Source organism: Virgibacillus sp. Bac330 (assembly GCF_003667845.1).
GTDB classification, from domain to species: Bacteria; Bacillota; Bacilli; order Bacillales; family Amphibacillaceae; genus Virgibacillus; species Virgibacillus chiguensis.
The window spans coordinates 2,883,569-2,941,239 of sequence record NZ_CP033048.1 but is presented as its reverse complement, the minus strand read 5'-3'; the positions used below and the strand labels follow the sequence as shown (position 1 = coordinate 2,941,239).

Here is a 57,671-nt window from a genome sequence, read left to right as displayed (position 1 = left end):
TTTTTAATTAAGAAAGGCTTTACGTTTGAAATGCCAGCGGGAGTACCGCCATATGTGATGCGAACATTCCGAGCACTAATTCCATTTATGATTATTTTACCGCTCGTTTGGATTATCGCTTGGATCGTTTGGGCCAATTATGAAGTAACACTACCGCAATTAGTACTGGATTTATTCAGTCCATTAGTTAGTGCATCGAATTCGTATTGGGCAGCACTTGGTATGATACTTTTAATGCTTATTTTATGGTCCATTGGTATTCATGGGATGAACGTTGTTTCTTCTGTTGCGTATCCATTTTGGATGACGCAGCTAGCGGAGAATGCGGATGCTGTGAAAGCAGGTACAGAAGCATCTGGTATCGTTACAGAGCCATTCTTCCATATGTTTACACATATTGGGGGGTCTGGTGCTACGCTCGGACTGGTTATTTTTATGCTGTTCTCAACTTCAGCGCAATTAAAACAAGTAGGGAAAACAGCTATTATCCCATCGCTGTTTAATATTAACGAGCCAGTTATTTTTGGAGTGCCAATCGTGTTGAACCCAATTTTAATCATCCCATTTGTTTTAGGACCAGCAATTATTGTTACTGTGAACTACATTTTATTTGCAACTGGCATCTTGCCACCGGTTATTATTCAACCACCATTTACAGTACCTATTTTCCTTGGCGGATTTATTGCCACAGGTGGTTCATGGTTAGCGGGATTAGTGCAAATTATGAACGCCATTATTGCTACGGTGATTTATTATCCATTCTTTAAGAAATATGAAAAACAATTAACTATGCAGGAAAAAGAGGAAGAACAAGCAGCAGTAGGCAACTAAGAGGAGTGTTAGAAATGAACGGAGAAGAGATTATGATGCAGCTCATACTGCACGGCGGCAATGCCCGCGGTGCAGCTTATGAAGCATTAGATGCGGCAGAAGAATATGATTTTACGGAAGCAGAAAAGAAACTGGAAGAAGCGCATGAAGAATTTGTTCAAGGACATAAATATCAAACGGAATTGATTCAAGGGCAAACTGAAAGTGTGACACCAAGTTTTTTCATGATTCATGCACAAGATCATATTATGACAGCTCAAGCGGAAATTCAGTTAATTAAGCGTATGGTTACGCAGTTGCGAAAAACAGAAAGTATAGAGAAACGATTGGAAAAGCTAGAGAAGAATTAAAGAAGTTTACTACTTTATCCCATAGATCCAAAAGGTCTATGGGATAGTTTTTTGACTTGAATTCACGTTAGGTCTATAGGATGACATCGTAGTTAAATGAGGCATACTAAAAAATACTAAATGTAATGCGTTTGCTCTTTCTTCCCTCCATTCATATTTTGCTATCTTCCAATGATTACAGTATGCTACCTTATAACCAGCTGTTCATGAAACAATTAACTCATCACCCGTTTATAAAACCATTGAAATAAGCTATAACATAGTCCAATAAATATCCAAAAACTAATTAAATAGGTGATTGTATAGACGTTAATCTCCCCTTGAAGCCAAAATAAGAAAAGGGAGGCAGGGAACAAAACGAAAGGGATGACATACTTGAAAGCACGTAATGTTTGCACTTCTAATTTTCGCCACTCTTTTTTACAGAATAGATGAATAATAGAAATAGCTACCCCAAGCATACCTGCAGTTAACCTGCCAAGATCATAAATATCTAGTAATTGTGCAAGTAAAGTCCCACTTGCCGCACTCCATAAGCCAATAATAAAAACAGATATAGTAAGTTGATCGAAATTGCTCGTGTTAGAAGACGTTACATAGGATTCAGCTAAAACATCAGGAGAATGGAAAGTTTGAAGTACAAGGCGCTCGGCATCTTCTTTGCTATTACCTTGCATTGTTTCTTCCATGATGGCATTGGAGAAATGATCCTCAATTTCAGCTACGATAGCTTTTCGTTCCTCTTTCGGTAATTCTATCAGCTCTTCTTCTAATTTTCTTAAATAAGTATCAGTGCTTTTGATCTTCATCATTCGTAACCTCCTTCTGTAATTTCCATAACAAATCCATCGATTCTTGAAACAAGTTTAATCGTTCCGATAAAACTTGCGCGCCTTTTTTAGATAGTTGATAGTACTTTCTGCGTAAGCCCGTATCTGGGTTATCCCAATACGTATCTACTAGTTGGTTAGCTTCTAATCTTTTTAAAAGTGGATAAATAGACCCATCCGAAAGCTCAAACATGGGATTGGATTTTAATGCTTTCGTAAGTTGGTATCCATACACAGCACTGTCTTTCATTAGAATCATAACAGCGAGTTCAGCGAGGCCTTTTCGAATTTGAATAAACCATCTATCATGATTGGTCAATATTTCTACCTCCTTCCTTACCTATAGGGAACTGCATTGAGTTTTGCGAATTTTGTATGGGGAAAAGAGTTTGTATTCTTTATTCTAAAAAATCGGTAAAATGGATGGTTCACTATGAGATATTATTACAACAAAAATAGGTGTTAATACTACATATATATCTTTGGCATCTATTATAACATGAATCATTCGAAATTTACAGACAATTAATGGGGTTTATAGGCGGAGTCCTTGATGTACAATTAATTATTTGAAGTTCCTAATTTGTTAGCTTCCAGAGTCGCACTACAAATTTTTAATAAAAGTACACATATGGTTCGTTGGATTATGATATAATTCCTTATAATTAAAAAAGTCGAAAAAATCAAGCTGGTGAAAGGAGTATTTCGATGCGAACGGAACAGGAAATGATGCAGCTTATTATGCAAACAGCGCAACAGGATGAACGAATACGAGCAGTAGTTTTAAATGGTTCGCGAGCCAATCCAAATGTGGAAAAGGATATGTTTCAAGATTTTGATATTGTTTATGTGGTGAACAATATGGCTTCCTTTACTTCAAATCATTCATGGGTGGATGTGTTTGGTGATCGGATCATGATGCAAATGCCTGAGGGAAAAGTTACACCACCGCCAGAGAATAAAGGTCATTTTGTTTATTTGATGCAATTTAAGGATGGAAATCGGCTCGACTTAACATTAATTCCGGAAGAAAAGCTTGCTTTGTTTCAACCATTTGATAGTTTAAGCGTGTTATTGATGGATAAAGATCAGTTAATTGGCGAATTACCTCCACCTAGTGAACGAGATTATTATATTCAACGACCAAGCGAGCAGGAATTTGCGGATGTGTGTAATGAATTTTGGTGGATTTGTTTGAATATTAGTAAAGGGTTATGGCGGAAAGAGATAACGTACACGATGTTTATGTACGAACAAATTAACCGCAATGCACTTATGCAAATGATCGATTGGTATATTGGCGTGAAAACGAATTTCTCAGTTAGTGCAGGAAAGCTTGGCAAGTACTATCCTAACTATTTAGATGAAGAGGACTGGGAGAAATACAGGAAGACATATAGCTGCGGTAAGGATCTTGAGCGGATTTGGGAAGCATTATTTACGATGTGTGACTTATTTACGAAGTTATCCAAACATGTGGCGCATACGCTTGATTTTGCGTTCCAGCAAGAAGATGTAACGAATGTCATGATGTATATGAGGCGCATAAGGGAGTTGACAAATCATGGATAAAACTTATGTTGTATCGATATCAGGTGTTTCTGGTAGCGGTAAAACGACTATAGCGAAACAATTGGAAGCGGAGTACGATAACGCAATAGCGTTATATTTCGATGATTATCATTTTGCTAATGCTCCTACTGATTTTGCTAGTTGGGTAAAACGTGGTGCAAATTATAATGAATGGAAACTGGATCCTTTCGTACATGATGTGAAACGCTATTATGAAACTGCTAACCTCACTATATTTTTCTAGATTATCCGTTTGCTCACTTAAATGAGAGTTTAAAGTATACACTTGATTTGGCAATTTTTATTGATATTCCATTGGATATTGCCATGGCAAGGAGAGTAATAAGGGACTATCATGAACTAGATGTAGTTTCCTATATGAAAGATTATTTGTCATACGGAAGAAAAGCCTTTGAAGCGATGGAGCGTGTAAAAGATTCCGCTGATGAAGTTGTCAATGGCGGCTCTTTACCAGTTGCAAATATAATGAAGGTTGTGAAGGAAAAGATACGTCTATAGAAGGGGATGATAGGATGTTGATGAAACCAAATAAGCTGCAAAAAGGGGATCGTGTGGCAACAGTGAGCCCAAGTTGGGGTGGGGCAGGTGAGGCTGAACTTCGCTATCGTTATGAAATTGGTGTAAGGCGGTTAGAAGAGGTGTTTGGGCTGGAAGTTGTGCCAATGCCTAACAGTTTAAAAGGTGCCGCATATGTCTATGAAAATCCACAAGCTCGAGCGGAGGATTTGATGCAAGCCTTTCAAGAACCAACCATTAAAGCGATTATTGCCAACATTGGCGGGGAAGATAGCATTCGACTCTTACCATACATTGATTTTACTGTCATTCGTAATCATCCGAAGATCTTCATGGGTTATTCTGATGCAACGATGGTGCATTTGTTCTGTTACAAAGCAGGTCTATCCTCTTTCTACGGTCCAGCCATATTAACCGATTTTGCTGAGAATGTGGAGATGCATGAATATACCATTGATTTTATCGAGCGAACGCTTTTTTCTCGGAAACCGATTGGCAAAGTGGAACCAGCAAAGGAATGGACGAGTGAGTTTTTAGATTGGTTCGTCCCTGCAAACAGCCAGATAAAAAGGAGTATGCAACCGAATAACGGATATGAGTTGCTACAAGGAAAAGGCATTGTTTCGGGGCACTTAATCGGTGGATGTATGGAAGTATTGGAATTTGCCAAAGGGACAGAGCTTTGGCCGAAAATGGATCATTGGAAGGATGGCATGTTATTTTTTGAAACATCAGAAGAAAAACCATCACCAGACCATGTGAAACGTTGGTTAAGAAATTATGCTGCCCAAGGCATTTTGCACGTAGTAAACGGTATGATTTTTGCAAAACCGCAGCAAGAGCAGTATTATGAAGAATATAAAACTATAATTGGGACAGTGTTACAAGAGTATGATTTAGAACATTTGCCAGTCCTGTTTAATTTGAACTTTGGCCATACAGAACCGAAATTTATTTTGCCTTACGGAGCAATGGCGGAAATGAATTGTGAGGCAAAGACATTTTCAATACTAGAAAGCGGTGTGCAATAACCTTGTCTTGTTTGTGTGTTATTTCATGCCGTATATTTTAGAAATGAGATTGAAATACTACAAAAGGAAGCTCAGCTGAAGTTCATGGGGAGCTTCGTGTTCGTTACGGTATATTTCATTTAATTTTGTCGAAGAATTATCGGCTATCACCATGATTCGCTTTGGGAGAGAAAACAGTTGCACGCTCAGTTTCCTGATTGTGAAACAGCCCCTTTGTTGTATTATCAGCACAGATTCAGAACGCAAATCCTTAAGCATTACACCAAATTAAAGGGGCAATTTGACCCCAAAAAGGAACAAAGCAGGAACACAATTTTTTCTGTGACTTCAAGTAAAACCTCTAGCATAGATTTCCAAAACTATTTTGGAATAATAAAATAATGTGTGGTAAAATATAACCAAATGAGGTGATAACAATGAGTCGCATATTTGACCGTAATCGCGAAATGTTACACAAATTAATTGATGACCTACCCGCAGATAAATTACCAAAAGCTGCAGATTTATTTGAAAAAATAATCGGCGAAGAAACTTTGAGCGATGAGGACAAAAAAGATTTGGATATCGCACGAAAAGAAATTGCAAATGGAGAGTTTTATTCATTCGATGAAGTGTTTGGGGAATTGGAAAAGTAATGTACGATATTATTTTTTCCAAACAAGCTAAGAAATTTGTTGAAAAACAAGATAAAGTCACCAAGAAAAGAATTAGAAATGCTATGTTGGAATTGTCTGAGAACCCCTATAGAGCAAAGGACGTTAAGAAATTAAAAGGTGACAATGCTTATAGAAAAAGAGTAGGAGACTTTAGAATTATTTTTGATATTATTGACCTGAAGCTTGTGATAAATGTATTGAAAGTTGATAATAGAGGGCAAGTGTATAGAAAATAAGCCCCTTCGCTGATTAAAATGAAATAAGGTTGGACATACTGAAAACTATCAAAATAAAATGTTAGGTGGTTTTCATATGTTAATAGAAATTAAGGATATTGAAAATGTGTTCCATATTCCAGAACCTTGGTATATCCATGTCTGTATATTTGATGAAATAAAGCAACAGCTAGATGTCTATTTAAAAGTAGATAGAGATGCTTTATTTTCATGTTCGGAGTGCGGGGCTAAAAATCAACGTTTTTTTGATATTGCTGATTACAACCGGACATGGCGTCATTTAAACTTTTTAGAATACCCATGCTATATTCATGCAGAACACCCACGTACAGATTGTGAAAACTGCGGAAAAAAGCGTCGTGTTTCTATCCCTTGGGCTATAAAACCACGAGCTTCTTTTACAAAGCTATTTGATGCGTGGATTATGATGCTTGTTAAAGACATGCCAATGAATGCAGTAAGTCGCTTAGTGGGGGAGCACGATACACGTTTATGGCGAATATTACATCATTATGTAGATCAAGCTATGGCTCATCAAGACCTTTCTCATGTTACTAAGATTAATACGGATGAAACGTCATCAAAGCGCGGGCACCAATATATTACTATATTTGTGGACTCAGATAAAAAGAATGTCATTCATGTTGCCAAAGGAAAAGATGCTGCTACATGGAAAACGTGTAAAGAACGCCTAGAAGAACAAGGTGGTCATGCGAAAAATATAACAGAAGTCTGCATGGATATGTCACCTGCTTTTATTAAAGGCGCCTCTGACTATTTTCCGGAAGCCTCTATCACTTTTGATAAATTTCATGTGATTCAAGAGGCTAACAAAGCTGTAGACGAAGTTCGTCGCAACGAGCGTAAGACATGTGCTGAGCTCAAAAATACCCGTTATGCTTGGTTGAAAAATGAAGAAAATTTAACGAAGAAACAAAAAGCCATGCTGGATAAACTGAAAGATACAGAATTAGATACTGCCAAAGCTTATCGTATGCGACTTTGTTTGCAAGAAATTTATCAATACCCTGCTCCCATCGCTCCTATGGTATTGGAAGACTGGATACAATGGGGATTACGATCTCGACTAGAACCAATGATAAAGCTGGCAAAGACGTTAAAAAAGCATTTTGATGGTGTAGTTCAATGGTTTCAATCGCAATTAAATAATGGTATTTTAGAGGGTATTAACAGCTTGTTCCAGACGGCTAAACGAAAGGCAAGAGGGTACCGGTCTGATAAAAATATTGTAGCTATGGTGTATCTTCTTGCTGGGAAACTAGACTTTTCCATCAAATAAAAAGAACAGGTATCAGTATGGAGTCATGTGTCGCTCGCAACCAAACCCGTTCCCTTGTCCAATACTTAGGATACCACCTAGAAAGAAAATTATACATCGAATAAGATGTTGCTTAATTGGACTTGTATCAGGTGGTGATTGTGGAGCGAAGCAATTAAATCCGTTCCCTTGTCCGGTTTTGATTTGGTTTTTTCATAGATTTTATAGAAGCTATTAAACTGTGTTTTATGCTATTTCATCGTATTTAGCGAAGAGCCGAAAATAACATCTTCAAAACCATAACCACCTATACCGCACTGGTATGGTTTTTTTGTGATCTAGGAAATTAACCTATTTAATTGCCTGTACCTTATTTGTTTGACCTTTTTTTTGGATTGTCTACAAGAAAATAGAAATACTGATATGTTCTAATTGTGTATAGGGACCCACTCAATGGAAGATTAATAGATTCAAATACATCTAATGGTGTTTGATCCCAAGTATGCGTATTGACGCCAAATCCTCCTTTTTTCAAGGTAATTCTAAACTTTTTAGAGGAGTTATTTGTTGTAAATAAATGTATACCCGCCGTACCTACGTCCAAATTTGTAAAATCCATTTGATTGGTAAGATGCTAAGTTATTAAGATATTTAACTTTTGTTGGAGCAGTTGCAGCTAGAGGTGGTATTAAATCATTATCATTGTTGTTGGGTTCAACTAAATTACCCTTATTGTCATATATAGTTGTTGCAACTAGTTGATCTTTTATTTCATGCCGTATATTTTAGAAGTTAGATTGAAATACTACAAAAGGAAGCTCAGCTGAAGTTCATGGGAGCTTCGTGTTCGTTACGGTATATTTTATTTAATTTTGTCGAAGAATTATCGGCTATCGTCGGGGAGAAAACAGTTGCAGACAAGTATGACTTTCTATTAGATATATGATCGCTTTCTCCATAACAACAGGATACTTTTAGGGAGGAATGAGGATGTATGTACATGACGATTCCTGAGACAGCAGAATATTTGTCTATGAATGAAAAGCAATTACATGCACTTGTGTTACAAGGAAGAGTTAGAGCTGTGCATGATGGGGAACAATTTCTCATTAACAGTGAACAATTTCAAACCCATTTTGAGCAGGTAGAAAAATATCGGGCGATGATTCAAGACTACCTCAATGAACCGATTCCTGAAGATTTGGACGTGAAAGATGAAGATTAAATAAAGACTCGTGTTAAATAATCTTGGTCTATTCGATGCAAAGCACAATTTGATATGCTAATCTTTGATGGAGAAAGCCTGTTTGGTTTATCTGTTGTTATAACACCTAATGAAGCCGCATAATAGTAAGTTATTATGCGGCTTCGTCATTTAATAAATCTTAACTGAACAATGGGAAACGCTTTGAAGAAACGTTCTGGGAATTGTGCCATAGAACAATAAAGGCAGCTACTTTGAAGCTATGCTAAGTGTCGATTGTTCATGAAGATAACCCCATAATCGCTTTTACTTCGAGGTACTCCTCTATACCGTAATCGCCCCATTCTCTGCCAATACCCGATTGTTTATAGCCACCAAACGGAGCAAAGAAATCGGTCTTTCCGTCATTCACCGTAATTTGTCCGGCTTTTATATTGTTGGCTACGTGAGCAAGTGTCTCTTTATCTTTGCCGACAACGTAACCTGCCAGACCATAAATCGTATCATTAGCGATCTCTAGCGCTTCATCTAAATCATTATAGGTGATGACAGAGAGTACAGGACCAAAAATTTCTTCTTGAGCAATGACCATATCATTGGTTACATCTGTAAACACGGTTGGTTTTACATAATAGCCTGTCTCTAGGCCTTCTGGTTTTCCAGTGCCACCGAGGAGTAAAGTTGCTCCTTCATGAATCCCCTTTTCAATATAGGATTGTACCGTATCCCATTGATCTTTAGATATAAGCGGCCCTGTTTTTGTTTCTGTTTGTTTTGGGTCTCCATATTCAAAAGAGGAAACAGCTTGTTTGACTGCTTTTTCAAATGCCTCTTTTTTCGAAGCTGGAATAATTGCTCTTGTTGCTGCAGAGCAAACTTGACCTGTGTTCATCATAATATTCCAAGCCGCAGTTTTCGCAGCTTTTTCCATGTCTGCATCTTCTAATACGACAAGTGGTGATTTCCCTCCAAGTTCAAGAGCTACTTTTTTAATTGTTTCTGCTCCATTTTTCATGATTTTTTCGCCTACTTTTCCTGAACCTGTGAAGGAGACAAAATCAATATCTGGATGTTTGCTAATGCCATTACCAATCGTTGAACCAGAACCGTTTACTAAATTAAACACACCTTTTGGAACACCAGCCGTTGCCAAGATATCAGCTAGCATCATAGCTGCAAAAGGTGTCATCGAAGCTGGTTTTAATACCATTGGACTACCGGCTGCAATAGCTCCCGCTATTTTTGTCGAGGTCTGATTAGTCGGGAAGTTCCAAGGTGTAATTAAACCACTTACACCAATTGATTCTTTGCGAATTTTATGATTTCCTCGATTTTCCTCAAAAGAAAAATCTTTTAATGCTTCGGCTGCATGCTTGAAATGGTTATATCCCATGGTGTAGTGAACATTTTGGGAAATAGATACTGGAGATCCTAATTCTTCTGTAATTACGTCAATCAGTTCGTCTTTTTTATTTTCATACTCATTGGCGATGGCTTCTAACAATTGGATTCGTTCTTCTTTTGACGTTTTTGAAAAAGATGGGAAAGCTGCTTTCGCTGCAGCCACTGCCTTATTGAGGTCTTCTTCGGTTCCAGAACTAATCTCACCAATCACTTCTTCGGTCGCAGGATTGCATACTTGTATCGTTTCGGAACCAGTTGAGCCGATCCATTCACCGTTAATAAAATGGTTTAGATTTGTTCGCATAGTGATCCTCACTCCTTCATAAATGTGGTTGTAGATGTGGTGTTCCCTGTGGAATAGCTCGTTAAACTTTGCTAGATAAAACATCGCTCATTATGCCAATGAGGCTCGTGTATTTTTAAGGTGGTGTGATCCTACCTGTTAGCATAATGAGATGAGTATTCTCTTGTGAATGCATTCTGTTTCTATAACGGAGCCTTTGTTACAATTCGTCCCTTTCTTCCTTCTGTCGTCTCTGCCATTTGTAAAGAGCGGATCACCGATTCTTCAATAATTTCAACGACCGCTTGGAACAGCTGGTTCATTAACGGATGATCATCCCGTAAATAGTCAACGGTTTGTGTGTAGGAATCGGTAGCGTGTGAGACTTTATTCGCAGTTGAAAAAGCAATGGCAATGTCACCACTGCCGTTCGCTAATTGACTACCAGTGCGCCCAAGACCCGCAGCACAACGTTTAGCAAGTCTTTGTAATTGTCTCTCGAGTAGTGGTGCATCTGTTGCTAAGATCATCATGATGGAACCATCAGGGGTATCTTGTTGGACTGGCTCCCAACGAGCAAAGAGCGCATCACCTCTTTTGCCGAAGTTACTTAATACGATCCCGCCAATTTGATAGTTTATGGATTTATGTGAAACGATACGTGAAGCTGTTCCGATTCCCCCTTTATAACCAAAGCATATCATTCCTTTTCCCGCACCAACTGCGCCTTCAGCTACAGGCGAGGCGCTAGCTGATTTAATCGCTTTGACAGCATGTTCTGGTTTGATTGCAGGGTAGCGCGCTGTATTTAAATAACTGTCATTACATTCTCCGACAACAATATTAATAGAACTTGTCGTGTCGCCAATTTCTTCTGTTGTATCGAGCATATAGTCGAGCGTTCCTTGCCAAACAGAACCAACGCTAAATGTATTTGTCAGCATAATTGGTGATTCCAGAAGTCCGAGTTCATTTATTTGAACTAATCCTGTTGTTTTGCCAAATCCATTTAACACAGCACTCCCGGCATGGACTTTATGACGAAATAGGTTGCCTTTATGCGGCAATATGGCCGTTACTCCAGTGCAAATAGTTTGTTCCTCATCTAATTTTTCATATAACGTGACATGTCCAACTTGGACTCCTGCAATATCCGTAATACAATTATGGTTCCCTTTTTTTAAATTCATCTGAGTAAACTCCTATCCATAAAAAACTTTATACATGCTAAAAATCAATAGAATTAATAGAATTATTTGAATAGGACAAGTCTAAAGGATGAACAGAATAGTTGCAAATAAAAGGGACGGAGCAATAAACAGATGAGAAGAAAAACAAAAACGGCATTTCCCTTCCTTTTTTCTAACTCGCTCTGTTTTTTAATAGCAATATCGAAATACGCATGTAGCTGATCGAAAGACAGCTTTATTGTTTGCGTGATAAAATAATGTAGAAATACAAACGAGTAGGTGAAAAGCATTGGAAAATATTCTGCTGCAAACAGATCGGCTCTATAACTCGATTGTTCAGGAAATGAATCGGCTTATTAAAGAAGAAGTAATTGTAACAGATCAGCAAGGTTATATTGTGGCGAGTACAGATGCTAAACGAATTGGCAATTACCATGAGGGTGCTTGTATAGCAATGCAACATAAAGAAAAAATGATCATGTCAAAAGAATTAACCAAAAAACTACATGGCGTAAGAGAAGGCGTCGTGTTTCCAATTGTGATTAATAAAATTCCTTTGGGTGTCCTTGGGATTACTGGTAACCCGTCTATCGTAGAGCCATATGCTAGATTGGTACAAAAAGTGACAGAACTATTTATACAGGATTCGCTAACTAGAATAAATCAGGAAAGCAAAGCACGTGACGTCGAATTTTTTATCTTTGACTGGCTTAATCAGACGAGCAGCTATACGAGTTTAGTCGAAAGAAGTAAATTTTTTCATATCAACATGGAAGCTTATAAGCAAGTAGTTGTATTTAAAAGAAAAGAATTACTAACTGGATTTTCGTACCATCGATTTGAAAAATTGAAATCTGCTTGGGATGATTTCGTCGGTGCTTTGTTTGTAAGGTGGGGGCAGGACCGAATTGTCATGTTAGTTGAAGCAGTAGAGGCATCGTTATTAGATCATTGCCTACGCAAATGGATCGCTGCTGTATACCAAGAATTAGATGAACACTTGTATGCTGGGGTTGGAAATATTGTTGAGCCAGAGCACTTATCGGCATCGTTTTCGCAAGCAGTAAAGGCAAGCGAACATGCTGATGGGACAAATCCTGTTGTGTTTGAAGCGGATTTACGTTTTGAAATGCTCGAACATGAAATTAGTGCGCAAACAAAAGAAACGTTTATTTGTCGAACTTTAAAAGAGTTAGTAAAAGAAGAAGAGCTAATGAAGACGCTAGCGAGCTGGTTTTCTCATGATATGCAAATGCAAGTTACGGCGAATACTTTACATATTCATAAAAATACATTGCATTACCGGCTAAATCGAATTGCAGAAATTACTAATTTAAATCTTAAAAAGTTGGATGATGTTATGTTATTGTATATGGCCTTTCGCTTATCATCATGTAAGTATAATAAGGGATAAAATGTAAAGTTGCTGAAGTTCAAAATGACAACAGTTATAGCCAGCGCAGGGTCTAGAATTTGATATACGAACCACGAAATGTTACAGCTTGTAAACAGATTTCATATAAAGCGTTTTTATAATTAAAAATTGTACATTGAACCAAAAGAATGCGTTTTCTCTACTGGATTTTTGTTCATATATACATTTATTTTTCTTTTAATTTTTCTTAAAATAGAATTATTACTATGTAGGAGAATGTGTATGTTAAATAGGGATGTAAGAGAAAAGCTAATCGCAATCGTCGGGGAAAATAATGTAGAAGATAACAATGCAAGTTTACTCGCTTATTCGTATGATTCTACGCCAAGGTATCAGACATTACCTGATGCAATGGTAGCACCGAGAAATAAACATGAGGTTTCAGCCGTGGTAAAAGTTTGTAATGAACATCAAATACCAATTGTACCTCGTGGGTCTGGGACAAATCTATGTGCTGGCACAACGCCTTCAGAAGGAGGAATAGTGCTTATTTTTAAGCACATGCGAGAAATTTTAGAAATTGATGAAGAAAACTTAACTATGACCGTACAGGCTGGGGTATATACAAAAGATATTTTAGATAGAGCGCAAGCAGTAGGTCTTTTCTATCCGCCAGATCCAGGTTCAATGCACATATCGCAAATCGGGGGGAATATTAGTGAGAACTCTGGTGGACTGCGTGGACTTAAATATGGTGTGACGAGAGATTACGTGCTTGGACTTGAGATCGTTTTGCCAAACGGTGAGATCATTCAAACTGGTGGAAAGCTTGCCAAAGATGTAGCGGGGTACGATTTGACAAGATTGTATGTCGGAGCAGAGGGGACGCTTGGGGTTATTACCGAAGCGATCTTAAAGCTTGTTCCACAACCAGAAACAAAACAAACGATGCTTGCCCTTTATCATGATTTAGGAGCTGCCGCGGAAAGTGTGTCAGCGATTATTGCCAACCGCATTATTCCTGCCACCTTGGAATTTTTAGACCAAGCGACCGTACAAGTTGTTGAAGACTATGCCAAAATTGGATTGCCGACAGAAGCGAAAGCAGTATTATTAATTGAACAAGATGGGCCACCTGAAGTAGTCGCTCGTGATATGGAAAAGATTGCGTCGTTATGTAAAGATAATCAAGCATTTGATGTACAGGTGGCGCAAACAGATGAAGAGGCAGAGCAATTGACGGCAGCGCGGAGAACAGCGTTATCCGCTCTATCTCGGTTAAAGCCGACAACGATTTTGGAAGATGCTACGGTGCCACGCTCGAAAATTGCAGCAATGGTAAAAGCAATTGGGGAAATTGCTGCAAAGTACGAGCTAACTATTTGTACATTCGGTCATGCTGGTGACGGAAACCTCCATCCGACATGTCTTACAGATGCTCGTAATGAGCAAGAAATGGAATTAGTAGAAAAAGCATTTGCAGAAATTTTTGAGAAGGCGGTTGAGCTTGGAGGAACGATTACAGGTGAACACGGTGTCGGAATGATGAAGCTTCCATATTTGCATTTGAAAGCGGGAGAGCATGGAGTTGAGGCGATGCGCCGTATAAAGCAAGCGTTAGATCCTCATGGAATTATGAATCCAGGAAAAATGTTTGAACCGCTCACAAAGCAAAGTAAGGAGATGGAGAAATAAATGGATACACAAGAAAAAGCACGCATTCAGACCGCTTTTCAAGAAAAAATGGATTATGATGAACTAATGAATTGTACGCGTTGCGGGTTTTGTTTACCAAGTTGTCCAACATATGTTGAAACAGGAAGAAATGAAGTCCATTCACCACGTGGGCGAATCGCTTTAATGAAAGGTTTGGTCGACGGGGTGATTGAACCTAGTGAAGAAGTGAAAGAATCTATTGACCTTTGTCTTGGCTGTAGAGCTTGTGAACCCGTGTGTCCTTCTGGTGTGAACTTTGGCAGATTATTAGAGCAAGCAAGGGATGCGATTTATCAAAGCAAAAAGCCAACATTACCAGAAAAAGTAATGAAGGGGATCTTTTTAAAAAATATTTTCCCTCAACAAAATCGCATGATTGGGCTGACTGGTTTACTGAGCTTTTACCAACGTTCTGGTGCTCAAAAACTTGCACAAGCAACTGGCGTCATGAAACTTTTTCCTGAGACGATGCGTACCATGGAAAAAGTACTTCCAGATGTTCCAAAGCGTTCTGCAATGAAACGACGCCCACATCACTTACAGCCACTCCACAGAAATCGTACCAAGAAGGTAGCGTTTTTTTCTGGCTGTTTAATGGATACCATTTTTATGGAAACAAATGATGCTACCATGAAGCTATTGCAGTATGCTGGGTGCGAAATTGTTGTACCTAAAACACAAGCTTGCTGTGGAGCATTACACGGACATAGTGGAGAAATGGATCATGCTCGAGAAATGGCAAAACGCAACATTGCTGCTTTTGAAGAAGCTGAAGTGGATTATATAATTACAAATGCGGGTGGATGCGGTGCCTTTTTAGTGGAATACGCTCATTTATTAAAAGATGATCCGCAATGGCATGAACGTGCAGAGCGCTTTTGTGCGAAAATCAAAGATATCACTCGGGTGTTAGTAGAACTTGAATTTCATAAACAGCCGCTGTCTTTACCGGAGCAAGTCGTTACGTATCAAGATTCTTGCCATTTGAAGAACGGTCAAAAAACATTTATGGAACCAAGGCAATTGCTAGAGGCTATTTCTGGTGTTCAGTATGTAGAGATGAAAGATGCGAGTCGTTGCTGTGGTTCAGCAGGCATTTATAATATTGTTCAATCGGAAATGTCGATGCAAATTCTTGATTATAAAATGGAACAAGCAAGGAATACGAATGCAAAAACGATTGTGACAACGAATCCAGGTTGTCTACTGCAAATGAAGCTAGGTATTGAAAGAGAAGGTTTGTCTAAGGAAATGAATGCTGTGCATATTGTCGATTTTTTACTAGAAGCATATGAAAGAGCAAATAATAAAGAAGTGACAAATCAGCAAGTTGCAGCTTTACAAGTATGAAAGATTTGGAAGACCGCGGTTTTGTAGCGGTCTTTCCTTATACTACTAGGAAGATATAAAAGTTTACAGGTTTATAGTATAAGAAAACTACAGCTTCCCTAAAAGACTTGACGATATACCTTTTTTTCTAATACCATGAAAAGAATTAAATGTTTAGGATTTATAGATAAACAAAAAGACCGCATTTTTGCTATAAAAATTTGATGATAAGCCAAGTTATTCTACTAAGATACAAAAACCGTTGACAAAATACCCAATGGGGTATAAAATGAGTTTGTGGCATGAAAATGATGCACCAATGAGGATGGTCTCGTGGCCAATTTATTTTACATTATACAAAGAATGAAATCGTAGAAGCAAAAATACGGCTTTCATTATAAATATTTGCAGAAAAGTCAAGTTTTCTATCATTATAGGAAAGTATCAAACCATCGCTCTGCAACGAGGCGACTTCACGATATCGCCCTAAGCTAAGTCATTATCGGTTCGTCGCTAAGAGGGAGACTAAAAATGGGTTGCCGCCCACGTTGGTATAATTCTGTTTTAGTAAACAGCAGTTTGAACATGAAGTGGATTTAGATATAACCATGAAGAGAGGAGGAAACGATCATGAAATACGATGCAAAAGTAAAAAATCGTATGAAACGTATAGAAGGACAAGTAAAAGGTATTATTAAAATGATGGAAGAAGAAAAAGATTGTAAAGATGTCGTCATGCAGTTATCAGCTGTAAAGAGTGCCCTAGATAGAACTTCAGCACTTGTAGTTAGCAAAAATCTGGAAGCTTGTATTCGCCAAGCAGATGATGAAGAGGCAGAACCTTTCATTAACGAAGCAGTGAATTTGCTTGTAAAGAGTAGATAAAGCATCTTTTTTGGACAATAGGTTTAATGTTTGTATAAATAAAACTACGCTTATGGTAAAAGGATAGTTTTTCTAAATCAAAGAAAACGAGTTGCTCTAGTCATTCTTGTTTGAGCCATGTGTATCGTAATATATTAATACTCATTCTTGATACTATGATGGATAACATGAAGAGCTATTAGAAAACAAAACCTATATATATTTCTCGAAAATAATACCTATACCCCTATAAGGAGAGAGTGATATGGAAATAGTGCAATGGGGGATCATTGCGATAGCAGTTGTGTTTATAGTTAGCAGGTTTATGCCGGTAAAAGGCGTGACACAAATGACTGTACAAGAAGTAAAAAACAAGTTAAAAGATAGAAAAGTACAATTTATTGATGTCCGTACCCCACAAGAATATAAGACAAATCATCAAAAACCATTTAAAAACATACCGTTACATGAGCTACCGAATCGTTGTAACGAATTAGATAAGCAAAAAGAAGTCGTCGTTATTTGTCAAAGTGGTATGCGTAGTATGCGTGCAGCAAAAGTATTAAAAAAACAAGGATTTGGAAAAATAACTAACGTAAAAGGTGGCATGGGTGCCTGGTTGTAGGGGGAGAGTACTGTTAGAGATATAGGCGAATATGAACGCCTAAATATACTATACAAGGAGTCGTAGTATGGCATTGTTGTATATGAGTATAGTTGTTCTAATTCTATATTTTTCCTACCAAAGATATATCCCTGTGCGGGGAGTTAGTAGTTTAGATGAAGAAGAATTATTTGTTAAAGATGATCAAACCGTTTTAGTTGATTTAAGAGATTATAATAAATCTTATAAAGATGCGCTGGATCGAGCTTTATGTTTACCGTTAGCTTATTTAAATCGGCATTATCAAGATATTCCAAGCAATTCTGTTATTTTAGTTGCTTCAAATAACGTAGAAAAAAATATTGCTGCTAGATTTTTGTGCAACAAGGGGTATGCTGTCAAAGGCTATTATGTAAGAAACGAAAAAAGTTGCTCTGCTTAGTGAGTAGCTTCAAAAGCGAAGGTGAAGCGCCGTATCATTTTACCAGATGAATTTATAGTTGACAAATCATTAGATAATAAATATTATTAATCATAGTGATTAAACAAGTCACCATTTTTTTATAGTAATTAATACCCCTACACCTATATGTATAAAAAGAAAGGAGTTTATGGATGGCTGAAAAAAAGAGGACGACAATTATTCTATTTAGTGGTGAATACGATAAAGCGATGGCCGCTTATATTATTGCTAATGGTGCTGCTGCCTATGATCACGAAGTAACGATTTTCCACACATTTTGGGGGTTAAACGCACTACGAAAAGATAATCAAGCTCCGCTAAAAAAAGGCTTTATGGAGAAAATGTTTGGAAAAATGATGCCGCGTGGCGCAGATAAAATGGGACTATCTAAGATGAATTATTTAGGAATAGGGCCAAAAATGATAAAACAAGTCATGAAAAAGCATAATGCTATGCCACTTCCTGATTTAATCTCTATGGCGCAGGAGCAAGACATAAAACTACTTGCTTGTACGATGACAATGGATTTATTAGGTTTGCAAAAAGAGGAGTTGCTCGACAATATTGAGTACGGTGGCGTAGGAGCATATGTCGGAGATTCCGAAGATGCAAATATAACCTTATTTATATAAAACAAACAGCTTTTGGAGGGTGAAAAATGAAGGAAATTACAACACAAGATTTGATAAAAAGGTATCAACAAGATCAACAAATCAAGATTATTGATGTTCGGGAAGATGATGAAGTAGCGCTAGGAAAAGTACCTGGAGCACGTCATATCCCATTAGGAGACGTTGCAAATCGTGTTCAGGAACTAAACAAGGATGAACATTATTATGTTATTTGTCGTTCTGGCGGTAGAAGTGCCACTGCATGTCAAATTTTAGAGGAAAACAATATAGATTGTACAAATATAGCTGGTGGCATGCTTGCTTGGGATGAAGAAGTAGAAATATAGGAGGAATGAAGATGAGTATTACTGCAAATGAAGTATTAGATGCCAAAGGGCTGTCATGCCCCATGCCAATTGTTAAAACGAAGCAAGCGATTAGCAATTTAAAGGCTGGAGAAGTTATTGAAGTGCAGGCTACAGATAAAGGTTCCACAGCGGATATAAAAGCTTGGTCTGAAAGCACAGGGCACCAATACATTGGTACGGTAGAAGAAGGGGACGTATTGAAACATTATATCCGCGTAGCTAGTGAAGCGGAAAAGAAAGAAGAAGCCAAACATGATAACGTTGTTGATTTAAATGATATACAAAAGAAAGTAGAAGCAAAGGATGCTATTTCTATCCTTGATGTGCGTGAACCGGCAGAGTTTGCCTTTGGTCACATTCCAGGCGCAATAAATATTCCTTTAGATCAACTGGATGTAAGACTAGAAGAATTAGACAAAGAAAGAGAATTATACGTTATATGCCGCACAGGAAGCCGCAGTGATTTAGCTGCCCAAAAGCTTACTTCCCAAGGATTTAATAATGTGATCAATGTTGTTCCAGGTATGACCAAGTGGGAAGGACCACTTGAAAAAAATAACTAAATATGGAGGAATAAAAACATGGCAAATACAAAAGTGGCAATTATTGCAGCAAATGGGGGATTGTTTGATGCATATAAAGTATTTAATCTAGCAACAGCAGCTGCAGCATCGGATGCAGAAGTAGGCATTTTCTTTACATTTGAAGGATTAAATTTAATTCACAAAGAAGCTCATAAAAACCTTCCATTACCAGAAGGAAAAGAGCATTTTGAGGAAGGCTTTAAACAAGCAAATGTGCCATCCATTGCAGAATTATTAAGTATTGCGCAAGAAATGGGTGTAAAACTGTTAGCATGTCAAATGACCATGGATGTAATGAAGCTAGAAAAGGAACAACTTGTTGGAGGCATTGAAGTTGCTGGTGCCGCATCTTTTATTGAATATGCAAAAGATGCCAATATGACGCTAACATTCTAAACGATGCAATGAGGAAGTACTCTATTCTATCAAATAAATGTATTTTAAATCAGGGATATCCCTGTTTGACATAAATATACTAGAGGAGGATTTTATTCATGGAAGCAGCAAAAGTATTAGACGCAAAAGGGTTAGCATGCCCAATGCCAGTAGTAAGAACAAAGAAGGCGATCGAAGAAATAAATGCAGGAGAGATTTTAGAGGTGCATACAACAGATAAAGGTTCAAAAAGTGATTTAACGGCGTGGGCGAAGTCTGGTGGACATGAATTAGTACAAGAAGCCGAAGAAGGCGATGTATTTAAGTTTTGGATTAAAAAGGCGTAAAAACATTTCTCGGGGGGCATTTTCCCCTGAGACTAGAAACGATCTGAACGTTTCCTATAATGTAATAAGAGAATTGGAGGTGGCTCCATTGGGATGCAACGCGCAAAACCTAATAAAAACGTCTGTACCCGATTTAGCAGGAAGGGGTTTTTAAATTGTGGAAAAAACTAGTTCCAGCGTTTGATTGGTTGCCAAATTATAATCGTAGTGATTTCAGTGGCGATTTATCAGCTGGATTAATTGTAGCCATTATGTTAATCCCACAAGGTATGGCTTATGCCATGTTAGCTGGTTTAGACCCAGTTATCGGATTATATGCTTCAACAATTCCATTAATTATCTATGCGCTTTTTGGTACATCAAGACAGTTAGCAGTAGGCCCAGTAGCAATGGTGTCTTTACTTGTTCTAAGTGGTGTTTCAACATTAGCCGAACCCGGATCATCGGAGTATGTCTCGCTCGTTCTTTTACTCATGCTAATGGTAGGATTGATTCAATTATTATTAGGGGTTCTTAAACTAGGATTCTTAGTGAACTTTCTGTCGCATGCTGTCATTAGTGGTTTTACTTCAGCAGCAGCGATCATTATCGGTTTGAGTCAATTAAAGGACCTAACTGGTGTTACGTATGAATCTGGAAAAAGTGAAGTGTTTTTGCTTATCGGAGAAGCTGTAAAACGAATATCCGAAATTAACCCGATTACAATAACGATTGGTATTGGTAGTATTGTTTTGTTAATTCTATTTAAAAAATATGTGAAAAAGATACCTGGTCCTATTGTGGTGGTTACAATAAGCATCTTAGCAGTGTACGTTTTCAATTTATATGAAGATGGTGTATCGATTGTAGGGCAAGTTCCTAAAGGACTGCCAGCATTTTCTTTCCCGACATTTACGATGGATTCTATCGTTGCTTTGCTACCAATAGCGTTTACCATTACCTTTGTTGGGTTTATGGAATCTATTGCTATGGCAAAGGCTATCGCAGCTAAAGAAAAGTATAAAGTAAATGCAAATCAGGAATTAATTGGCTTAGGTTTGGCAAATGTTGGAGGTTCCTTTTTCTCTGCTTATCCTGTAACAGGTGGTTTTTCTAGATCAGCGGTCAATTACCAAGCAGGTGCAAGAACGCCGTTAGCTTCAATTATTACGGCAGTGCTCATTATGCTAACATTACTTTTCTTCACAGATTTATTTTATTATCTTCCAAAGGCTGTGTTAGCGGCAATTATTATGGTAGCTGTCTATAGTTTGATTGATTTTCATGAAGTTAAAAAACTATTTCAGCTTAACCGTGCAGACGGTTGGACTTGGATACTAACATTTTTGGCAACATTAGTGCTCGGAATTCAAACAGGTATTTTAATCGGTATTGTATTTTCACTGCTTGTCTATGTTGGTAAAAATGCTTATCCACATATTGCGGAATTAGGCTTTGTGGAAACTCGTGGTGTGTATAAAAACAAGCAACGTTATCCTGATGCAATGGATGATCCAGAGGTAATCATTTTTCGTGTAGATGCGGATCTGTTTTTCGCTAATATGTCATTTGTTGAAGATAAATTGTGTAATCGGTTAGCAGAAAAACCAGATACAAAGTATATTATTATGGATTTTTCCGGAGTGAATTCGATGGATGCTGTTTCCATTCATTCATTGGAGGAAATGATGCAGACTTGTAAGCAGCATACGCAATTTTTATTTGCAGGTATTAAAGGGCCTGTCATGGATGTATTAGAAAAAGCAAACTGGAATAAAAAATATCATCAGTTGATTCACTATATTACTATTGAAGAAGCCGTAAAATCAATTGAAAAATAAGGTGAGAAACGATGGATGAAAAAAATATTATGCAAAGTAATCAAGATTTTGTGAACAAAATGCAATTGGAAGATCCGTATCTTTTCCATCAGCTACAACAAGGGCAACACCCTGATTTCTTCGTATTAGCATGTAGTGATTCTCGAGTTAGCCCATCTGTCATTTCACAAATGAAGCTTGGCAATATGTTTGTCCACAGAAATATTGCTAACCAAGTAGCAAAAAATGATGCAAGTTTTTCAGCGAGTCTTTATTATGCCTTGGTCCCTCTTAAAGTGAAGCATATTATTATAAAGGGGCATACAGAATGTGGTGGTATTCACGCTGCTTGGAGTGGTAACAATGAAGAAGAATTAGCACCATGGATTGCTAACATCCGTAGTAATTTACCAGATTCAAGTTCTAACAAAGAAATCACCATGGATGAGTTAACGAAAATCAATATTATGAAACAGGTAGAGCATATAAAAGATCATCCTATCTACAAAGCATATGGAGAAGGAGTAAGCGTAAGTGGATTATTGTTCCATCTTGACAGTGGGCAGTTAGAAAAAATCGTCTAAGTTTAAGTGGTTGACAATGTGGAAATATTATTTTGTAGGGGACAATAAGAAAAAAATGTATTTTTTTGGTTTTAATAATACCGTATAGGGTATTAAAGGGGCGAGGGTCCAAAAGTTCATAAACCAAAATTTAACCAATGGAGGTATGGAGATGTCTTTTACAGCAATGAAGTCTCAAGAAGTAGCAAGAAAGGTCATTCAAAAGGAAGAATTATTTATTTTGGATGTTCGTAATGAAAGTGATTTTGCAGATTGGAAGATAGAAGGAGAAAATTTTTCCTATTTAAACATTCCTTACTTTGATTTAATTGATGGTGTAGATAGTATTTTAGATAAATTGCCAAAAGATAAAGATATGTTAGTCGTTTGTGCGAAGGAAGGATCTTCTGTAATGGTTGCTGAAATGCTGTCGGAACAGGGATTACACGTTTTCTATTTAGAAGGCGGTATGAAAGCTTGGAGCGAACATATGGAGCCAATAAAAGTTGGTGATTTAACTAACGGTGGTGAAATGTATCAATTTGTTCGCTTAGGCAAAGGATGTCTCTCTTATATGGTAGTGTCTAATGGTGAAGCGGCAATTATTGATGCTACACGCATGACAGGAATTTTCACTCATTTCGCAAAGGAGCTTGGCGTTACTATTAAGCATGTGCTTGACACACACTTGCATGCAGATCATATTTCTGGTGGTAGAAGTATCGCTAAAGAAACAGGAGCGACGTATTGGCTTCCACCGAAAGACGCTGGAGAAGTTGTATTTGATTATCAAGCTCTAGAAGACGGGGAAGAAGTGAAGATAGGAAATACAACCATCAATATCCATGCTTTATATAGCCCAGGGCATACCATTGGTTCTACATCTTTTGTCGTCGACGAAAAATATTTATTGACAGGTGATATTTTATTCATTGATTCTATTGGTAGACCAGATTTAGCTGGCCTTGCAGAAGATTGGGTAGGAGATCTCCGCGAAACGTTGTATCATCGTTACCGTGAATTATCAAATGAACTCATCGTTCTTCCAGCTCACTTTATGATTATCGAAGAATTGAATGAAGATGGTACAGTTGCTGAAAAGCTGGGCACACTATTTGCGAAGAACCACGGATTAAATATTGAAGACGAAGCGGAATTTAGAAAGCTAGTAACGGAGAATTTACCACCGCAACCAAATGCGTATCAAGAAATTCGTCAGACGAATATGGGTAAAATTACTCCTGATGAGGAAAAACAACGTGAAATGGAAATCGGACCTAATCGTTGCGCTGTTCGATAATAATAAGTGAAAGAGAAATCTGCCTTAAAACGCTTGTTTTGGGGCAGTTTTCTTTTGCACTATAAAAAAAATTTATGGATTATAGTATAAGCAAAACTACGGGAGCCAAGTTTTTCTACCACAATGGAAAGAAAAAACGATCGTATGGCAAATGAAAGATGGACAATAATTTAAAGTAGTGAGCGTTTTGGTCGACATATATAAGGTGTACCCTAAAACTGAAATGGTTGTATAAGAGAGAAGTAAGACATTAAATGTATGCTGCAGTCCGAATAATCGCTCTTTTGGGCTTTTTATAGGAAAATCGTAGCAAAATCTAGTAGAATATAACTACTTGTCATAGAGATATATACATAAATAGGGGGTTTTGTAATGATTTTCAAAAAACAGAGAGAGGCATCTTTTTTTCAAAAAAGTGCAGGGAATAATACGGAGATAAGCTTACAGGTAGAGAATGGTAATGATGTTGCTAAGCAAATTCAAATGATTGGGCTAACTATATCTGACCTATCCATCATTCGTCAATTAAAGCCTTATGTTATACAAAATATCCATGAGATTGTTGAGCGTTTTTATGATAATTTAGCTATGGAACCATCTTTAATGCAAATTATTAATACACACAGTTCCATTGAAAAGTTAAAACAAACATTAAAGCGACATATATGTGAAATGTTTGATGGTGTCATCAATCCTACTTATTTTGAAAAACGAGTAAGAATTGCTAACATGCATGTAAATATAGGACTTGATACAAAATGGTATATGAGTGCCTTTCAGGATTTGTTTTTATCGCTAATGGATATCATTGAAAAAAATATAGAAATGAAAAATGAATCGCTTTTGGCTATACGTGCAGTATCAAAAATAATAAATTTAGAACAGCAGCTTGTGCTAGAAGCGTATGATGAAAAGACGAACCAATTGAAACGGGAAGCAAATTTACAAAAACAACAAATTCGGGAGCGAGTAGCAGAATCTACGGAAAGCTTAGCGGCTATTTCTGAAGAGACGAATGCTTCCTTTCAGCAGCTGCAATCGCAATCAAAAGAAGTAATAGAGATTGCTAATAATGGTACATCATTATCGGAGGATGCTTACAGTAGAGCAAAAAAAGGGAAAGAACAATTAAATAAGCAGGATGAAAACATGAAAGCTTTATATAATTCGGTAGAGCATCTAGGAAATGATGTGCACCATTTATTAGATGTTTCCAAAAAGATGCAGTCCATTGTAAATATTGTGAAAGAAGTTGCTGAACAAACGAATTTACTTGCCTTAAATGCTTCTATAGAAGCAGCAAGAGCGGGTGAATACGGACGAGGATTCGCAGTAGTGGCTGAAGAAGTTCGCAATTTATCTGAACAAACGAAAGAATCGGTAACGAATGTATCCTCGCTCATTGGGAATATGAATACGCAAGTGGATAAGATTACAAGCTCCTTAAGTGCTGTAGGAACAAAAATTAAACAAGGAAACGCAGGATTGCAAGAAACAGAACAGCATTTTTTGCAAATCATGGAATCTATGCATGAAACAAAAGACCAAAACAATAAGATTGATCGTGAAATTATATCTTTTATAGATATTATTACGGAATTAAGTAAAGCTGTTGACGAAGTAGCAGCTTCTGCAGATCATTTAACAACCATTACATATGAAATGAACGAAAAATAAACGATATAAATTGCTGTAAGATTTCATCCATAGGACTTGGTGACAAGCCAAGTCTTATGGCCGAAAAACGACAGTGTTTTTCTTATATGTATTTGTCATTAATTCTGATATAATGAAGGTAGCATCAGGTTTTGCGGAAAATGACTTTTTTATGGAAATTATAATGATAAAGAGGTGATAAATATGTCAAAATTTGAAGAGAATGTAATGAAGCTATTAGGTGAAATAAACAGTCGGCTTGATAAAATGGATGAGAAGTTCACAGGTATAGATAGTCGATTTGATAAAGTGGATGAGAAGTTCGCAGGTATAGACAGTCAATTTGATAAAGTAAATGAGAAGTTCGCAGGTATAGACAGTCAATTTGATAAAGTAAATGAGAAGTTCGCAGGTATAGACAGTCAATTTGATAAAGTAAATGAGAAGTTCGCAGGTATAGACAGTCAATTTGATAAAGTGGATGAGAAGTTTGCAGGTATAGACAGTCAATTTGATAAAGTAAATGAGAAGTTTGCAGGTATAGACAGTCAATTTGATAAAGTAAATGAGAAGTTCGCAGGTATAGATAGTCGATTTGATAAAGTGGATGAGAAGTTCGCAGGTATAGACAGTCAATTTGATAAAGTAAATGAGAAGTTCGCAGGAATAGACAGTCAATTTGATAAAGTAAATGAGAAATTCGCAGGTATAGATAGTCGATTTGATAAAGTGGATGAGAAGTTTGTTGAAATGAATGTTAGATTTGAAAAGCTGGGAAGAGATATAGAAGAAATAAAAGTGGAGAATCAGTTTATTAAACGTGCTGTATTAGAAACTAATGAGGGCGTTAAAACTATTATGGAAGACCAAAAGTCCATTCATGAAATATTAGGTGAGCATGACGTTTCGATTAGAACGTTGCGAAGAAAATCTGCTTTAATTGAGGAATACGAATTGTAATCTATTTTACAATATAGGAAAAGATTATATCATAAAAGAAGCCATCATGCCTTAATTGGTGCGGGACACCCTCTTAATGTTAACCCCCCTGGATAGACAGACAAAACACCTGCAAAATGTGACGATAAGGCAAGCTTTTCTAATATGTAATGAACAAGGCAAGTAAGTTTCTAAACTTGCTTTTTATTTTTGTTATTGATACTATCTAGTTATCAGAAAAGAAAAACATGTGGTAAGCAAAGGTTTCCTCATAAATATTTATGCGTATTCATGTTAGAACTTACTGAAAACCAAAACTAAATATAGCATTCCTTCGGGGCAGGGTGAAATTCCCGACCGACGGTGAAAAGTGGTACGCCACTTTAAGTCCGTGAACCGTTTGATATTCGCGCAAACGGTGGATCTGGTGCGATTCCAGAACCGACAGTTAAAGTCTGGATGGGAGAAGGAAAAAGGTAATTCCATATTTGGATAGTTGTTCCAAACTAGATGGCTTTATTGTGCCTGTTTGTCAGGAAGATGAATTGGGTTTTTAGCCATCCGAAAAGAATGACAGATATAAAAGAGAGTGCTGAACTGTATATTTATTCCAAAAAAGTCCGTACACTACATGAAATAAGCAAGTTCTTTTACACGATAAGATAGTGGTTTATCGGATAAGAAAAACCAGTGTTTTATTCCATAAAGACTTGGACACAAGCCATTTTTTCTAAAAATAAGATAAAGAAACAGGCTCTAGTTGTGGTGGCGAAACATGGAATAGCTTAAGTTTGACTTTTGTGGGATAGAATCATAGCTACTTTTTTGATAGCTTACTAGCCTTTCTATTATTGACTGTCCAAAAGCGGAAACAAGAGGAATAATTTGACTTTTCTAAGCCCCTAAATCTACGTTTAGGGGCTTTTTGTGGTCTAGGAAGTTATAAAATTTTGCAGCATGAGCCCCGTCGGCTTCAGTGCCCAGAAACTAGGCGATTTCACGAATTGCCTTACGATAAGTCATAGATCGGTTCGTTCTAAATAGGAAGGCCGACTAAAGACGGGCTTGCTGGAGGATAATGAGAAAGTTTAAAAACTTAAAGTATAAGAAAAACTACAGTTTTTGCTATAAGACTTATCTACAAGTCAAATTTTTCTAATGAACCTATGTTTTTGCGACCTTCTCCCAGAAGCGATAGATTATAAGTCGATTAATAATTAAAGGGAGGATGAGTGGTTTGTTTACTGGAATTATTGAAGAAAAAGGCGAAATCATTTCCATGAAACATACTTCTAAGCACGCAATTGAATTAGCAGTGAAAGGTTTTAAAGTGTTACGTGATGTCCAACTAGGGGACAGTGTAGCTATTAACGGTATCTGCCTAACGGTAACTTCTTTCGATAAGCACAGCTTTACAGTTGACGTTATGCCAGAAACGTTTAAAGCAACTTCTTTACAATCGCTAAAAGTAGGTTCTGCTGTGAACTTAGAACGTGCAATGGCAGCTGACAGTAGGTTTGGAGGACATTTTGTTTCTGGGCATGTGGATGGATTAGGAACCATTATTCGAAAGCAATATGAAGAAAACGCTATTTATTATGATATTAAAATCTCAGCAGATTTAGCAAAGTATGTTATTTGTAAAGGCTCAGTTGCTGTAGATGGTGTTAGCCTAACTGTATTTAAGGTAAAGAACAATACATTTACGATATCGCTTATTCCACATACAGCTTCGGTAACGATAGTAGGGAAAAAGAACATAGGAGAAGTTGTAAATATAGAATGTGACATGCTCATAAAGCATGTTGAACATTTATTGGCGTTTTCAAGAAAAGAAGAAAATTGGAGTACAGCTTTTTTACAAAAGAACGGTTTTATCCCAAATAGAGGATAGTAATCATTGATGTTTCATTTGGTTAATTTTTCATAAAAACTTGGTAAAGTCAAGATGTTCTAGTTTGCTAAATCAGAAAGGAGAATAGTATGGACACGATAGTAGAAGCGGTAGAGGACTTAAAAGCAGGAAAGCTGGTTATTGTAGTTGATGATGAAGATCGAGAAAATGAAGGTGATTTCGTTGCTATATCTGAATACATTAAGGCAGATACCATTAATTTTATGATAACACATGGTAAAGGATTAGTATGCACAGCGGTAGACCGTGAAATAGCCAAACGGCTTGGGTTAGTATTAATGCCAACAACACATACAGACCCATTTGCAACTGCATTTACCATTAGTGTCGATCATAAGAAAACAACAACAGGTATTAGTGCATTTGACCGTGCGACAACCATTCGTGCGCTTGCGAACCCTTTCTCTGGAAAAGACGATTTTCATCAGCCTGGGCATGTGTTTCCGTTAATTGCTAAAGATGGTGGTGTGTTTGTACGTCAAGGACATACAGAAGCTGCAGTGGATTTAGCGAAATTATGTGGAGCTACGCCTTCAGGAACCATATGTGAAATCATCCATAGCGATGGATCAATGGCAAGACTGAATGATTTGGAGAAAATGGCTGAGCAATTTAATATACGGATCATTTCTGTACAGCAATTAGTAACATATAAAATAACACAAAATGAGGAGTGTGGCGTCATTGAGTAACGTAATACAAGGGAACTTAGTTGGAACGGACTTAAAAATTGGCATTGTGGTTGGTAGATTTAATGATTTTATTACTGCAAAACTATTAGAAGGGGCACAAAACACATTACTGCGTCACGGTGTAATCGCTGATCATATTACAGTTGCTTGGGTACCTGGAGCATATGAGATTCCATTAGTTGCGAAGAAGATGGCAATGAAAGAAGCGTATGATGCGATTATTACGCTCGGGGCGGTGATCCGTGGTGCTACGCCACATTTTGATTATGTTTGTAATGAAGCGGCAAAAGGTGTATCGCAAGTATCGTTACTAGCGGATAAGCCAGTTATTTTTGGAATTTTAACAACGGAAACCATTGAGCAGGCGGTTGAAAGAGCAGGTACAAAAGCTGGAAATAAAGGTTCTGAGGCAGCTGTTGCAGCGATTGAAATGGCAAATTTGCTTCAGAGCCTGTAAGGCAGTACACTTAGGTAGTTAACTATATACTTGTAAAATCATATTACACCTGAAGAAAAATTATATTGATGGAAGGTGTTGTGACGCCTCATTTTAAGGGTTGGAAAATTGTGATTTAAACGATTTTCAGTGGGAGATAACAGCATCTGCATCCTTTTTTTCGTAAGCGTGTTTTCGGTCATCTCCTTGCTATAGGAAGCAAGCACCAGAGATAAAATAGGAAAGGTAAAGTGAAACATTGCTTAATAGAAGTCTGGCGGTAAGTAAGGTTTGTTAAAAAGGTAATGCATTGATCTTAGGCGTATGCTAAGGGTATTATAATAAATAATTGGGATAAAGAAGGGCATGCTTGTATACTCTTTGACAGAAAAGCTATCATAGACTCCTAATGAACGAGCCGCTGCATCCATATAAAAGTGGCTTTGTAAGCGAAGGAGAGTGTTTAAGGGGGATTGTATAGAAACAACATGGTAAGCATTGGGAGAACCACTCACTATCTACTATTCTTGCAGTCGTTTTTATACAAAGCATATTGCGCTAAAGATTTGACGGAAAGCCAACCTTTTCTAATACTATAGGAAGGTAAAAAAGTTTAAAGGTTTATAGTATAAGAAAAACTTCAGCTTTCGCCATAAGACTTGGCGACAAACCAAGTATTTCTAATGATACATATTATGGGGGAGATTGTTTTGAAACTTATATTAGCACAACTACTACTCATTGGTGTTGTCTGGATTGGTATGGCTTTTTTCTTTTCGGAAATGACAGAGCCAGCTAAGATTATTTTTTATTTAGTGACTTCATGGATGTTATTATTAATCGTACTTATTGCAAAAATATGGTGGAAAAACAGAAAGAATGAAGGATGATGACAAATGCTATCAATAGAAAATACTTCCAAATCGTTTGGCGATAAAACACTGTTTCAAGCCATTACTTGTCATATTACTCGTGGTGAGCGAATTGGGTTAATTGGCGTCAACGGTACAGGAAAGTCTACCTTTTTAAAAGTTATTGCTCGCATCGAACCAGCAGATCAAGGAGAAATTCATCATGCGAATGATTATCGTATTCAATATTTATCTCAAGACCCGTCATTAGATCCAAACTTAACTGTAATGGAGCAAATCTATTATGGGGACGCGGCTATCATGAAGGTGATGCGTAATTACGAGGAAACGCTGCTTCAGTTACAGCAAAACCCTGAAAGTGAAAAGGTGCAAAATAATTTATTAGCTGCACAGCAAGAAATGGATCGCTTGGGAGCTTGGGAAGCTAATACGACAGCAAAGATGATTTTAACAAAGCTGGGAATTACAGATTTCGATAAGCCAACAGCGACACTCTCAGGAGGGCAAAAAAAGCGAGTAGCTCTTGCGAATGCATTAATTCAGCCTGCTGATCTACTTATTTTAGATGAGCCGACGAACCATTTGGATCATGCGGCTATTGAATGGTTGGAAAAATATTTACAAACGTATCCCGGATCGCTTTTGCTAGTAACCCATGATCGTTACTTTTTAAATCGAGTTACCAACCGAATTTTTGAATTGGATTGTGGTAATTTATATACGTATGAAGGGAATTATGAACTGTTCTTAGACAAGAAAGCAGAACGTGAAGAATTGGAAAAAAGTGAAGAAATAAAACATCAAAATACGTTGCGACGGGAATTAGCTTGGTTGAGAAGCGGTGTAAAGGCACGCTCTACAAAACAAAAAGCAAGAATTGATCGCGTGCAAGCTATGAAGGGAAAGACGTTTAATACAAAACAGGAACAACTTGAAGTTCCTGTTGGTTCGTCAAGGCTCGGAAACAAAGTTATCGAATTAAAACAAGTGCATAAATCATTTGGAAATAAAAAAATTCTATCTAATGTAAATCAACTGTTAATACCTGGTGACCGTGTAGGTATTGTAGGCCCTAATGGATCTGGAAAGACTACTTTTCTTCATATTATGGCACAACGGCTAATACCTGATGCTGGTGAAGTGATCGTTGGAGATACAGTAAAAATTGGTTATTATACGCAAGGGGAAGAAGAGTTAGACGGAGAACAGCGTATTATTGATTATATTAAAGAGATAGCGGACGTCATTTACACAAAAGATGGTTCTGTGATTACAGCTGAGCAAATGCTGGAACATTTTTTATTCTCGCGGAAACAGCAATGGACGTATATTCGAAAATTATCGGGCGGAGAAAAGCGCAGGCTATATTTACTGAAAGTGTTAATGCAAGAACCTAATGTGTTGTTTCTGGATGAACCAACAAATGACCTAGATACGCAAACGTTAAGCGTGCTAGAAGAGTACTTGGATCGTTTCCCAGGAGTTGTCGTCACTGTTTCTCATGATCGTTATTTCTTAAATCGAGTTGTCGACAGATTAATTATTTTTGATGGCAAAGGGAATATTACTTCGTATCATAGTAATTATAGCGATTTTTTAGCGCAACAAGAGAAAGCCGAAACAGCAACGAAAGCGGAAGAAAAGACCAAGATCGTAAAACAATCACCAAGACCACAAAAGAAAAAGCTGTCCTATATGGATAAGAAAGAATGGGACGAAATCGAGGATGTTATAGCTTCGTTGGAAGAAAAACTAGAAACGATTAAAAATGATATTGTGGAGGCGGGAAGCGATTCAGAAAAAGTGCAGAAACTATACGAAGAGCAGATGAGCGTAGAACAAGCTCTAAATAAAAAAATGGACAGATGGGAAGAACTATCTTTGCTTATAGAAGAATAGTTCCCTCTATATAAAAAAACACGGTGCTTGTTATCTATAGCACGGTGTTTTTTCGTTATTTAACAAATAGTAGCTCATCTGATATTTTGCATAAAATAAACCTTTTATGTCTAAACTTACAAAGAGTAGATGATGTACTTTTGTTATAAATATATATGTACTATGACTGATTTCAAAAAGGTGAGTTTATTGAGTGCTGAAACATTATATCTGCAAATATATAACTTGAAAGAAAAACAGGGTAAGTTAGAATCAGAGTACTGGCAACTTACCTCTAATGTTGAAACATGGTATTTTTGGTTTAATATTTCGTTTTTCTTTATCCCGCTGTTCATTTTATACAAATTTATTGATCGAGAGAGAATATTTGAAATATCATTTTATGGATATTCTGTTCATATGATTAGTTCCAAAGTGAATGGTGCGTTAGAGGCGAATAATTTGGTTGTTCACCCTCATGATTTAACATCTTTATTTCCTAGTGGGATGACAGTAACAGCGGTCATTTTACCAGTAGCTTATATGCTATTGTATCAATATTGTACGAAGAAAAATAAAAATTTTTATGTCTATGCATTATTATTAACTATTTTTATTGCCTATGGACTTGATTACGTATTTGTTCTGAGTGATTATTTAAGGTTAAATAAAGGAATGAATTTAACTTATCTACTATTGCTTAATTTTTTGGTAGCGTCTTTGGCTTATTGGTTAACCTATTTATTTAGATGGATTAAAATGCAAACAAAGTAGAGAGATGAGATTTATTAAATGAATCGTAAAGCGATGTGAGGTGAGGGAGTCATGAATGAGCAAGAAATGAATAACAAAATATTACATTTAAAAGATGAGTTGGATTATTACAGGCAAGAATTCTGGGAGCTAACGTCAAGTTTCGATACATGGCAATTTTGGTTTAATTGGATAAGTGTTCTGATTCCACTTATTCTCTTGTACATTTTTATAGATCGAAAACGCGTTTTTGAATTAGGCTTTTTTGGGTTTGCTATTCATGTGATGTGGACAAATATAGATACAGTATTATCTATGAAGAATGTATTAATTACTCCACATAATATTTTTTATTTATTTCCAACCAGCTTAACAATTACAACGGTTGTATTGCCAATAGGTTTTATGTTTATATATCAATATTGCAAAAACAAAGGAAGAAATTACTATATCGCAGCAATTATTATGTCAGCCTTTTTCGGGTATGTGTTAGCACCTACTTTTGAAGCAATAGGAATGCTGGAGTTACGAGCAGGTATGAAATATACTTACATTTTTTTAATTGACATTACCGTTGCTTATTTGGCTTATTGGTTAACGAAGGGGTTCTGGTTATTAAAACGGCATGGAGGTAAATCATCAAAACAAGCAGGTTAACCTAAGGATAGCCTGCTTGTTGAAGGGGTATTTTTAAAGTTGTAAAAACACTTTATTTTACTGTTCGGTGTTGGTCAACCCCTCAATTGTGATCGTTTCTACGATAGCTGTTTGGTTGTCTCTAATATTAGCTTCTAATTTTACTTTATCTCCTTGCTGCAAGAATATGGCTCTTGGAGCTTTTCCGGAGTTCACCGTGTAGATAATAGGGTCATCTTGAAGTAGAAATTGTACAACTTGCTTTTTATCTTGCGTTGTAACTAGTACACGTTCTACTTCTCCGTCACGCTTTTCTAAGTTTGCGTCTCCCGTTGATTCCACATTACTTGGATCTTGTGCCAAAGCAAGTCGATAAGATTCTAGTGTGCCTCTAGCAGTATCTCCAAAGACGACGAAATCGGAATCGGCTGCTTTAATATAAGCATAATGTTTAAAGAGTCCATTTGGGTCGAGAACATTCACGACCCATGTAGGGTTTCCATCGATATTATAAAGAACCGGCATGGATCCAGTCCATTTTTTCTCTGGAAATTCTTTGTTGACAATCTCTTTAGCACCTTTGCTATCCATAATGCCGTTATTTTTTTCACCATTATAATATGTTAATTTACCTGTTCTAGCATTTATTAGTGTATAACCTAGGGCAGAGTCAATATTTTCCTTTGGAGAGGACATATCTGTAAAATAATGCATTTCCCCATTTTCGTCAAAAATTGGTGTAACACTTGCTTCCGTTCCAGATTCGTTCGGTATTTTAACATCTTTTTTGCCAAAGATAGAATTGAGCCACCCATGCACATATTTTCCGAAGTATTCATTTTCCTCTGAAGCCATCTCAGAGCTAATAGGGCCTTCAATAAATGAAGGTGCTTCTTCTGATTTATACAGTTTTACATTACTGGAGACTGGATCAACAACAGCGACATGTAAATTTTGCAAATTAGGTTTATTCGTTAAGCCAATCGGTTTATACAGTGTCTGTACATACCAAGGTTTTCCTTCTTCATCGACTTCAATTTGCGCTTCTCCACTTTGAATATAACCAGGATGTGCATTGTAAATCGTTCGTGATATTTGATGGTTAAAGTAACTGGAATTGGTATATTTCATCTTGCTCTTTATAAATTTTGGCTGCGCGTTTACATCTGTAGCTGAGATGGTGAAATATCCTTCTGTTTCTTTACCGCGAAAATATTTCCAAAACCCAGTAAACTCTACAGGGGCTACAAAAACGATCTCGTCACCAATCTTTTGTACTTGTAATTTACCTAGGTCATAAAACTGTGTATTTGGTACTACACTCATTGCCTTTTGCACTTTATTTCTTGCGAATTCTGGTGATACAACAATTGGTGTTGCGTCTTGATCTAATGGTTTTGCTTCATCTACTTCTTCTTTGGTTATAGATTGATGTGCATCATCTAACGTAAAGATTCCTAGAATGATGAAACCGGGAATAGTAATAATGGCAAGCAGAATAAGTGCGCCCGTAATAGCATCAAAATGCTTGGTTGATTTCGTGAATGGTTTACTTTTTGTTAGTGCATATAAGCTAACCATTCCTACAGTCCCGACAATTAAATTTGCTATTGTCATGTTCGGTATCGTAATTGGTGGCATGACTATGTATATGATAATCACACTGAGTATGAATAAGGTCACAAAAACAAGTCCAACTGCTTTTAGTGTTGTCATGCGGTATTTTTTATTTTGCGCAATAAAAAATATAGCGATAAGGGCATACAAAATAAATGAAAGTATTGTTGTTGTTAGCATTCCTATCAATTTTTCCACTCCTTAAAAAATTTGGCTTGTCGCCAAGTATTCTGGTGACAAGCTGTAGTTTTGCTTATACTATAAACCTTTAAACTTTTATGCTTTCCTATAGTATAAATAAAAAATCTACCTGTTTCTACGTTTTTAAAAAGAGAAAAGTTTCATTAAAGTATAAACTGTTTAAAACGGAGGGTGTTATCACATTAGAAAAACCTCATACTTTCTTAAAGTGTAAAATAAACTATAGTGTTTATGATACGGTTGGCAAGGACCTAAGCAAAACTTTTCGATTTTCAAATGGAAGAAAAAGGATTACAATGAGAAAATAAATGAAGGAAAAGGGAGGGAAATGATGCAAACCATCTATAGTGATGTGAAACAATTTCGGGGCAGTCATTATGATTTTGGCTATCAACAAGGATTGGATCTAAAGCAGACATACATATTACAAAATAGGAAAAAACAATGGAATATTCGACAACCACGATTTGACATTCATGAAACTGAAGTAAAGCGAATCGTCCAACCAATTGCACCCGGAATCTGGGATGAATTATGTGGGTTAATGGATGCACTTCAATGGCAGATGGTTGATATACTAAAAGAATTTGGTGGTTACCGACTGGAATATAAAAAAAGCGGCTGTTCCATTTTTACTAGTTCTGATTACATGATTCGTAACTACGATTACCATCCGAAGACTTATGAGTGTCGCTATATGGTTTTTCAGCCGAACGATCAAGGCTATGCAACGGTTGCTCCATCTCAACGCATCACTGGTAGAATGGATGGAATGAATGAACACGGATTAGCAATCGGCTATAATTTTATTCACCGGCGTCGTCCGAAAGACGGATTTATTTGTAATATGATTGCAAGAATTATCCTAGAGAATTGTAAAAATGCACAAGAAGCAATAGCTTTATTACAGGAAATCCCCCATCGACATTCGTTTAGTTATGTTTTATTGGATAAAAATGGGGAAAGCTATATTGTAGAAGCGTCACCTCGGTCTGTATATATTCGTACAGATCAAGTTTGTACCAATCACTTTGAGAATCTGGTTGAAGAGAATCGCCATCATTTAAAAGACTCAAAACGAAGGCAACAAACCATCCAGGAGGAAACGAACGCTACAACCAGTGCTTATGAAGCTTTTAAGCTGATGAATGATTCTAAACGTGGGGTTTTTTCGACGAAATATAAGCAATGGGCTGGTACGATTCATACATCAGGTTATTTTCCTAAGCAGTTAAAAGCATGGTTCGCTTTGGGAGGCGATAGAGACCCGGTTATTTTTGATTTCAAAAAGTGGTTAAGTGGAAAAAACTTTACTATTAAACAGGTGATTGGTAAAGTAGATACTTCATTACCGTTTATTCATATGGAAAGAATATGAACGTAAAGTATGTGCTGTAAGACGACGAGTTAAACAAAGTGGGAATACATTTTGCTAAATACGTTTTTGTAAAAACTTAGGTGAAAACCATTGCATGAATATGTCATAGCACCATGAAAAAAACCACCATGAAAAGCTTACTTTAGCGTGGGGAAAAGTTTAAATAACTAGAAAAAAAGGAATATCAATATAAGTCTTTCCTTTTGTACCATAGTTGTAATATACTCTAATGGAACATCATTATAGGAGGTAGTCTAATGAAGCTTTTTCAAGTGAGGAAAGGGCAGTTTGTTTTTTATCGAAATGAATTGCACCAAGTGTATTCAGTAAAACCGATGTTTAAGAAATCTGTCCATTTATATCGTTTAAAGGATATGCAACAGATATTGACGAAAGCAAGTGAAATTGAATTATGTCGCCCACAACATAATGATACATTTATTTTTTATGGGAAACGATATACCATTGATAAATATAAACGACCAGAGCCAGGTGATTATATTCTAATCATTAAGCCAGCGCCAGATTTTCTTGACCACTATTCACTGAATGCGATTGAAAAAGTTGATAGTGTAGAAGATGGGAATGTGGTTACTACTAGGGATAATGGTGTAAAGCATAGCGAATATGTTGTGATGGTTCCAGGGAAAGCAGAAGCTAGTCGAGAAATTGCATATTATGATAAAAGTTTGGTCCCTGAGGAACAGCAAATTCAAGATGAATCGATCAGCTACTTGGCAGAAAGTGATACGAATCTTAAACCTGCTGTTGGGGATATTTATATTGATGTACATCAAGAAACAAAGGCAATGATTGTTGCGATGACCGAAGATGAAGTCGTATTTGGTCACGGTGTTCGTATACATGTATCTGATTTGTTAAATGAAGAGAAGTATAAATTAGTTTATCGGTTTGAAGAGGATTTATAAGGAGTAGCTGACTCTACAGAAAGCGCGTTTTCTAGTAGGGTTGGCTATTTCATTTTTCAGGTGTTGTACGAGCCTATTTGAGCGATTAAGACTGTAGGAGGCATAAATTAGAGTAAAAAAATAATACTTAAGTTGCTTCTGACACACTATAGAAATGTATAAAATCTTAGATTTATTAAAAAAATGTGAAATTAGTCACGAAAAGCTTGTATAATTTATTTGATCACTGATATACTAAAAGGTGTACGGAGTACTAAAATTTTCCGGTGATTCAATGGGAAATGCAGGTATGTAAAGAAGAAGTTTTTTATAAATGAGCTCAAGCTTTTGTTATGTTGCCTGCATATCAACTACTAGATAACCGGTAGAAGGGGCGATGACAATGTCAGAAATCATTTTTATTTCACCAAGCAAGTATATTCAAGGAAAAGATGCTTTAAAGAGTCTAGGAAAACATGTCAAGCCAATTGGTAAAAAGCCATTAATTTTGTCTGATGATGTGGTGTGGGAGATTACAAAAGAAACCATTGAAGCAAGTATGAAAGAAGAAAATGTAGCTTATCATTATGTACCATTTAATGGTGAGGCATCCATAGCTGAAATTGATAGAGTTGTAAAGGAAGGTAAAGAAGCAAGTGTTGATACGGTAATAGGTGTAGGTGGTGGAAAGACGCTAGATACTGCAAAAGCAATTGCTGACGGACTGGAAGTAAGCGTTATTATTGTTCCAACAACTGCGTCTACTGATGCTCCTACAAGTGCGTTATCCGTTATTTATAGCGATGAAGGTGTATTTGAGTCGTATAAATTTTATGATAAAAACCCAGATCTTGTATTAGTTGATACCGCCGTTGTCGCTAAAGCGCCTGCAAGGCTGTTTGCTTCTGGAATCGCTGATGCAATGGCAACATGGGTTGAGGTAAGAGCTACATTGAAGAGTAATGGAGAAGCTATGGCAGGTGGAAAACCAAGTATTGCTGCGAAAGCTATTGCCAAAGAATGTGAACATACACTATTTGCATATGGTGAGGCTGCATTTCAAGCAGTGAAGAAAGGTATTGTAACCAAACATGTAGAAGCTGTAGTTGAAGCAAATACATTGTTATCTGGTTTAGGTTTTGAAAGTGGCGGTCTAGCCGGTGCGCACGCTATCCATAATGGTTTCACAGTTCTAGAAGGCGATATTCATCATTTAACACATGGTGAAAAGGTCGCTTATGGTACATTAGTACAGCTTGTTTTAGAATTGCATCCAAAAGATGAGTTACAAAAATACATCGACTTTTATAAGAAATTAAGCTTGCCAACGACTTTAAAAGAGATGCATTTGGATAATACTTCTTATGAAGATTTACTCCGAGTTGGTAAGGCTGCTACACAGGAAGGCGAAACGATGAGCAATTTATCCAATGAAGTTACTGCAGATGATGTGGCCAATGCCATTCTTGCTGTAGACCAATTAAGTAATGCGTAAGCTTAAAATAAGAAAAGAAATCGTAAAAAAGAACCGTCTAATAGCTTTAGGACGGTCCTTTTTTTGTACTATAGGAAACTAACAAGATTGTTCTATTTTTTTAACATAGATGCTGCTTTGTATCCAAGGATATTCACGGGATCTTTTGGACTAGAATAAGGCGGTGCATAGGCAAGCTCTAATTCTTGCAAATCAAAAACAGTAAGCTTCCCTTTAATAGCAGTTGATAGAATGGCCAACCGTTTATCAGCACCTGCATAGCCAACCACTTGTCCACCGTAAATCTGCCCATTTTTAGCATCAAATAAAACTTTGATCCAAAGCTTGTCTGCAGAAGGAAAATAACTAGCATTTGATAAGGTTTCTATTGTTGTTTCTTTAAATGACATACCATTCGCTGTTAAACTGTTACGGTTAGCTCCTGTGGCTCCAATGGTCATATCAAATAGCCTTAATATACTTGAGCCAATAGTCCCTTGATAGGGGATATGTTCATTGTTTAAATGGCTAGCGATGATAAATGCTTGGCGATGGGCTGGCCAGGCTAAAGCAATCATTTTTGCTGCTCCAGTAATTTCATCGGTTGTCTCCACAGCGTCTCCAAGTGCATAGATGGAAGGGTCTTCCGTTTGCATAAAATGATTTACTTTAATAGCGCCTGTTTCGCCAATTGATAAATTCGCATTGCTTGCTAATTGGGTATGTGGTTTTATTCCTACAGCCATAATGGTCAGATCAGCTTCTACTGTTTTGCCACTCTCTAAATGTAAAGTTCTTCCGTCATTCGTAAACTTTTTTAACCCATCATGAAGGACTAAGTTTATATTTTTTTCTTTTATATACGAATGGACAAGTGCAGCCATATCACTATCTACGGGATTCATTACTTGCTCAGACCGATCAATTAATGTGCATGTTATCCCTTGTTCATAAAGATTTTCCAGCATTTCTAAACCAATAAAACCTCCTCCAACGATGGCGGCTGTTTTTGGTTGCTGTTCTTGCATGTACTTCGCAATTTTATCCATATCAGGGATTGTGTGCAGAGAAAAAGTGCGTGCTTTATTTAATCCTGGGATAGAAGGCATGATTGCGGTAGCGCCCGGAGATAAAATAAGTTTGTCGTAGTTCTCCGTGTTTTCTTGTCCATCTGCCATGTAAGTAACTGTTTTCTCGTTTCGCTGAATGGCTGTTACCTCAGCCTTGGTTCTTACGTTTACACTATACTTTTCGGCAAATTGCTCTGTAGAAAATAAAATCTGATCTCGGTCTTGCACAGTACCTCCTAAATAATAGGGCATGCCACAATTGGAAAAAGCGACGTATTCTCCTTTTTCAAACAGCATAATGACAGCATCTTGATTATTTCTACGAATTTGTGCTGCAACTGTAGCGCCTCCACCAACTCCACCTACAATGAGTATTTTCTGTGCCATGAAACCACTCTCCTTATGTCTCTTTTATTAACTTAGCGCAAGTCGTCTAGTTAGGAAGAAGACTAGACATGCCAAAATCTGCAATTGCAATTCGAGGTAAAACTCTCTTAGGGAAAAAATAAATCGCTATAATTATTCTTCCCTCTCTATAAGTGTTCAAACGAGGCATAGATTCTTGACACAGAAAGTGAGTTATTTGATAACCCTTATAGTCGCATCCATGTTCTCTTATATGAAGCCAAGAGAACCTAAAAATACGATAAGAATAGTTATTGGCGCTAGCCAGCGAAGTAATTGGTACCAAGCCTTATATACCGTATCTCCTAGTTCATTTCCATAACCAAACTCTTGCTTTATGAGCTGTTTTTCAAGCTTAAAGCCGACAAATAAGGAAATAAATAAACACCCACCAGGTAGCATAATATTACTTACTAAAAAATCGGAAGCATCGAAAAATGTTTTTCCAAAAATAGTTACGTCCGATAAACTGCTAGAAGATAATGCTGCAGGGATTCCGGTAATAAATATAAGCATACCTGCCAGAAAAGCTACGGTCCGTCGGGAACGTTGTTTCTTTGCTGTCACGGCAGCAGTAATAATTTCGAGCATGCTAAGTGAAGAGGTTAATACGGCAAATAAGAATAATAATAGAAATAAACTTAAAAACAACTCTCCAAATGGCATCTGAGCAAAAGCTTCAGGTAAAACAATAAATAATAACCCTGGCCCCTCAGCAGGTTCTAAGCCGAAAGCAAACACAACAGGAAATATAGCTAAACCTGCAAGCAAAGAGACAAAAATATTCATAATAGAAACAGAAGCTGCTGACATTGGCAAACTAACATCCTTTTTCAAGTAAGAACTATAAGTGACCATGACGGAAACACCTACTGCAAGGGAGAAGAAGGATTGCCCCAGTGCATAAAGAACATTTTCTGTGTTTAATTTTGAGAAATCAGGTTGTAAAAAGAAACGAATTCCTTCCATCGCTCCTTCGAAAGTGACGGATCGAATGACGAGAATGATGAAAAAAATAAATAATAATGGCATTAAAATTTTACTTGTTTTTTCAATTCCATCCTTAACACCAAAGGAAACAACAATAATATTAATAAGAATAAATAGGAAATGGCCTAAAATTGTATAAAAAGGACTACCAGTAATCGTGGCGAATAGATCGGCATAGTTTGTTTCATTCCCAATAATCATTCCTGGAATAGATAAAAAGCTGTACGTGAGCACCCACCCGCCTACAACGCTATAAAAAGACATGAGTAGAAATGATCCAGCTACGCCCCAATGTCCAATAAATTTCCATAAGCCTCGTTTGGGAGCTAACGTTTGGTATGCTGATATGGCTTCTTTTTGTGCACCTCTACCAATAATAAATTCAGCTATTAATATAGGTAAGCCGATAATAATCGTAAAAGCGATAAATAAAAGGAAAAAAGCACCACCACCATTTTCCCCTGTCATATATGGAAATTTCCAAATAGCTCCAAGTCCAATCGCCGCACCAGCTGACGAAAGAATAAATCCAATTTTACTTGCCCATTGCTCTGGTTTATTTTGCATAAAAAGTCTATCTTCCTTTCTGTGAAACCTTTTTTCCCGTTTTAAAGGCTTGACGATAAGCCAAGTTTTTCTAACGGTCTAGGGAATTATTAAATTTTGTAGCTGTGGATAACCTTACTAAGTTATTTAGCTACGTCCGGCGCAAGCGCCCAGCAACTAGGCGACTTCACTCCATTGTCCTAAGCTAAGTCATCATCGGTTCGTTCTAAATAGAAAGGCCGACTAAAGACGGCCTTGCCGGAGGACGCCGGCATACTCCTGTTACAGGGGCATGATTCTTAAAACTTTCGTTGATTCGTTCCACTCGCTACGTTGCTAAACGGTTGCCCCGAGCCTTTGTACCGAAATGAAAATAGAGAGGAGTTCAACCTCTCTTTGTTTTGGTTTTGTAGATTATATTTTACTCTATTTTGATTGCTAAAAAAAGTCAAGTTATTTTCGCAACTAATTTATATTTCATATTCATAAAAGGACAGAAGAATTTTCATGTGAGGTAGGTATACACTGCTACTTCATTTATCTATATGATTTTCCTGCATAAATTGGAAGATCCGAGCTGCACAATCGGCAAGAAAGATAGCTGCTAAATGAACCATTTATACATTTAACACGAGTGAAAGAAATGCAACTTTATAGTTTGCTACGTATTTCCCATAACTCAGGGAAAAAATAGTGATCAAGTACTTTTTTTAAATAGTGCACACCTGATGAACCACCTGTTCCGCTTTTAAAGCCAATAATTCGTTCTACGGTTTTCATATGTCTGAATCGCCATTGTTGGAACCAATCTTCAATGTCTACCAGTTTTTCCGCAAGCTGGTATAATTCCCAATAATGGTTGGTATTTTGGTAGACGGTTAGCCAAGCTTTCTCAACGGAAGCCTCTTTTTCATATGTTTTTGAATAATCTCGTTGTAAAATGTCCGGATTAATTGTTAATCCTTGTTTTGCCAAAGCTATAATAGCCACATCATAAAGACCAGGTGCATAGTACGCATTCCTTAATACTTGGTAAACCTCTGGGTCTTTTTCATATATTTTTAAAATATAGGGTGTCTTGTACCCAAGTACAAATTCGACAAGCCGATATTGGTAGGATTGAAAACCTGATGCATTCCCAAGGCTGTCTCTAAATTCCATGTATTCTGCAGGTGTTAAAGTAGATAATACATCCCAAGCTTGAATAATTTGCGATTGCGTTTTGGAAACACGTGCTAACATTTTAAAAGACGCTTGCAATTTCCCCTCTTGAATTGCTGTAATTGCTGCTTGGATTTCATGGATAATTAATTTTAGCCAAAGCTCACTCACTTGATGAATAATGATAAAGAGCATTTCATCATGATGGGTAGATAAACGTTTTTGGCTAGCTAACAATGTATGTAACTGTAAATAGTCCCCATATGTCATTTTTTCTTTGAAATCTGTATGAATCCCATCTTCCGCATGAAAAACGCGATCCTCTTTATTATTTACCATGTAGCTTCTCCTCCTTTTCAATGGGGCGTATGACTGCGCGGACAGGGCTGCCATCAGCGCCTTGTATAGCTAGTGGAAGGGCTATAAGTTCGTATTCTCCAATTGATACAGTATCCAACAGCAAATTTTCTAAAATAAGTATTCCATGTTTGCTTAAAGCGTGATGTGTGGATAAGTCTTTACTATCTGGTGCATCGACAGAAGGCATATCGACGCCTAATAAAACAACACCTTGCGCTTGCAAGAAGGGGGCAATATCTGGATCTAAATATGGAAGCGTTTCAGGAAATCGAGTTGGATTATTTGGCAAAGATGTGTGTAATAAAACGCGCTTGATATCGTTTGACCAATTCATCTGTGATAAAACTGCAGCATTAATGATATCCGTTCGGCTTACATCGAGAACGACCGCCTTGCCAATATATGGTTCGAGCGGTAGTTGGTCGACTGTTTTTCCGTTTTTGCTAAAGTGATACGGCGCATCAATATGTGTACCAATATGCAAGCTCGTTTGTATATTGCCGATATTTACAGAATTTGTTTCCTCCATGGAAGCAGTTAACTGATATTGAAAAGGCGTGTCTCCAGGCCAATGGGCAATCTGATTTGAAAGCGGTTGGGAAATATCTATCCATTGTGCCATCTATGCAATCACTCCCCGTTTATTTTCATAGTTTGTATAGGTTTTTTCTTCCATAATATTTTTAAGTATTTGTACGGTTTGCCATACTTCTGAAAATGTATTATACAAAGCAACAGGGGCTAAACGAATCCCATTTGGGTTGCGAAAGTCTGGAATAACGCCATTTGCTTTTAATGCTTTACATATGCGGGCAGCTTCTTTATGTTCTAAATATATATGTCCACCTCGAAGGGAATTAGATCGTGGATTCGCTATTGTAAAACCATATCCAGCAAGCTCTTTGTCGATTAAATTCATGAAATAGGCTGTTAACTGTAGTGATTTTTTCCTTATCGCTTCTATGCCTGCTTCTGTAATCATTTCCAGTGAACCAATTAATGGGGCGGCACTTAACACATGTGGTGTCCCAATTTGAAATGCACCGGCATGAGCAGCATGTGTTAAGTTATGTTCCATATCAAATTGTTTCGCTTTGTCGGAACTAAACCATCCTGCAAGTCCAGGAGCGGTTCCGAAATGCTTGCGATTAACATATAAGCCACCAACACTGCCTGGTCCCCCGTTTAAATGCTTATACGTACACCAAAAGGCAAAATCAACGTCCCATGCTGACAATTGATGTGGAATGGCTCCAATCGAATGGCACAGGTCAAAGCCTACTTTGATGCCTCTTACATGTGCTTCTTTTGTAATCGTTTCCATATCAAGAATTTGTCCACTTCGGTATAGAACACTAGGTAAGATAATAAAGGCGATATCTTCTGTCATTGCTTCAATAATTGCAGTCGTTTGTAATGTGTTTCCATCTGTACTTTTTACTTGAACGAGATGATCATCTGGGTTCAGCCCTTTTAATTGTAATTGGCTTTTTAATGCATAAATATCGGATGGGAAATTTAGAGTATCAGCAAGGATTTTCGTTCGCTTTCCATATGGTTGAAAAAAACTTGCTGTAAGCTGATGTAAATTCGTCGTTGTTGATCCAGTAATGATAACTTCTTCATCGTGGGCTCCTATTAACGGTGCGGTCATCGCTCCTAATTTTTCCGATAAATAAAACCAAGGATATTCCCCTTCCGTCCATCCGTCGATACCATACTCTTTCCAGGAATTTAATAATTTGAGAAGTGCTGTCTCTGCTCGGGTAGATAGTAATCCTAAAGAATTACCATCCAAATAAATTTTTTCAGAAGAAGTGTAAAACTCTTCTCGATAGTGACCTAATGTATCATGTTTGTCTAATTGCTTGGCTTTATGCATATTTGTTTGCAAACTTTTCTCCCCCCACAACAAGAATTTTAGTGACCTTACTGACTATTTTAACAAATAACACGGTGTTTTGGTCACATTTCTTGTGCGCGACAGAAAATTTTAAGCATCTCTAGAGGAATAACCTGCGCCCTAAGATGAGGTCTCCACGAAGACGAGCAGATGAGCGATTTTAGGAAGAAGGCGAGCGAAATCCCAGGTAGGTGAGCGACATTTGGAAGAAGGCGAGTGAAATCCTGGGGAGGTGAGCGATTTTTGGGAAAAGGCGAGCGAAATCCCGGAGAGGTGAGCGATTTTTGGGAAAAGGCGAGCGAAATCCCGTGTAGGTGAGCGATTTTTGGGAAAAGGCGAGTGAAATCTCAGGTAGGTGAGCGATTTTTAGAAGAAGGCGAGCGAAATCCCGTGTAGGTGAGCGATTTTTGGGAGAAGGCGAGCGAAATCCCGGAGAGGTGAGCGACATTTGGAAGAAAGCGAGCGAAATCCCGTGTAGATGAGCGACATTTGGAAGAAGGCGAGCGAAATCCCGTGTAGGTGAGCGACATTTGGAAGAAGGCGAGCGAAATCCCGTGTAGATGAGCGACATTTGGAAGAAGGCGAGCGAAATCCCGTGTAGATGAGCGACATTTGGAAGAAGGCGAGCGAAATCCCGTGTAGGTGAGCGATTTTTGGGAGAAGGCGAGCGAAATCCCGGGGAGAAGAGCGATTTTTGGGAGAAGGCGAGCGAAATCCCGTGTAGATGAGCGACATTTGGAAGAAGGCGAGCGAATTACCCGAGATGGTGAGCGATTTTAAAGATTAAGGTGCAGTTGAAAAACAAAGCAGCTGTAATAGATTCAATGATAAATGACGCTTGCTGAGGACTATTTTTAAATTAAAAAGAATATTGTTAATTATAAGATAAAATAAGAGGGTAGAGCATATCAATATTGTTTTTGGTTTTGCACTATAGGATAGTTTGACGTTTTTAGGTTGATAGTAGAAGCAAGTTTTCTAGGTGTAAAAAGTTGCTAAGAAATAATTTGCTTATAGGGAGGAGCGGTAACATGGAAGAAACAATATGGGCATTAATTCCGCCAGTGATGGCAATTATCATGGTTTTGTTGACGAAAAGAGTATTACTGTCTCTAGGTATGGGTATTATTACTGCAGGTTTGTTTTTAGCTGAGTTTCGTTTAGGAAGCACACTACAGTTCATATGGGAAGCGTTTAAAGGGGTGTTTGTTGTAGACGGGGCACTAAATACGTGGAATATTTTTATATTGTTATTTGTCCTTATGCTAGGTATGCTAACAGCTTTAGTTACCATGATGGGAGGAACACGTTCTTTTGCTACATGGATGATTCGTAAGGTTAAAACGAGAGCTGGTGCAAAGTTAATGACGGTTTTATTTGGCGTTATTATTTTTGTTGATGATTATTTTAACAGCTTAACAGTTGGGCAGATTGCGAAGCCTGTTACAGATAAGCAACGCATATCACGTGCGAAGCTTGCTTACCTTGTCGATTCTACTTCTGCTCCAATTAGTGTAGTAGCACCTATATCAAGTTGGGGAGCTTATATTATTGGTATTATAGGTACATTATTAGCGACCCATCATATAACGGAGTACGGTGCTTTCCAAGCATTTTTACAAATGATTCCAATGAACTATTATGTTTGGGCTGCATTAGGCGTCGTTATATGGATAGCAACGAAACAAGTTGATTTTGGGCCTATGAAAGTGCATGAACAGCGGGCAATAAAAACAGGAGAGGTATTAAGTCCAGAGCGAAAAGAGCAAATAGATGTCGATGCAAAACTTTTTGTAAGTGAGCTTAGCCAAAAGCGCGATTTAGTTCTTCCGATGATTACTTTATTTTTGGCCACATTAATTGCTATCTATGTGAATGGTTTACGTAACGTAGAAGGCGAAAAAACATGGATGAATATACTCGGGAGCGCTGATGTATCTTTTGCGTTATTCGTTGGCGGTGTTATCGGTATGGGAATGACCATGATTCTTTTTTATCATCATATTCGCACAGGTAAACTATCCCTTAAAAACTTTATTATAGGAGTTGCTACAGGAGGTAAATCGATGATGCCTGGGTTCAGTATTCTTATTTTTGCTTGGGCTATCGCAACGTTAATTGATCAGCTTGGTACGGGCGTTTATTTAGCTAGTGTTGTCGAAGCTACACATGTAAGTTTTGATTTACTCCCATTTGTTGTATTTTTAATGGCGGGATTTATTGCATTTTCAACAGGTACATCTTGGGGATCATTTGGTATTTTACTGCCAATTGCTGCTGAAATAGCAGTAGCAACAGATGTAACGTTATTTTTACCTATGTTAGCGGCTGTTTTAGCTGGGGCTGTATTTGGTGATCATTGTTCCCCTATTTCTGATACGACGATTTTGTCGGCAACGGGTTCTAGTTGCCATCATATTGATCATGTTACAACGCAAATCCCTTATGCGCTTGTAGCTGCAGGCATAGCTGGCATTGGGTATATTACCTTTGGATTTACAGGAAATGTCTGGTTAGGTTTAGGCCTAGTTATACTAATCATTCTAAGCTTATTTATCACTGTACGCAGAAATAAAGTGATATAAATGTTGTGGTACGTAACAGAAATTTAATATTAAAAAATAAATTCAGTATATTGCTAATTAATAGAACATAATTTATACTAATGATAAATAAATGAAATGCCATTTCAATTAATGAAATAGAAAGATTGCCACTGTTATCTTACTATAGAGCTTGTATACTATTTGCAAACTGTCTCAGCCAACACGTTTCATATGGTACGCCCGTTAAAGATGTTATGTAACTAAATGTCACTGTGTAAGGGAGAGAAGCAATGGTTTTTATTTCGGAAAAAGTACAAAATCTTCCTCCATATTTATTTTCGCAATTTCAGCAGCGAAAAAAACAATTGGAGAATAATGGTGTAGATGTCATTGATTTAGGGATTGGCTCTCCTGATTTGCCAACACCAGCATTTATTTGTGAGGAATTACAGGAGCAAGTAAAGTGTCCGGAAAATCATCGTTACTCTCCATATAGTGGATGTGACGAATTTAAGCAGGCAGTAGCTTCTTATTATGATAGACGCTACGGGGTCACACTTGACCCTAATACCGAAGTACTCGCATTAATTGGTTCTAAAGAAGGGATTGCTAACTTAATTCAAGCGGTTATTAATCCAATGGATAAAGTGCTTGTTCCAGATCCTGGCTATCCAGCTTATCGAAAAGGCGTTCATTTAGCAGGGGGAGTAAGTGTCACGTTGCCACTTGACGCTAAAAAAGGGTACGCACCTATGTTCCAGCATATATCTAAAGATGATGCGGAAGAAGCAAAAATGATGTTTTTAAATTACCCTAACAATCCAACAGCAGCGCATGCAGAATGGCGAACTTTCTTGGAAGCGGTTTCTTTTTGTCGAAAATATAACATTCTACTCGCGCATGATGCGGCTTATGATCTTGTAACCTTTGGAAAGTATCGAGCGCCAAGTGCTTTGCAAGTACATGGCGCCAAAGAAAACGTTGTTGAATTAGGTTCCCTATCCAAGAGTTTTAATATGACCGGGTGGAGAATTGGCTATGTTGTCGGAAATAAGGAAGTTATTCATGCGCTTGCTACGCTAAAAGGTAATATAGATACGTGCCAGTTTATGCCCATACAAAAAGCTGCGGCAAAAGCTTTGACGAGTGATTTAACCGCTGTAGAAAAGAATAACTCAGTATATGAACAGAGAATAGAAAAGCTTTATCTTGCCTTAACAGAATTAGGATTCCATACTGAAAAACCAAGAGGGACGTTATACCTTTGGGTAGAAGTACCTAAAGGCGAAAGTTCTCTGTCATTTGCGAATCGACTTTTGGAAGAAGCGGGGATCATTGTAACGCCAGGAACGGCATTCGGAGATAATGGAGAAGGATTTATTCGAATTTCCCTTTCTGTGCATGCAGAACGTTTAGATGAAGTCATTCGCCGTTTAAAGGCGTTAAATAAAAGGAGATGACTAGAAGGAAATGAAGGAGAGGAAAGAAACTGCTGCACAGGCAATTGTTCATTGTTTACAGCAAGCACAAGTAGAAAAAGTTTTTTGTGTACCTGGTGAAAGTTATTTAGCTGTTTTAGACGCGCTCTACGATACACCATCTATAGAAGTGATTTCGGCTCGGCATGAAGGTGGAGCTAGCTTTATGGCAGAAGCTTATGCAAAATCTACTTTAAAGCCTGGTATTGTTATGGCGACAAGAGCAGTAGGGGCGGCTAATTTATCAATTGGCGTGCATACTGCCTACCAAGACTCTACACCATTGGTCGTATTTTTAGGGCAAGTTCATAGTAAATTTCGAGGGAGAGAAGGATTTCAAGAGGTGGATTTGGAGCAATACTTTCAATCTATTGCCAAATGGAGTATCGAATTGACAGATGCGGAGCGAACGGTAGAAATAGTCCAACGTGCATTTCACATCGCTACTTCAGGAAGACCTGGGCCTGTTATCGTCTCTTTACCAGAAGATGTATTACCTCAAGAAGTGACTATGCTTTATCCACCTATGCCACAAAGATCGTCACCAGCTCCTTCTGTATGGGAAGTGAAACAAGTAGAGGAATTATTAACAAATGCAAAACGACCTGTCATCATCGCTGGCGGCGGTGTAAAGAGTGCGAAGGCAGAACGAGATTTACAAATTTTTGCAGAAATGCTGCATTTACCAGTAGTAACTGCGTTTCGTAGGCATGATGTATTTCCAAATGATCATGTACTTTATGCGGGTCATCTTGGATTAGGTACACCGACGTCCATATTAAAAACAGTAAAGCAGGCAGATGTCGTTTTAGCATTAGGTACGAGACTATCAGAAGTGACCACCCAAGATTATTCGCTTCTATCTCCAGAACAACAACTCATCCATATTGACATTGATTACAACAGTATTGGCAAAAGCTATGCCCCAAATGTGGCGATCGTAGCGGATATAAAAGAAGCGCTCATGCAATTAATTACGCTAAAATCAACATCCACCAATTGGGAAAATTGGGCTCTTTCCTGCAATGCTGCTTATATGCAAGCGAGTTGCAAAGAAGAAAGTTCATCTACAAATATAAATAGAAATATTATTGACCATATAAAAACGACATTACCTTATGACGCTATCATTACGAATGATGCTGGTAATTTTGCAAGTTGGATCCACCAATTTTATATGTTTAATCAGTCGCATACGTATGTTGGTCCGACCTCAGGTGCCATGGGATATGGTCTGCCAGCGGCTATAGGTGCAAAACTTGCTTACCCTGAGCGAACAGTTATTGCTTTTGCTGGAGACGGCGGTTTTATGATGACTTGTCAAGAATTAGAGACAGCAGTCCGTTATGATATTCCAGTCATATGTCTCGTTTTTAATAATAAGATGTATGGGACGATTCGTATGCACCAAGAAATGCATTATCCGACAAGAGTGGTCGCTACAGATTTAGGAGATGTTCGTTTTAAAGAATTAGCGAACAGTTTGGGAGCGGTTGGCTATCGGGTTACAACGATGCAAGAATTTAAGGTTGCGTTTGCAGAAAGTTGTCAAATAAAAAAGCCAACAGTAATTGAAATTATGAGTGACCCTGAGCAAATATCTGTGACAGCAACAATTACAGACATACGTAAAGCGAGAAAATGATAAATACAAAATAGGAGGAGTTTTCATATGACAACCATTTTACAAACAGATAAGCTGAAAAATTTTATTGCAGGGGAGTGGCAGGAAGCAAATCCGACAGTAGCTGTTCATAATCCGGCAACCGGCCAGGAAATTGTGCATGTGCCCTTGTCAGGTAAAACAGAAGTCGACCAAGCAGTGGAAGCAGCAAAGCAAGCGCAAAAAGATTGGTCACTGGTTCCAGCTCCTCAACGGGCAGAAGTTCTTTATCAAGTAGGAATTTTAATGAAAGAGCGAAAAGAAATGCTTTCCCAATTATTAACGATGGAGAACGGAAAGGTGTTAGAAGAAGCGCGAGGGGAAGTGCAAGAGGGAATTGATATGGCCTTTTATATGGCAGGAGAAGGACGCCGATTATTTGGGCAAACGACGCCTGCAGAATTAAAGGATAAGTTTGCTATGAGTCAGCGTTGCCCTGTTGGTGTAGTGGGAATTATCACCCCATGGAATTTTCCAATAGCAATCGCTACGTGGAAATCATTTCCGGCGATCGTTGCTGGTAATGCGGTCGTTTGGAAACCTGCGACAGAAACGCCAATTATGGCTTATGAATTAGCCAAAATTTTTGCAGAAGCAGGATTGCCAAAAGGAGTACTAAATGTTGTCTTTGGTAGTGGGGCTTCAGTAGGTGATGCGATGGTGCATCATGAAGCTATTCGTGTTATTTCTTTTACGGGTTCCAATGATACTGGTAGAGACATTGCTGCTGCATGTGGACGACAACTGAAGAAGGTGTCGTTAGAAATGGGTGGGAAGAATGCGGTAATCGTAATGGATGATGCTGACTTAGATTTGGCGGCAGAAGGGATCATTTGGAGTGCGTTTGGAACGAGTGGGCAGCGTTGTACAGCGTGTAGCAGAGTAATTGTACATGAAAAGGTAAAGCAACAGCTAGAAGAACGATTGCTTATGAAAGTGGAAGAGTTAACCATCGGAAATGGTCTGGATAAAACGGTGCAGGTAGGTCCAATTATTAACCGACAAGGATTGGAGAAGATTAAAAAATATGTTCAACTAGGTAAAGAAGAAGGTGCAACATTACTTGCTGGTGGTGAAGAATGGAGCTCAAAGGACGGCGATTTGGGAGGTTATTTCTTTGCGCCAACGATTTTCACGGATGTGACTGCTTCAATGCGTATTGCGCAAGAAGAAATCTTTGGTCCTGTCGTTTCATTAATTTCTGTAACGGATTTTGATGAAGCAATTGAAGTAAATAATCAAGTAGCATATGGCTTGTCTAGCTCTATTTTCACTAAAGACGTGAACCGTGTATTTCGCGCCCAAAGAGATTTAGATACTGGCATTGTTTATGTTAATGCTGGAACAACAGGCGCAGAAATCCACCTTCCATTTGGGGGGACGAAAGGAACTGGAAATGGCCATCGTGATTCAGGTGTGCAGGCGCTGGATGTATTTACGGAATGGAAAGCGATCTATGTAGATTTTAGTGGGAAATTGCAGCGTGCGCAAATTGATACCGAATAAAGGAAAGTATGCTTAAAAAACTTTATATTGAAAAATTGTAAAAAAGGGAATAAGTTGTTTGGTGAGTTCAAGGTAGTGACCCTAGCGAAATGAGCATTTGAACACTTTTGGCGAGTGAGAAATGTCAATTCAACTTGAGGAATCGTCCGCCTGTCGTGTGAAGCGACGTGTTCAATGTACGTAAATATGTTCAAGTAATAAACAAATAAACGATTAGAAATAATAGGCGGAATTATCAAGCCTAAAAATGATTATACGAGGAGGGAATTTAGTGAAAGTAGGTGTTTTAGGAGCTGGACTAATGGGGAAAGAAGCAGCTAGAGATTTAGTTGCAAGTGAAGGGGTGACAGCTGTAGGCTTAGCAGATATTGATTTATCAAAGGCGAGTAATATTTGCAATCAACTGTCCTCGAATAAACTGACCCCTTATCAAGTAAACGCAGCAGATGATGTTGAATTAGCGAATTACATTCGAAAATTTGATGTGGTTATAAATGCTTTATTTTACTCGTTTAATGAAATTGTTGCTAAAACTGCTATTCGTGTGGGCGTGCATGCCGTTGACTTAGGCGGGCATATCGGACATATGACAGATAAAGTCTTAGCACTCCACAAACAAGCTAAGGAAGCAGGTGTTACGTTAATTCCTGATCTAGGCGTGGCCCCCGGTATGATTAATATTCTTTCTGGTTTCGGAGCTAGCAAGCTAGACCAATTAAAAACGATTAAGCTGTATGTAGGTGGTATTCCAGTAAAACCGGAACCACCATTAGAATATAACCATGTATTTTCGATGGAAGGTGTATTTGATCATTATACAGACCCATCACTTATTATTAGAAATGGTGTAAAGCAGGAGGTCCCTTCTTTATCTGAAGTGGAAACCATTCATTTTGATAGATTCGGTCCACTGGAAGCTTTTCATACGTCAGGGGGAACTTCAACATTATCCATTTCTTTTCCACAGCTAGAAACGTTGGAATATAAAACGATACGTTATCCGGGGCACGCAGAAAAGTTTCAATTGCTTGTTGATTTGAATTTAACTAAGGAAAATTATTCTGTTGATGTACATGGTCAAAAAATCTGCCCGCGTGACGTATTGTTAAAAGTTTTAGACCCTATCGTTGACTTAGGTGATAAAGAAGATGCTGTCCTATTGAGAGTACTTGTCGCTGGCAAAAAAGCTGACGTAGAAACGACCTATATTTATGAGATGACAACGTATAAAGATGTGGATACAAACGTTACTGCGATGGCTAGAGCAACAGCGAATACGATTTCGATTGTTGCCCAAATGATTGCGATCCAAAAGATCGGTAGAAAAGGAGTTTATCCTCCTGAGCAAGTCGTTCCTGGAGATATTTACATGAAAGAAATGGCAAAGCGTGGTGTATCCATTTCTGAACAGCAAGTAACGAAAGAACAGCAGACTGTTTATTCGCACGTCAAGGAGAAATAAAACACGGGCTTAAGTGAATCAAGTATCTGTCAGTATGTAACAGTGGGGGATAAAAATAAAAGCCCCCACTGATGGAAAGAGTGCTACTAGATTGTCCACCAAAAGGCAGAGAAGTAGGAGAATTCAACATATTTAAAAAGCAATATACCATATGTACAAGAGCCATAGAATAACGATAATGCCATGGGTGTTCGCACTATCTAAAAGAATAAAAGGAGCCTCATTTATGAATCAAAGTGTCTTGAAAGCATTGACATTACTCGATTTATTTCAAGATGAGAATAATAAGTTATCCTTGAAAGAAATTGCCGAACAAGCTGGTATGTCAAAGTCAACAACATACCGTTTACTTGCAGCTTTAGAACAAAAGGGTTATGTCTCAAGAGGAAAGGGGCGAGAAAGTGGAACATACTGTTTAGGTTTAAAACTAATGGAATTAGGCAATTTAGTTGCTAGCCGAATCGAAATTAGGCAGATAGCCCTGCCCTTTATGCAAGCGTTAGCCAAAGAGATTAATGAAGTGGTGCATCTCGTAATTAAGAATCATGATCAGGCTACATATATTGAAAAAGTAGAGAGTAGACGGGCGTTACGGTTGTATACGAAAGTTGGCAAGAGTGTGCCTTTGTATCTTGGTTCTGGCCCTAAATTACTATTCGCTTATTTACCTGAGGCAAAACAACAAGAAATTGTGCAACGATTGGAACTTTCATTAGAAAAAAAAGAAAATGTAATTCAAGAATTACGGGATATTAGAAGTAATGGTTTTGCCTACAGTGTCGGAGAGCAGGATGAAGATACGACAGGTATCTCTTACCCTGTTTTTAATCACCATCATGACATGGTGGCTTCATTGACAATAAGTGGATTATCAACTCGATTTTGCGGAGAGAATTTACAAAAATTAAAGAAAGATACAAAACAGGCAGCTAACCGTATATCGGAAAAACTAGGCTATCAGGTGAAGTATGGATAACGATTATTAAGCAGTTATCCATGTAAGGTTAGAAAGTTAGTAGGAGGGAAACGATATTGAATACGGTTTTTATTGCTGGACATGCACGTCTACCTTCAGGAATGGCGGCACAAAGTATGTATGAGACATTAACAATTACTGCTGAAATTGATAGAAAGTATGCAGTAATCGTTACAGCTAGCTGTACACTTGCTACGGAACATGGAAAAGAATTTGTGCAACATTTGCTTCGTGGCCATAGTTTACAAGATGGAATTGACAAACCAGTAGAAATGATAAAGGTGCATTATTTAGGAAAAGCTGGGAACGCTCTTGCATCTGCTTTAAAAGATTTATACAAACAATATGAGACTAGAAAACAAGGGTGACATCACATTCTTATTTCTTGTTGGAGGTAGTATAGTCTTACCCTCCCTACTTTACCAGAGTAGAGAGGGCTTACTTAATTACTAAAATAATTCTAAAACTATATCTGAGATTCTATGTCTTAATACTAATTGCGCTTTTCGAGCTTTTATACTGAGGTTTGCTAAATCTTCTGCTTGCTCTTCCCACGATAAACCAGTCTCGTTTTCCAATTTTATGACTTCATCTTCCATCCATTCTGTAAAACTTTCATAAATTTGTTCCGCTTTCTCTTCTTTTCTAAATGGTTCCGGTACTTGATAATTTAAATTGGCAATCCATGTTTGAAAAACGCTTTTACCATATTCGTCGAAGATCACTTGAAATTCAGCAAGTAAGTGGTCTATAAGTTTTTCTGGAAACCTTTCCTCAGCCAGTTGTTGCTCTATGCTTTCGATGGTAATTCCTCTATATTTGTTAGCGAAATATTTATTACTTAAATATTCAGCTATTTTTCATTTAAATCACCTCTATGAATAAGTACAATGATTACGTAGTGAAAGTTTCAAAGAGGTGAATATTAGCGGGTTTTTAGGTGCTTATTTCACGTCGCGACTTATCAAGCAAGCCACTTTTAATTGGTAGGTTGGTGATATCGTGCTAAATTACAGCAAAGCGTGAATTAATTCATGCCAAAAGAAATCAATTTCTTTTCCATAAATTCTTCCATCCCGTGATGACCGCCTTCTTTCCCCAAGCCAGATTGTTTCACACCTCCAAACGGTGCTTCAGGTGTTGCAGGGAATACGTCATTCACACCAACGATACCATAATCAAGCTTTTCAGATACACGAATAGCCGTGCTTGTATTTTCTGTAAAAACATAAGCGGCTAAACCATAGTCTGTATCGTTAGCCTTTGTAATTACTTCTGTCTCATCAGAGAACGGTTGAACTGGCAGTACAGGTCCAAACGTTTCTTCATGCATAATCTTCATATCCTCTGTTATGTTAGAAAGGATCGTTGGATTGAAATAACAATGAGAAAATCCTTGTTTGTGCCAACGCTCTCCTCCGTATTCGACAACTGCCCCTTTTTCAACGGCATCTTGCACATGTCCTTCTACTTTTTCGCATGCTTGTTCATTAATTAACGGGCCAATAGTTGTGCCATCTTCTAAACCATCGCCAATTTGGAATTTGGCAATCTTTTGTTTTAATAACTGGATGAAATCAGCAACCACTGATTCATGAACAAACAGCCGATTTGTGCATATGCAAGTTTGCCCGTTATTACGAAACTTGCTTGCCAAAACAAGCGAAGCGGCTTTTGCTAAATTGGCATCGGGAAAAACGATACTTGGTGCATGCCCGCCTAATTCTAAAGAAAGCTTTTTTACATGATCGGCACTTTCCCGCATTAAATGCTTTCCGACTGCTGTTGAACCTGTAAAGGTAAGTAGTCGAACTTCTTTATGTGTAAGTAATTGTTTACCAATTGCTTCTGCATCTCCTGTTACGAGGTTTACTACGCCTTTAGGTAAGCCGGCACGTTCAAAAATCTTCATAATTTCAATAGCAGATAATGGGGTCTCCGGTGCAGGTTTAAGTACAGCTGTACATCCTGCCGCTAATGCGGGTGCAAGTTTTCGCGTAATCATAGAAGATGGAAAGTTCCACGGGGTTATAGCACCAATGACACCAACTGGTTGCGACATGACAACGAGTCTTTTCGCATTTGTCGATGAAGGAAGCCATTCCCCGTAATTTCTACTTGCTTCTTCGGCGTACCATAATAGAAATTGTGCTGCTCCTTTTACTTCTCCTACTGCTTCACGGAGTGGTTTACCTTGTTCCATTGTCAATATGTTTCCGAGTCGCTCCGCATCTTCTAACATTAGTTGCGAAGCCTTATAAAGAAATGATGCACGTTCTCTACCGGTTTTTTCACTCCATATAGGGAATGCTTGTAATGCTGCGTGGATTGCTTGCTTTGTTTCCTCTGCACCTGCATAAGCGACCGATGTGATTGCTTTTCCAGTAGCTGGATTATAAATAACTTCCGCCAAATTTTCGTTAATATCCTGCCACTCGCCATCAATAAAAACACTTTTTGTATAGGTATTGAACATAAAAGACCTCCTCATATAGGTTTTATTCACTGTAGGAAAGCTAAGAGGCTTGTGTGAAAAAGGGAATAACTGA

54 protein-coding genes, 1 pseudogene and 1 riboswitch (1 of these 56 cut by a window edge) are annotated in these 57,671 nt (G+C 37.7%); of the genes and pseudogenes, 43 read left to right on the top strand and 12 right to left on the bottom strand.

The window, feature by feature from the left end; genetic code table 11:
- Positions 1 to 831: the 3' portion of a PTS sugar transporter subunit IIC gene (locus tag D9780_RS13605; RefSeq protein ID WP_121640453.1), read on the top strand. It extends 468 nt beyond the left edge of the window; 831 of the gene's 1,299 nt are visible here — the last part of the coding sequence; the start codon falls outside the window, past its left edge; the stop codon is at positions 829 to 831.
- 14 nt (positions 832 to 845) lie between these two features.
- Positions 846 to 1,181 (top strand): PTS sugar transporter subunit IIA, encoded by a 336-nt coding sequence (locus D9780_RS13600; RefSeq protein ID WP_121640452.1) that lies wholly within the window; start codon positions 846 to 848, stop codon positions 1,179 to 1,181.
- A 215-nt stretch (positions 1,182 to 1,396) separates the two neighbouring features.
- Here the strand turns inward: D9780_RS13600 and D9780_RS13595 are convergent, their stop codons facing one another.
- Both D9780_RS13595 and D9780_RS13590 read right to left on the bottom strand, forming a co-directional pair.
- On the bottom strand, positions 1,397 to 1,993 hold the full coding sequence (locus D9780_RS13595) for an HAAS signaling domain-containing protein (RefSeq protein WP_121640451.1): 597 nt from the start codon (positions 1,991 to 1,993) through the stop codon (positions 1,397 to 1,399).
- A complete protein-coding gene (locus D9780_RS13590; protein WP_240458694.1) occupies positions 1,971 to 2,330 on the bottom strand; it encodes a PadR family transcriptional regulator in 360 nt (119 codons plus the stop codon). The genes D9780_RS13595 and D9780_RS13590 overlap by 23 nt, the downstream gene beginning before the upstream one ends.
- Before the next feature lie 389 nt (positions 2,331 to 2,719).
- On the opposite strand from D9780_RS13590, the gene D9780_RS13585 reads away from it, so the two are divergent.
- From D9780_RS13585 to D9780_RS13550, 8 genes are all read left to right on the top strand, one after another.
- A complete protein-coding gene (locus tag D9780_RS13585) occupies positions 2,720 to 3,583 on the top strand; it encodes an aminoglycoside 6-adenylyltransferase (protein ID WP_121640450.1) in 864 nt (287 codons plus the stop codon).
- Positions 3,576 to 3,827 carry a nucleoside/nucleotide kinase family protein gene (locus D9780_RS13580; RefSeq protein WP_116277655.1) on the top strand — a complete coding sequence of 84 codons (252 nt, stop codon included), beginning with the start codon at positions 3,576 to 3,578 and terminating at the stop codon, positions 3,825 to 3,827. The genes D9780_RS13585 and D9780_RS13580 overlap by 8 nt, the downstream gene beginning before the upstream one ends.
- 47 nt (positions 3,828 to 3,874) lie before the next feature.
- Positions 3,875 to 4,102, top strand: a complete 228-nt coding sequence (locus tag D9780_RS13575; RefSeq protein WP_084723725.1) for a nucleoside/nucleotide kinase family protein — start codon at positions 3,875 to 3,877, stop codon at positions 4,100 to 4,102.
- A 14-nt stretch (positions 4,103 to 4,116) separates the two neighbouring features.
- The gene (locus D9780_RS13570) at positions 4,117 to 5,151 is read left to right on the top strand and encodes a S66 family peptidase (RefSeq protein WP_121640449.1); all 1,035 of its coding nucleotides are present in this window, start codon (positions 4,117 to 4,119) and stop codon (positions 5,149 to 5,151) included.
- A gap of 416 nt (positions 5,152 to 5,567) precedes the next feature.
- Positions 5,568 to 5,786 carry a hypothetical protein gene (locus D9780_RS13565; protein ID WP_073011101.1) on the top strand — a complete coding sequence of 73 codons (219 nt, stop codon included), beginning with the start codon at positions 5,568 to 5,570 and terminating at the stop codon, positions 5,784 to 5,786.
- Entirely contained in the window at positions 5,786 to 6,043 is a 258-nt protein-coding gene (locus tag D9780_RS13560) for a type II toxin-antitoxin system RelE family toxin (protein WP_116277658.1), read from the top strand. Before D9780_RS13565 ends, D9780_RS13560 begins: the two co-directional genes overlap by 1 nt.
- Positions 6,044 to 6,119: 76 nt before the next feature.
- The gene (locus tag D9780_RS13555) at positions 6,120 to 7,343 is read left to right on the top strand and encodes an ISL3 family transposase (protein ID WP_121638963.1); all 1,224 of its coding nucleotides are present in this window, start codon (positions 6,120 to 6,122) and stop codon (positions 7,341 to 7,343) included.
- Positions 7,344 to 8,316: 973 nt separating this feature from the next.
- The gene (locus D9780_RS13550) at positions 8,317 to 8,547 is read left to right on the top strand and encodes an excisionase family DNA-binding protein (protein WP_073011109.1); all 231 of its coding nucleotides are present in this window, start codon (positions 8,317 to 8,319) and stop codon (positions 8,545 to 8,547) included.
- 259 nt (positions 8,548 to 8,806) lie between these two features.
- Here the strand turns inward: D9780_RS13550 and D9780_RS13545 are convergent, their stop codons facing one another.
- Both D9780_RS13545 and D9780_RS13540 read right to left on the bottom strand, forming a co-directional pair.
- Positions 8,807 to 10,234 (bottom strand): aldehyde dehydrogenase family protein, encoded by a 1,428-nt coding sequence (locus D9780_RS13545; protein ID WP_121640448.1) that lies wholly within the window; start codon positions 10,232 to 10,234, stop codon positions 8,807 to 8,809.
- 182 nt (positions 10,235 to 10,416) lie between these two features.
- Positions 10,417 to 11,403, bottom strand: coding sequence for a DmpA family aminopeptidase (locus tag D9780_RS13540; RefSeq protein WP_121640447.1), 987 nt, complete (start codon positions 11,401 to 11,403; stop codon positions 10,417 to 10,419).
- A 289-nt stretch (positions 11,404 to 11,692) separates the two neighbouring features.
- Here D9780_RS13540 and D9780_RS13535 point away from each other — a divergent pair, with 289 nt between their 5' ends.
- From D9780_RS13535 to D9780_RS13425, 23 genes and pseudogenes are all read left to right on the top strand, one after another.
- On the top strand, positions 11,693 to 12,817 hold the full coding sequence (locus D9780_RS13535; protein WP_121640446.1) for a CdaR family transcriptional regulator: 1,125 nt from the start codon (positions 11,693 to 11,695) through the stop codon (positions 12,815 to 12,817).
- A 243-nt stretch (positions 12,818 to 13,060) separates the two neighbouring features.
- Positions 13,061 to 14,473 (top strand): glycolate oxidase subunit GlcD, encoded by a 1,413-nt coding sequence (glcD, locus tag D9780_RS13530; RefSeq protein WP_121640445.1) that lies wholly within the window; start codon positions 13,061 to 13,063, stop codon positions 14,471 to 14,473.
- Complete coding sequence (locus D9780_RS13525; RefSeq protein WP_121640444.1) at positions 14,474 to 15,844, top strand: (Fe-S)-binding protein; 1,371 nt, start codon at positions 14,474 to 14,476, stop codon at positions 15,842 to 15,844.
- 609 nt (positions 15,845 to 16,453) lie between these two features.
- Entirely contained in the window at positions 16,454 to 16,708 is a 255-nt protein-coding gene (locus tag D9780_RS13520) for a metal-sensitive transcriptional regulator (RefSeq protein WP_073011127.1), read from the top strand.
- A 244-nt stretch (positions 16,709 to 16,952) separates the two neighbouring features.
- A complete protein-coding gene (locus D9780_RS13515; RefSeq protein WP_121640443.1) occupies positions 16,953 to 17,312 on the top strand; it encodes a rhodanese-like domain-containing protein in 360 nt (119 codons plus the stop codon).
- A 67-nt stretch (positions 17,313 to 17,379) separates the two neighbouring features.
- Positions 17,380 to 17,733: a rhodanese-like domain-containing protein gene (locus D9780_RS13510; protein WP_116277666.1), complete on the top strand. Its 354-nt coding sequence runs from the start codon at positions 17,380 to 17,382 to the stop codon at positions 17,731 to 17,733.
- A gap of 173 nt (positions 17,734 to 17,906) precedes the next feature.
- Positions 17,907 to 18,386, top strand: coding sequence for a DsrE/DsrF/DrsH-like family protein (locus D9780_RS13505; RefSeq protein ID WP_121640442.1), 480 nt, complete (start codon positions 17,907 to 17,909; stop codon positions 18,384 to 18,386).
- A gap of 26 nt (positions 18,387 to 18,412) precedes the next feature.
- Positions 18,413 to 18,712 (top strand): rhodanese-like domain-containing protein, encoded by a 300-nt coding sequence (locus tag D9780_RS13500; RefSeq protein WP_073011136.1) that lies wholly within the window; start codon positions 18,413 to 18,415, stop codon positions 18,710 to 18,712.
- Positions 18,713 to 18,723: 11 nt separating this feature from the next.
- Positions 18,724 to 19,296: a sulfurtransferase TusA family protein gene (locus D9780_RS13495; protein ID WP_121640441.1), complete on the top strand. Its 573-nt coding sequence runs from the start codon at positions 18,724 to 18,726 to the stop codon at positions 19,294 to 19,296.
- An 18-nt stretch (positions 19,297 to 19,314) separates the two neighbouring features.
- Positions 19,315 to 19,713 (top strand): DsrE/DsrF/DrsH-like family protein, encoded by a 399-nt coding sequence (locus D9780_RS13490; RefSeq protein WP_073011140.1) that lies wholly within the window; start codon positions 19,315 to 19,317, stop codon positions 19,711 to 19,713.
- Positions 19,714 to 19,811: 98 nt separating this feature from the next.
- Positions 19,812 to 20,039 carry a sulfurtransferase TusA family protein gene (locus tag D9780_RS13485; protein ID WP_121640440.1) on the top strand — a complete coding sequence of 76 codons (228 nt, stop codon included), beginning with the start codon at positions 19,812 to 19,814 and terminating at the stop codon, positions 20,037 to 20,039.
- A 155-nt stretch (positions 20,040 to 20,194) separates the two neighbouring features.
- Positions 20,195 to 21,859: a SulP family inorganic anion transporter gene (locus tag D9780_RS13480; RefSeq protein ID WP_121640439.1), complete on the top strand. Its 1,665-nt coding sequence runs from the start codon at positions 20,195 to 20,197 to the stop codon at positions 21,857 to 21,859.
- 11 nt (positions 21,860 to 21,870) lie between these two features.
- Positions 21,871 to 22,422 (top strand): carbonic anhydrase, encoded by a 552-nt coding sequence (locus D9780_RS13475; RefSeq protein WP_121640438.1) that lies wholly within the window; start codon positions 21,871 to 21,873, stop codon positions 22,420 to 22,422.
- Between the two features lie 151 nt (positions 22,423 to 22,573).
- Positions 22,574 to 23,701 (top strand): MBL fold metallo-hydrolase, encoded by a 1,128-nt coding sequence (locus tag D9780_RS13470; RefSeq protein WP_121640437.1) that lies wholly within the window; start codon positions 22,574 to 22,576, stop codon positions 23,699 to 23,701.
- 372 nt (positions 23,702 to 24,073) lie between these two features.
- On the top strand, positions 24,074 to 25,378 hold the full coding sequence (locus D9780_RS13465; RefSeq protein WP_121640436.1) for a globin-coupled sensor protein: 1,305 nt from the start codon (positions 24,074 to 24,076) through the stop codon (positions 25,376 to 25,378).
- 183 nt (positions 25,379 to 25,561) lie between these two features.
- Entirely contained in the window at positions 25,562 to 26,317 is a 756-nt protein-coding gene (locus tag D9780_RS13460; RefSeq protein WP_121640435.1) for a hypothetical protein, read from the top strand.
- 305 nt (positions 26,318 to 26,622) lie between these two features.
- Positions 26,623 to 26,771: riboswitch (FMN riboswitch) on the top strand.
- Between the two features lie 762 nt (positions 26,772 to 27,533).
- The gene (ribE, locus tag D9780_RS13455; RefSeq protein WP_162985965.1) at positions 27,534 to 28,190 is read left to right on the top strand and encodes a riboflavin synthase; all 657 of its coding nucleotides are present in this window, start codon (positions 27,534 to 27,536) and stop codon (positions 28,188 to 28,190) included.
- 89 nt (positions 28,191 to 28,279) lie between these two features.
- A pseudogene (gene ribB, locus D9780_RS13450) lies at positions 28,280 to 28,867 on the top strand (3,4-dihydroxy-2-butanone-4-phosphate synthase); the annotation flags it as partial.
- Positions 28,868 to 28,895: 28 nt separating this feature from the next.
- The gene (gene ribE, locus D9780_RS13445; protein WP_371413659.1) at positions 28,896 to 29,360 is read left to right on the top strand and encodes a 6,7-dimethyl-8-ribityllumazine synthase; all 465 of its coding nucleotides are present in this window, start codon (positions 28,896 to 28,898) and stop codon (positions 29,358 to 29,360) included.
- Positions 29,361 to 30,049: 689 nt separating this feature from the next.
- Positions 30,050 to 30,229, top strand: coding sequence for a hypothetical protein (locus D9780_RS13440; protein WP_073011163.1), 180 nt, complete (start codon positions 30,050 to 30,052; stop codon positions 30,227 to 30,229).
- Positions 30,230 to 30,235: 6 nt separating this feature from the next.
- Complete coding sequence (locus tag D9780_RS13435; RefSeq protein WP_121640432.1) at positions 30,236 to 32,110, top strand: ABC-F family ATP-binding cassette domain-containing protein; 1,875 nt, start codon at positions 30,236 to 30,238, stop codon at positions 32,108 to 32,110.
- Between the two features lie 189 nt (positions 32,111 to 32,299).
- Complete coding sequence (locus tag D9780_RS13430; protein ID WP_121640431.1) at positions 32,300 to 32,863, top strand: hypothetical protein; 564 nt, start codon at positions 32,300 to 32,302, stop codon at positions 32,861 to 32,863.
- 51 nt (positions 32,864 to 32,914) lie between these two features.
- Entirely contained in the window at positions 32,915 to 33,499 is a 585-nt protein-coding gene (locus D9780_RS13425; RefSeq protein ID WP_121640430.1) for a hypothetical protein, read from the top strand.
- 57 nt (positions 33,500 to 33,556) lie between these two features.
- On the opposite strand, the gene D9780_RS13420 is transcribed toward D9780_RS13425, so the two are convergent.
- Entirely contained in the window at positions 33,557 to 35,275 is a 1,719-nt protein-coding gene (locus tag D9780_RS13420; RefSeq protein ID WP_240458829.1) for a DNA-binding protein, read from the bottom strand.
- 349 nt (positions 35,276 to 35,624) lie between these two features.
- On the opposite strand from D9780_RS13420, the gene D9780_RS13415 reads away from it, so the two are divergent.
- From D9780_RS13415 to D9780_RS13405, 3 genes are all read left to right on the top strand, one after another.
- Positions 35,625 to 36,674, top strand: a complete 1,050-nt coding sequence (locus D9780_RS13415; protein ID WP_371413658.1) for a C45 family autoproteolytic acyltransferase/hydrolase — start codon at positions 35,625 to 35,627, stop codon at positions 36,672 to 36,674.
- A 257-nt stretch (positions 36,675 to 36,931) separates the two neighbouring features.
- A complete protein-coding gene (locus D9780_RS13410; RefSeq protein ID WP_073011196.1) occupies positions 36,932 to 37,603 on the top strand; it encodes a hypothetical protein in 672 nt (223 codons plus the stop codon).
- Positions 37,604 to 37,985: 382 nt separating this feature from the next.
- Positions 37,986 to 39,077 (top strand): glycerol dehydrogenase, encoded by a 1,092-nt coding sequence (locus D9780_RS13405; protein WP_073011199.1) that lies wholly within the window; start codon positions 37,986 to 37,988, stop codon positions 39,075 to 39,077.
- 92 nt (positions 39,078 to 39,169) lie between these two features.
- Here D9780_RS13405 and D9780_RS13400 read toward each other — a convergent pair whose 3' ends face one another.
- From D9780_RS13400 to kynU, 5 genes are all read right to left on the bottom strand, one after another.
- On the bottom strand, positions 39,170 to 40,513 hold the full coding sequence (locus tag D9780_RS13400; RefSeq protein ID WP_121640427.1) for a CoA-disulfide reductase: 1,344 nt from the start codon (positions 40,511 to 40,513) through the stop codon (positions 39,170 to 39,172).
- A 228-nt stretch (positions 40,514 to 40,741) separates the two neighbouring features.
- The gene (locus D9780_RS13395; RefSeq protein ID WP_073011204.1) at positions 40,742 to 42,088 is read right to left on the bottom strand and encodes a sodium-dependent transporter; all 1,347 of its coding nucleotides are present in this window, start codon (positions 42,086 to 42,088) and stop codon (positions 40,742 to 40,744) included.
- Positions 42,089 to 42,718: 630 nt separating this feature from the next.
- A complete protein-coding gene (kynA, locus tag D9780_RS13390; protein ID WP_121640426.1) occupies positions 42,719 to 43,567 on the bottom strand; it encodes a tryptophan 2,3-dioxygenase in 849 nt (282 codons plus the stop codon).
- Entirely contained in the window at positions 43,557 to 44,210 is a 654-nt protein-coding gene (kynB, locus tag D9780_RS13385; RefSeq protein ID WP_121640425.1) for an arylformamidase, read from the bottom strand. The genes kynA and kynB overlap by 11 nt, the downstream gene beginning before the upstream one ends.
- Complete coding sequence (gene kynU, locus D9780_RS13380) at positions 44,211 to 45,470, bottom strand: kynureninase (protein ID WP_121641503.1); 1,260 nt, start codon at positions 45,468 to 45,470, stop codon at positions 44,211 to 44,213.
- Positions 45,471 to 46,522: 1,052 nt separating this feature from the next.
- Between kynU and D9780_RS13375 the strand changes: the two genes are divergently transcribed.
- The 7 genes from D9780_RS13375 (at position 46,523) to D9780_RS13345 (ending at position 55,490) form a co-directional block, all read left to right on the top strand.
- Complete coding sequence (locus D9780_RS13375; RefSeq protein ID WP_121640424.1) at positions 46,523 to 48,076, top strand: Na+/H+ antiporter NhaC family protein; 1,554 nt, start codon at positions 46,523 to 46,525, stop codon at positions 48,074 to 48,076.
- 251 nt (positions 48,077 to 48,327) lie between these two features.
- Positions 48,328 to 49,497 carry an aminotransferase class I/II-fold pyridoxal phosphate-dependent enzyme gene (locus D9780_RS13370; protein ID WP_121640423.1) on the top strand — a complete coding sequence of 390 codons (1,170 nt, stop codon included), beginning with the start codon at positions 48,328 to 48,330 and terminating at the stop codon, positions 49,495 to 49,497.
- 10 nt (positions 49,498 to 49,507) lie between these two features.
- A complete protein-coding gene (locus D9780_RS13365; protein ID WP_121640422.1) occupies positions 49,508 to 51,160 on the top strand; it encodes a thiamine pyrophosphate-binding protein in 1,653 nt (550 codons plus the stop codon).
- A gap of 27 nt (positions 51,161 to 51,187) precedes the next feature.
- Positions 51,188 to 52,684, top strand: a complete 1,497-nt coding sequence (locus D9780_RS13360; protein WP_121640421.1) for an aldehyde dehydrogenase family protein — start codon at positions 51,188 to 51,190, stop codon at positions 52,682 to 52,684.
- A 271-nt stretch (positions 52,685 to 52,955) separates the two neighbouring features.
- Positions 52,956 to 54,146, top strand: a complete 1,191-nt coding sequence (locus D9780_RS13355; protein ID WP_121640420.1) for a saccharopine dehydrogenase family protein — start codon at positions 52,956 to 52,958, stop codon at positions 54,144 to 54,146.
- 226 nt (positions 54,147 to 54,372) lie between these two features.
- A complete protein-coding gene (locus D9780_RS13350; protein ID WP_121640419.1) occupies positions 54,373 to 55,122 on the top strand; it encodes an IclR family transcriptional regulator in 750 nt (249 codons plus the stop codon).
- A 56-nt stretch (positions 55,123 to 55,178) separates the two neighbouring features.
- On the top strand, positions 55,179 to 55,490 hold the full coding sequence (locus tag D9780_RS13345) for a DUF3870 domain-containing protein (protein WP_073011230.1): 312 nt from the start codon (positions 55,179 to 55,181) through the stop codon (positions 55,488 to 55,490).
- Between the two features lie 81 nt (positions 55,491 to 55,571).
- Here the strand turns inward: D9780_RS13345 and D9780_RS13340 are convergent, their stop codons facing one another.
- Positions 55,572 to 55,847 (bottom strand): hypothetical protein, encoded by a 276-nt coding sequence (locus D9780_RS13340; protein WP_121640418.1) that lies wholly within the window; start codon positions 55,845 to 55,847, stop codon positions 55,572 to 55,574.
- 302 nt (positions 55,848 to 56,149) lie between these two features.
- Positions 56,150 to 57,598 carry an NAD-dependent succinate-semialdehyde dehydrogenase gene (locus tag D9780_RS13335; protein WP_121640417.1) on the bottom strand — a complete coding sequence of 483 codons (1,449 nt, stop codon included), beginning with the start codon at positions 57,596 to 57,598 and terminating at the stop codon, positions 56,150 to 56,152.
- Positions 57,599 to 57,671 lie beyond the last annotated feature (73 nt).

What these genes read in the sequence shown, in the direction of transcription:
- D9780_RS13520 (WP_073011127.1), top strand. Translation starts at nt 16,454, where the DNA reads ATGAAATACGATGCAAAAGTAAAAAATCGTATGAAACGTATAGAAGGA.
- D9780_RS13495 (WP_121640441.1), top strand. Translation starts at nt 18,724, where the DNA reads ATGAGTATTACTGCAAATGAAGTATTAGATGCCAAAGGGCTGTCATGC.
- D9780_RS13525 (WP_121640444.1), top strand. Translation starts at nt 14,474, where the DNA reads ATGGATACACAAGAAAAAGCACGCATTCAGACCGCTTTTCAAGAAAAA.
- D9780_RS13545 (WP_121640448.1), bottom strand. Translation starts at nt 10,234, where the DNA reads ATGCGAACAAATCTAAACCATTTTATTAACGGTGAATGGATCGGCTCA.
- D9780_RS13540 (WP_121640447.1), bottom strand. Translation starts at nt 11,403, where the DNA reads ATGAATTTAAAAAAAGGGAACCATAATTGTATTACGGATATTGCAGGA.
- D9780_RS13465 (WP_121640436.1), top strand. Translation starts at nt 24,074, where the DNA reads ATGATTTTCAAAAAACAGAGAGAGGCATCTTTTTTTCAAAAAAGTGCA.
- D9780_RS13360 (WP_121640421.1), top strand. Translation starts at nt 51,188, where the DNA reads ATGACAACCATTTTACAAACAGATAAGCTGAAAAATTTTATTGCAGGG.
- D9780_RS13515 (WP_121640443.1), top strand. Translation starts at nt 16,953, where the DNA reads ATGGAAATAGTGCAATGGGGGATCATTGCGATAGCAGTTGTGTTTATA.
- D9780_RS13420 (WP_240458829.1), bottom strand. Translation starts at nt 35,275, where the DNA reads ATGCTAACAACAACAATACTTTCATTTATTTTGTATGCCCTTATCGCT.
- D9780_RS13425 (WP_121640430.1), top strand. Translation starts at nt 32,915, where the DNA reads ATGAATGAGCAAGAAATGAATAACAAAATATTACATTTAAAAGATGAG.
- D9780_RS13565 (WP_073011101.1), top strand. Translation starts at nt 5,568, where the DNA reads ATGAGTCGCATATTTGACCGTAATCGCGAAATGTTACACAAATTAATT.
- D9780_RS13570 (WP_121640449.1), top strand. Translation starts at nt 4,117, where the DNA reads ATGTTGATGAAACCAAATAAGCTGCAAAAAGGGGATCGTGTGGCAACA.
- kynU (WP_121641503.1), bottom strand. Translation starts at nt 45,470, where the DNA reads ATGCATAAAGCCAAGCAATTAGACAAACATGATACATTAGGTCACTAT.
- D9780_RS13560 (WP_116277658.1), top strand. Translation starts at nt 5,786, where the DNA reads ATGTACGATATTATTTTTTCCAAACAAGCTAAGAAATTTGTTGAAAAA.
- D9780_RS13335 (WP_121640417.1), bottom strand. Translation starts at nt 57,598, where the DNA reads ATGTTCAATACCTATACAAAAAGTGTTTTTATTGATGGCGAGTGGCAG.
- kynA (WP_121640426.1), bottom strand. Translation starts at nt 43,567, where the DNA reads ATGGTAAATAATAAAGAGGATCGCGTTTTTCATGCGGAAGATGGGATT.
- D9780_RS13500 (WP_073011136.1), top strand. Translation starts at nt 18,413, where the DNA reads ATGAAGGAAATTACAACACAAGATTTGATAAAAAGGTATCAACAAGAT.
- D9780_RS13410 (WP_073011196.1), top strand. Translation starts at nt 36,932, where the DNA reads ATGAAGCTTTTTCAAGTGAGGAAAGGGCAGTTTGTTTTTTATCGAAAT.
- D9780_RS13550 (WP_073011109.1), top strand. Translation starts at nt 8,317, where the DNA reads ATGTACATGACGATTCCTGAGACAGCAGAATATTTGTCTATGAATGAA.
- D9780_RS13375 (WP_121640424.1), top strand. Translation starts at nt 46,523, where the DNA reads ATGGAAGAAACAATATGGGCATTAATTCCGCCAGTGATGGCAATTATC.
- D9780_RS13400 (WP_121640427.1), bottom strand. Translation starts at nt 40,513, where the DNA reads ATGGCACAGAAAATACTCATTGTAGGTGGAGTTGGTGGAGGCGCTACA.
- D9780_RS13505 (WP_121640442.1), top strand. Translation starts at nt 17,907, where the DNA reads ATGGCTGAAAAAAAGAGGACGACAATTATTCTATTTAGTGGTGAATAC.
- D9780_RS13490 (WP_073011140.1), top strand. Translation starts at nt 19,315, where the DNA reads ATGGCAAATACAAAAGTGGCAATTATTGCAGCAAATGGGGGATTGTTT.
- D9780_RS13415 (WP_371413658.1), top strand. Translation starts at nt 35,625, where the DNA reads ATGATGCAAACCATCTATAGTGATGTGAAACAATTTCGGGGCAGTCAT.
- D9780_RS13580 (WP_116277655.1), top strand. Translation starts at nt 3,576, where the DNA reads ATGGATAAAACTTATGTTGTATCGATATCAGGTGTTTCTGGTAGCGGT.
- D9780_RS13350 (WP_121640419.1), top strand. Translation starts at nt 54,373, where the DNA reads ATGAATCAAAGTGTCTTGAAAGCATTGACATTACTCGATTTATTTCAA.
- D9780_RS13405 (WP_073011199.1), top strand. Translation starts at nt 37,986, where the DNA reads ATGTCAGAAATCATTTTTATTTCACCAAGCAAGTATATTCAAGGAAAA.
- D9780_RS13435 (WP_121640432.1), top strand. Translation starts at nt 30,236, where the DNA reads ATGCTATCAATAGAAAATACTTCCAAATCGTTTGGCGATAAAACACTG.
- D9780_RS13555 (WP_121638963.1), top strand. Translation starts at nt 6,120, where the DNA reads ATGTTAATAGAAATTAAGGATATTGAAAATGTGTTCCATATTCCAGAA.
- D9780_RS13460 (WP_121640435.1), top strand. Translation starts at nt 25,562, where the DNA reads ATGTCAAAATTTGAAGAGAATGTAATGAAGCTATTAGGTGAAATAAAC.
- D9780_RS13395 (WP_073011204.1), bottom strand. Translation starts at nt 42,088, where the DNA reads ATGCAAAATAAACCAGAGCAATGGGCAAGTAAAATTGGATTTATTCTT.
- D9780_RS13370 (WP_121640423.1), top strand. Translation starts at nt 48,328, where the DNA reads ATGGTTTTTATTTCGGAAAAAGTACAAAATCTTCCTCCATATTTATTT.
- glcD (WP_121640445.1), top strand. Translation starts at nt 13,061, where the DNA reads ATGTTAAATAGGGATGTAAGAGAAAAGCTAATCGCAATCGTCGGGGAA.
- D9780_RS13470 (WP_121640437.1), top strand. Translation starts at nt 22,574, where the DNA reads ATGTCTTTTACAGCAATGAAGTCTCAAGAAGTAGCAAGAAAGGTCATT.
- D9780_RS13585 (WP_121640450.1), top strand. Translation starts at nt 2,720, where the DNA reads ATGCGAACGGAACAGGAAATGATGCAGCTTATTATGCAAACAGCGCAA.
- D9780_RS13510 (WP_116277666.1), top strand. Translation starts at nt 17,380, where the DNA reads ATGGCATTGTTGTATATGAGTATAGTTGTTCTAATTCTATATTTTTCC.
- D9780_RS13485 (WP_121640440.1), top strand. Translation starts at nt 19,812, where the DNA reads ATGGAAGCAGCAAAAGTATTAGACGCAAAAGGGTTAGCATGCCCAATG.
- D9780_RS13365 (WP_121640422.1), top strand. Translation starts at nt 49,508, where the DNA reads ATGAAGGAGAGGAAAGAAACTGCTGCACAGGCAATTGTTCATTGTTTA.
- D9780_RS13600 (WP_121640452.1), top strand. Translation starts at nt 846, where the DNA reads ATGAACGGAGAAGAGATTATGATGCAGCTCATACTGCACGGCGGCAAT.
- kynB (WP_121640425.1), bottom strand. Translation starts at nt 44,210, where the DNA reads ATGGCACAATGGATAGATATTTCCCAACCGCTTTCAAATCAGATTGCC.
- D9780_RS13475 (WP_121640438.1), top strand. Translation starts at nt 21,871, where the DNA reads ATGGATGAAAAAAATATTATGCAAAGTAATCAAGATTTTGTGAACAAA.
- D9780_RS13595 (WP_121640451.1), bottom strand. Translation starts at nt 1,993, where the DNA reads ATGATGAAGATCAAAAGCACTGATACTTATTTAAGAAAATTAGAAGAA.